This is a genomic window from Pedobacter sp. V48 (assembly GCF_000523515.1).
Classification (GTDB): domain Bacteria; phylum Bacteroidota; class Bacteroidia; order Sphingobacteriales; family Sphingobacteriaceae; genus Pedobacter.
Map to the genome: position 1 here is coordinate 392,421 of NZ_AWRU01000032.1, position 57,671 is coordinate 450,091.

Genomic DNA, 57,671 nt, shown 5'->3' on the forward strand with positions numbered 1-57,671 from the left:
GATATTTTCTCTTTTATCTACCGGTCTGCTCGTGATCGTATATTGACTATGAACCGCACTCCAACCCATTTGACTGACTAAATTGTAATAACTAGGCTCCTGGTTCTCCAGCGCTACTGTATCCCCGACAGGCAAATTGAAAACCACCACGTCATTTCTCTTGATATCAGAAAAACCCGGTAAACGTCTATATTTCCACTGCACACCGTCCCAATAAGCTTTCGTTCCTGTAACTGGCATAGAATGATGCGCAAACGGGAAGGCAACAGGTGTCATTGGAATTCTCGCGCCATAATTCACTTTGCTTACAAAAAGATAATCGCCAATCAAAAGAGATTTCTCCATTGAACCACTTGGAATGGTATAAGCTTCAATAAAAAAGACCCTGATTAAAGTTGCCGCAATGACAGCAAAGATGATGGCATCAAACCATTCTCTTTTTTTCGTTTTTTTCTTTTGATCTGCACCATGTCTTTTCAGAGAAAATTTCCAATTCATTCCTAATAGTCAGTAAGATTTAAATGATAAAACAATTTGTGGTAAAAGATTTTTAGAGCTAGAAACAATTACATTGTTACAGCAGTCAATTACATGCGTCTAATAAATCTGATGCCTATACTGTCGGAATTCCCATTAAAATATTTTTCAATACACAAGCTCAGCTCTCCTACTAATTCATCCATCTCGTCACAAATTTTAAATAAAAGTCTAATTTAGCTGACTAGAATCAAGCGCATCATGAAAACCGTCATCGGCCTCTTACTCATTCTTTTCGCCTGTTGCCAATTGAATGCCCAGATAAAGGTGCCTGTCAAAATAGATACTACGCAGCGCAAAAATTTAGCGCTATATCAATTCCTTAACACTTATATGCAACAAGACACCATCAGTAAGGAAATGTGGCATCCAAAATACAAGGACAAAAAAGTTTACAACTATACCATGGATTGGATATGGAGTGCCTATACACCAAAACAAATCACAGAACGGTTTGAACTTGAGCTATCGGAATTACAAAACATTAACGATACCCTTTCCTATGTTAAAATTCTGGCCAAAGCCAGACCGGAGAAAATAGAAGATGATTATACAAATGTCTATAAATTTTATATCGTGAGGACCGGTAACAAGTTTTATTTGGACAACTGTAAGGACTATGACGTGCAGCGATTCAAAAAATACACCACCAGAAACCTGGTCTTCTACGTGTCGCCTTTTTATACAGTTGATGAGAAAAAGCTGCATCAGGCAAGCGAGCAAGTTGATTCCTTATATGCAAAACTTAAACAGCCGCCTCTTATTAGACCTATAGCTTATTACATGTGTTCCAGCGAGGAAGAATTAAACAACCTCTCCAACATTGTGATCTGGAATGGGGGCTTGACAGGTTATACTAATATCCCTGAAGGATACGTGGTGGCTATAAATGACAATCCGAGTTATAAACATGAGTTCGTTCATGCGATTTTACGGTCAAGTGCAAACTGCTTCTTTATGCAGGAAGGAATCGCCACCCTATATGGCGGCACGAACAAAGGTCAGACCAGCTATGAAATGGGATTAGCAGAACTTAAAGCTTGCTACAAAACTGGAAAATGTACTTTCGACAACTTGTATGAAAGAAAAGTGGAACAACAATACAACAGCAGCTTAACCTACACCTTTGCAGCTGTTTTCTGCAAGTATCTGATAGACAATTACGGACTGGAATATTTTTATAAACTCTATTACAATAGGGAAATCACAAGCAGCAATTTCATAAAAAAAGTGAGTGAAATAACCGGAAAAAGTCAAGACAAGATAAAAGAAGGAGTTGAAGTAATTATCCTCCAATAGATTTCGAGAGGGTAGTTCCTTATAAAGAAAACAAATACGTGGTTAATTAAGTAACAAATTGGTTGTGTCGAAATGACCTTCATTATTAAGTGACGGATTAAAACTTCCAAAAAGATCATTACGGGGATGAACACCCTACTTACCTCCCCATAAACACTAAAATTCTTAGCAAAATCTAAAAAACTAAAATAATTCAATATCCCTCCATAAACCTACTTCAAACAGGAATTGATTCGAAATAATCAAACGGGGAACCACCATAATGGACAACCTCGATAATTCCGAGTTGTCCATTTTTTTGACTGTTTTAAAACTTTTGTGATATCTGCAATAAGCTTCCTTAGCGTTGCAACGGCCAGCCGCTTTCTCCGAAATAACAATTGTGCCTTCTTTATCTGAAATTTGAAATTAAATTACGATATTTAATAGTCCGCATCAACCGCCCTAAAATTATACTTGAAGGCCGGCAATTCGGAACAATTAACCAAACACAGAATTTCGCTTCTTAATTATCGCTCTTAATGAAATTAATATCCTTCTTGTGTGTTTTCTTAATCGCGGTTAGCTGCTTTGCTCAAAAAACCACTAGCTTCCTACTTAAAGGAAATGTAAAGAATTTTGATGATACCTTTTTTGAATTGGCCACTACAGGGTATTTTAACAATACTGTGAATGCTGTATTAGTGGATAAAAAAGGTAATTTTTCTAAACACATTTACATAGATGGTATTCAGGACTTTTATCTGTATCTGAATAATGATGCCATCACTGCTTTTGCTGTTCCTGGTGACACCATAGAAGTGAATTGGGATCAAAAGAATTTCAAAAACAGCTTCAAAATCAATAGTCCATCGCCAGAGCGCACTCAGGATTTGTCTATCATGATGGCGATTTATAACGAGAGAAGACAACCCTTTCTTGATTTGAATAGGAAACTGTATGAAGAAAAAAAGCTTGCAGATTCTTCTAAATATAGGTTAATTAATGACGCATACAATGCAGAATTAAACATCATATTTAGTGCCCCCCATACCAAATACAGCATCACTAAGATTTTTTATGATGCATACTTTAAACATGTGGGATTATTAAGGGGATTACGTGGCAACTTGTTGAATGTATATAAGCTCAAAACAGACGACCGCTACTCCAGTCCTGAGTATACTAAATTTGACCATACTTACTTATCGGAAGAAATTTTCATACAATCCGCACCTTACCGCGATTTTCTCTTTGATCAGGTGCGGTTTTACCAACCTTTTAAATATTACACAGCATTAAATGGCTCCGGTTATGCTGCGTTCAATCCTACAAAAAAAGACTATCAGTCCGGACAGGCTTTTTTAAATATCATTCCTATTAGAGACTGGTTTTCGGCAAAAGCGATAATGCTTGGTTTTGAGCACTATGATTTTAAAGATGTTAAGGCAGTTTATGAGGACTATCTGGTACAAGGAAGTATACCCGCTTACCTTGATACGGTCAAAACATTTTATAGCAACGCTAGTAAGTTAGCGCCCGGACAGCCAGCGCCCGTATTTACCCTGAAGGATATAAAAGGTAAATCAATTTCGCTAAATGATTTTAAAGGCAAAGTGGTTTATATTGATTTCTGGGGTGTATACTGTGGCCCCTGCATTAGCGATATCAAAGAAAGCGGAACAAAGGTGCATGAGAAATATAAAGACAAAGATGTAGTATTTCTAAACATTTGTGTGGATCAAAAAGGTAGCACCTGGACAAATAAGGTAAAGGAATTAAAACTCGATGGAGTGAACCTTGTTGCAGAAGGGTGGACAACCAATCAGGTCTGTAAAGATTATAACATCAATGCCATTCCGCATTATGTGTTAATTGACAAAGAAGGCAAAATAATCAATAATAATGCCCCGGGATTATACCAATTAGCAGGAGATGGAGCAAATGATCTGGATAAAGCTTTAAAAGTTGAAAAGAGCAAATAGTCTCAATTTAGTTCGCAAAGCACCCTCATGATGATTAAGAGGAACTCAACATACAAGCAACATATCCAGTCTTTAGATTATTTTTTTACTAGTCTTTCCCCATATTTTTTCAGGATCTTCAATATATCTGTCCTGTCTTTCAGGTAAATATTGGTCAAGAAAACAATACCGACATGATCATTAAACAAAATATTGGTGGTAACTCCCGGATCGTCCCCGTCATGACCGATATATCCGTCGTTGTAAATATTCCAAAATACTCCTTTATTACGTGTTTGAAGGTTCATATTAGCAGGTACGGTAGCTGCCGTAAAGACAGGTTTAAACATGGTTTTAACAGATTCTTTGGTAAGTATTTTCGAATTACCATTTAGGCCACGGATCATTTCCAGGAGGTATTTACTTAGATCCAGTGCTGAAGTTCTGAGCCCCCCATCTGGATAGGTTGTTAATGTATAATATGGAAAAGCCATTTGTTTGCTGAAATAAGGAACCGAATGTTGTTTTAAATTCCTTCTAGTTAAATACCAGTCAGAATGATGCATTTTGAGAGGTCCAAAAACATATTTTTCCGTAAACGCAGGAAATGACATGCCTGACTTGACCTCAATAAGATAAGCCGCCAATGCGGACCCGACATTGCTATAGCTTGCACGTTTTCCCGGTTCGCTGTCATAAAAATTTTTAGCGCTGTATAATTTTCCCGTCGGAATTAAGTAAGACTTTAAGAAAGTTTGTAGCGTTGTATCCTCAAGATCTGATGTATATCCATGCGCTTTCATGAACTGACCTAGTATTGGGTCTAAATCAGATGACTTCCAGAAACGGTAGGTCCTGTTAAACATGTCCTCATTATCGATAATTCCGGAAGTGTGGGTAGTGAGGTCCTTAACTCTGATTACCTGATTCGGGCAATAAGGGTTTACCACTTTAAAAGGTAGTATCTCATTGATGTCTGTCTCCAGCGTAAAATAATTTAATTCAATCGCTTTCATTAGCGCAACCGCAACAACTGTTTTACTTACCGAGCCTATATTCTGGATGGTTTTTGGCGTAAATGTTTTTTGATTCTTAATGTCGGCGTATCCAAATCCTTTCTGATATATTGGCCCTTTATTGTTTAGAATGACCACTGCAAAACCCGGCAAATCCTTTTTATGCAGGTATTCATTAAGATGATACGTCAGTGAGTCAACAGTAGTTTGTGCAATCACAACGCCTGGAAATAACACCATAAGGAGAGAAAGAATTTTAAGAAATCTCATTGTTCTATTATTTGTTTTACACTAATTAATAGTGTGAAAATGGATAATATGTGTGTGCCAATCGCCCGTCTAAGCTAAGACGCACGTGTTGAAGTACGTTGAAATTCGGAAGGAGAGATCCCTGTGTTCTCTTTAAAAGCCTTGTTAAAGGTTGTTTTTGAATTAAAACCGGATTCAAGAGCTATCCCAAGAATATTGTAATGAGAGTATCTCGACTCAAGTAACATTTTTTTGCTTTCATTTACTCGGTACCTGTTAATGAAGGAGTAAAAGTTCTCCTTAAACTCTTCATTCAATACCTGCGAAAGATGAATAGGTTTCATTTGTAATCTATCCGCCAAAGAAGTAAGCGTAAGCTCGTTATTAAGGTATGGCTTCTCGGTCTCCATTAAGTGTTTAACATGTTCAACCATTTCGGATTTCTCCAGAACAGATAGGGTTGAATTTTTGTACCTCTTTTCTCTTTGTTTTAGTTCCGCTACCTCAAGCTCCGGCAGCATGCTTCTGTAAATGCCTTTTTGTGCTATAATATGATAACCGAGCCAATAACTGAAAATTAAAAGGCTGTACCCTGTCAGATTAAGCCAATCTTTTTCGAAACCACTTAATGTCCAGAAGACGATGACAATCAACAATAAAATCACCATTATTCTTACCCAGTTAAGGTCGTTTTCCCGAGCTGTAGAGGTAAGATCCTTCAAGATTTGTTGATGCTGATTTACGAGACCATTAATGAGGAACACGTAAATTATTCCCTGGATGTTATTATAATATTTGTATAAAATTCTTAAAAAAGAAATATTGTGATACTGTTCTATAATGGGTAATGGAAATACCCAGATTAATAGAAATATAAGAATAGGTATTAAATGAACAATATGTTTTTTCTGAAAACGGAACAAGTTTTGGGTCAGGGAAGCAATATAAAAATAGAGTGATGAGAAAGCAATAAGCAGCGAAAATTCATCCAGAAACCGAAAGTAGTTCCCGTAGACCCCATTGAAAACCAATAAATCATATAACTGATTTAAACCAAGAGAAATGCAAAACGACAAGAGAAAAAGGCTAGCAGTCTTGCTGCGATTTTGTCTTATCAGAAATGTGTAAAGACCAATAGAGAAAAAATTTACGCAGATTATTGCAGATACAAGTGTTTCTGGATTAAGGTTGATCATTCAATGCGAATATATTAATATTCTCGGATACGATCTTTCTTTATCCAATAATAACGGCACGGTCGCGTCAGGTGGTAGCTGTACATTTGGCCCATTATTCATGGTAAACAAAGCATTAAATTCCTCAGAGTTTTATGATCTTACAGGTACGTTTTCGTTCCCCAACATGAGCTATACCGACATAACTTTCGACCCATCCGGAAATATGTACATCAGCGCCGCCGTCAGCTATGGTCGCCGTTTGTGTGAGCCGTCAAGTATGGGCAAGACAGGCAGCTTGATTGTTTAATTTATGATCCAATAGCTGTTAGTCACTGGCCAATAATCCCCTCCATCCCCTTAATAGCTCCGAATTTGGTTGGAGCTATATTTAATGCTATCGCGAACTGAATCAAGGCGCGAAATATTAATGACTATCAGGCACTTAATAAAAAAGGTACTAGAAACCGAACAACTTTCTCTATCAGAACACTTGATAGTATATTAGAAGTTAAAAAGCATATTCTTAAAATTAAATTAAAATAGCTGACATTGTAACGTCAGAACTAAAAAGGTCCTGAGTTTACCGGCAAACCTTATATAAAGATCAAATGGATCATAATTGCCACGCAAAAAGATCACTACGGGAATGAACGGTCTACTTGCTCTCTTATAAACACTAGATTTCTTAGCAAAATCTAAAAAATTAAAATAATCAATATCCCTCCATAGACCAACTTCATGTAGGAATTGACTCGAAAGATCAAGTGGAGTACCACCATTTAAACCCTTTAGGTCAATCGAAAGGTTTTTTGTTTTTATAGCATCCCTCTCGGTTAAACACTCCTTTATCATTACCAGTACCACCTCACAATGTAATTTCATTCAAGTTACAGTATAAGCCCATGTTTTTATCAGAAAAACATGGACTAGACATGGACTTTTGAAAAATAGTATCGATATAAGGTGTAGCCACCATGCACAGGCGAATTATTCCATATAAAAATAATATAACTTATCAATTATTTAGTTCTCATTATTAGTACTTTTACTAATAACTGAGCAACTAGTTGAAATGAAAAGAAAACTATCTTTAATTGAAGGGACCATGTATGCCGGTGGTAAAACAGCTGTAAATGTTGTTTCCTCTGTTACAATTAAAGGTGAAGTTCAGGAATCTGACCTACATACCTCACTGTTAAAAATTCAGGCCAGGCATCCGCTGCTGAGCAGTAATGTTTGGGAAGACGAGGCGGGCATTCCTTATTTTGTTGGGCAGAGTCCAATTCAAAGAATTGCTGTGCGTGTAGTTATCCGACAAACAGACAAGGATTGGGAAAAGGAATCTATCACAGAATGCCTTACTCCATTTAACACTAAGAATGATACTTTGGTTAGGTTGGTGTGGTTAAAATCAGAAAGCGTTTCGGACCTGATTGTTGTTGGCCATCATTGCATATGTGATGGCAGATCTATCCTGAATCTTATGGACGAAACATTGTCTTTGTTAGCCGATCCTGAAAAAGAAATAGGTGCTTATAAATCCTTTTCCTCTATACAGGATTTTATTCCTCCCGAAATTAGGGAAAGCAACGCAAACAAATTAAAGATTCAATTATTTTCTAAAGCTGCAAAACTTGCCTTACTTGCCGTGGCCTTTAAAAAAGAGATTAAAAGAGAAAAACCATTTTTTTTACATTGGAAACTTTGCAAAGAGGAATCTTCGCTAATTATTGAAAAATGCAAATCTGAAAGGGCTTCTGTTCACGATGCGCTAAGTGTGTCATTTTTAAGAGGGTTTAAAGAAATTAAAACCATAAAATCGCACTCCAGACTTTATTGTGCAGTAGACATGCGGAAATTCCTGCCAGAAGTTAAAAGCAATATGCTCTTTGCTTTTCCGGCAATGGTTGGGCTCAATCTATCGAACAAGAAAACGAATAGTTTTTGGAACCAAATCCATGAATTTAAAAATGGCCTGGCAAAAAAAATAGATGAGATGAATGTAAATACCGTATTGCTATACAGCGAGTGCCTTTTGCCTTCTTTACCCAGAATGACCAGATATGCCAAGGCTGATAAAGGAGCCCATGATTTTACCCTTTCAAACCTGGGAAAGGTAAGCATCAGCGAGAAATATGGCGCCCTTGAAATCGAATCTTTGCAATCCCCTTCAACAATTTTTCCTTTCGGTAATCCAACAACTCTATTTACAACTTATTTTAAAGGGCAAATTGATTTAGTTTTCACATCTGATGAGCATTTTATAAAACGGGAAGATGCGTTGGCCTTAAAAGAGAGTGCATTGAGTATGATCATAAAATAATTATTTATATTTAAATAACGTTGAAACTAACGAGATAAAACCATGAAACTATTAAAATTAATCATCCTTTCTGCAGTTACATTAGCCTCATGTTCTGGGCAACCAGAAGCCAAAAAAACATCAGAGCAATCTATAAATGGAACCTGGAAACTTGTATCCGCAAAAGTGATAACCAAAGGTGATACCCTAAATACTTTCCCCGTAGAAAATCAGGAGATGATTAAAGAATTTAATGATACACATTTTTCTTTTTTCAAGCATGATGTTAACAAGGGAAAGGGAAAAGGAGCTATTTTCGATGCAGGTAGCGGCACATATACATTAAATGGAGATAAATACGAGGAACATCTTCAATACTGCAGCTTTAGAGATTGGGAAAATTTAAAATTCAGTTTTACTTTAAAAATAAGCAATGATACATTAGTGCAACGTGGCATTGAAAAAATAGACAGTCTGAATGTTAACCATGAGATTGTAGAAACCTACGTTAAGTTACACTAGGATAAGGTATGTTATTACCTACAGTGGGCATTGAACAGATCTTTAAACTTCCTTACACAGGGGAAGACTTTAAGTTATTGCGTCATACACCCATCAATATGCCCTCTATTCCGCATGCGCATAAGCATGATTTTTATATGCTCCTTATTATAGATCAAGGTAGTGGCACTCATACTATAGATTTTAAAGAGCACAACGTTAATAACAAAATGGTGTTTTTTCTTGCACCCGGACAGGCCCATCAATGGGAGCTCTCTGAAAAAACATCGGGTTATCAGTTAATGTTTTCGCAGAAGTTTATGCTTCCGGGGAGTTTGCGGTTGCCATTTTTTAACTTGTCTGCCTCCCCTGTTCTTCATCTTAAAAATGATCAATATCAGGATCTTGTTCAGGAGCTAGAGCAAATATTAAAGGAATTGACTACCCCAGGGCAATTTGAAACTGAATTAATTCAAACCAGGTTACAAATTGTACTGATCTTATTGAAAAGATGGTATTCAGACTGTTTTGATCTGCAGGACTCTACTACCGACAATCGTCTGATTAATAATTTCCTCACACTTCTCGACCAGCATTATCCCGCCCGAAGTGAGGTATCGTTTTATGCCGAAGAGCTACATGTTACTGCTAATTATCTTAATCAAATTTGCAGGAAGAAATCAGGAATAACTGCCGGAGACCTTATTCGAGAGCGAATTTTGCTTGAAGCAAAACGAATGCTGACATTAACAAACCTTGATATTAAAGAAATTGCCTATTCTCTGGGGTTTAACGATACCTCTTATTTCTCCAGGTTTTTCAGAAAAAACACGAACGTTAGTCCCCAACAATTTCGAAAAACAAATAATTAGTACCCTTATTGTGATAATCAGTCCTATTTAGCTGAGGCTTTAAGAAGTAAATTTGCATATGAATTTCCGAATCTTATCTGTCATCATCCTTACTTGCATTGCAATGAATGCTTGTTCGCAGAAAAAAAACATGGAACAAAACGAATTAGAGGTTTTTAAAATCATAGCGGCAAACGACAGCACTAAGCTATCGCAATGGCTTTCTGTAAATAAGAACACTGAACTGCGCAACAGCAAAGGAGAAACACCTTTGATGAATGCCACTTATGGCAATCGTATTATACTTGCAAAAATGCTGATCGATGCCGGAGCCAATGTAAACCAACAAGACAATATGCTAAACAGCCCTTTTCTATACGCTGGGGCTTCAGGTTATCTCGAAATACTTCAGCTTTGCTTAAAAGCGGGAGCGAATTATAAAGTGTTTAACCGGTATAACGGTACTGCGTTGATACCGGCATGCGAAAGGGGCCATATTGCAATAGTTACTGAATTACTAAAAGACAAAAACTATCCTATTGATCATATAAATAGATTAGGCTGGACAGCATTGCTGGAAGCCGTTATTTTAGGTGATGGAAGCGATAAGTATGTAAAAATTGTTCAGCTTCTGGTAAACGCTGGCTGCGACATTAGCATTAAAGATAAAGACGGCGTTGATGCAATTAGCCACGCCAAAAAAAGAAATTTTAAAGAAATAACAGCTGTTCTCGAAGAGGCAGCTAAGAAATAATCCTTCCTGATGAAAAAACTAATATTCTCTATCGCTTTCCTTTTAACAATCTCTTGTGCATTTTCACAAAAAAAAGAGGCTGATATAATTATCAAATCAGCAAATATCATTGATGTTAAAACAGGCAAAATAATTTCCGGAAAGGCCGTAGCTATTAAAGATGGGATGATCATTAACGTGTTCAACGAAAAGCTAATCAGCGGATACAATTCAAAACAAATATTGGATGCAAAAGGCAAGTATCTGATGCCGGGCCTTTGGGATATGCACATGCACTTTGGTGGTGGCGATTCTTTAATCAATGAAAATAAGAACCTATTACCGCTATTTCTGGCTTATGGCATTACAACGGTACGTGATGCAGCAGCCGATATTAGCCCCAGTGTATTACAATGGAGAGATGAAATTGCTGCCGGAAAACTGCTTGGTCCATCCATTTTCACATCTGGACCTAAACTAGAGGGGTATAAATCTGTTTGGAAAGGTGATATTGAAGTTGGAAATACTAAAGAGATAGCGCAAGCCCTGGATTCTTTACAAAAAATGCGTGTTGATTTTGTTAAAATAACAGATAATACGTTAAAGCCAGATCTCTTTTTAGAAGCTATAAAACTAGCCCGTAAGCATGGATATCGGGTGTCGGCACACATCCCAAGTGCCTTAACAATGGAGCAAATAGCAAATGCTGGTTTAAGCTCTGTCGAACATTTGAGCTATGCCCTTAAAGCCGGATCAAAAGTAGAAAAAGAGATCTCAGCTGAAGTTGCCGCAGGCACTCTGAAAGGTAAAGCATTTAACCAAAAGGTAATGGATACTTTTGACGAAACAGCTGCCTTATCAACTTATAGAAATATGGCTAAACATGGCATGTATGTTACGCCAACACTTTCCCTAAACTATATCCTTACCTATTTTGAGAAAGACAATCATAAAAATGACAGCTACCTGCAGTATATAGGAAAAGGGCTACAGAAAACTTATGAAGGCCGTGTAAAAAGAGTTGAGCAAGATGACGCAGAAGCTGTTGCTTTCAGACATCAGCTGTTTGAAAAAACCGTAACCACGCTCCCACTTCTGCAAAAAGCTGGTGTAAAAATATTGGCCGGTACGGATGCGGGTTATTTAAATTCTTATGTATATCCTGGTATTGGCCTTCATAAAGAATTAGAATTGCTTGTGAAATATGGTTTAACTCCGTTACAAGCTTTGCAAGCATCTGTTATCAATTCACCAGATTTTCTTGGCAAAAAAGAGTATGGAAGCATTGCTCCGGGCAAAAAAGCAGATATATTATTACTTGACGAAAATCCTTTGAGCAACATAAGTGCTACTCAAAAGATTTTCACTGTAATTAAAGCAGGCAAAGTACTTAACAGAAAGACCCTTGATGATATGCTTGAACAAGTTAAGCAGTTAAGTGCCCAATAGAAAGAGTCTATTTTAACTGGTATGCCATTACACTCTTCTTAAAAAAAGTGGGGATATAAACTATTTTTTTAACGGGATCATAACCAATATCAGCGGTATTTTTCTTTTCCAGATGAGTATCCAGCAATAGTTCAGAAGTACCATTAGCAAATACATAATAGATATAACCACCCCAGCATGAAAACAAGAAATCACCATTGCCAATTGGTTCAATTCCATCTCCACCAAAAGGCAACCCCGCTATCTTGATCATCTCTTTTTTTGCATTGGCTTTTAAAAGGTTTTTGCCTCCTCCAGCGATATAAAGATCGTCGCCAACTGCTTTGAGCCCATTTACCCCATCAATATTTTCCATGTAAACGACATCTTTATTGTTGGTGATCTGGTGGATTTTTTTTGTTTTAGAATCTGAGACATACACCACGCCTTTATCGCTAACTGTAATGTCATTTAAGAATGCTGATCCTTCAATTGGAATAGTAAGCTCAACCTTGTTTTTCGGGATATCAATAACTACTACATCGGTCAAATCTGCCACATACATTTTATTGCCATGTATGGCAAGTCCTTTTGGAGAGTTGAGGCCGGTAATCCAATCCAGATTAATCACTTTACCATTCATATCCAATTTACCTACCCCACCAATTCCATCTTTCTTATCAGCACTATTGCCCATTATTGAAACATATATTACTCCTGCCTTAACATCGGGCAATACGGATTCAGGCAGATTAATTATACTGTCCGTTTCCCATATTTTTTCCAACTTATGCTGTGCATTAACGCATAGAGCCAACAACATTACAAAAGATAAACTCAAAAATTTTTTCATAACAATTTCCTTAAAATAGAGACTTTTTCAATGAAATTACATAAAAACCAACACATTAGAAGTAATATTTTTGTGTACCCTATTTCTTTTTTTACAATACGACCTTATTAAATCGAGTTAATTATCTGTTTATTTGTATTTGTTAATTAAATACACACACAAATTTAATCTTCATTGTTATGCTGCTTAGCATTTTAAACTCTATTTTTTGCATCGCATTTATACTATTCGCGTATGTAAACCTTAATGATAAAGACTCATGGCTTTGGGTGCCTATCTACATGGTGGCTTCCATTTGTTGTGGATTTGCCATTTTTAATCTTTTTTCTCCTATCGTATACCTTGTCGCCATATCTTTCTATCTTATTTACGCAATCATCCTCTTTTTTGCAAAAGACGGAGTGCGTGACTGGATAATGAAGTACCGAAGCCCAAGCTTAGTTGAAAGTATGCAGGCCACCAAACCTTATATAGAGAAAACCAGAGAATTTTTTGGCCTTCTGATTATAAGTGGTGCACTTGTTATTAACTATTTTGTGGCTATCAATTTATAAAAAAGAACATCATGCTTTTGATAGATATAGAAGGGATAAAAAGCCTTAATGATCTTTTTCTGCAAATCATTAAACAAAACCTTAGCGGTGATGCCTTATTGTGGTTGGAGAATAAGGTTGAATTGATTAAGACAGAAGAAAAATCAATACAATTAAACCTTACGTTTTCACACTTACCAAGATTGGCTGGTAAACAGCCAATAGAGCTGCAGAAAAAGGATGAGGAAAAAATAAATGAGCTACTACCCGGCTTTTCATTAAATGGGTGGACTATTGATAGATTATCGCGGGTATGGCTGTTAATCCAAGTTCCTGCTGAGAATAAGGACGTATACATCAAAAAGATAAATGGATTATTTATTGGCTCTGAAATGAACGAGCAAATTGCACTTTATTCTGCTTTGCCATTTTTAGCTTATGCTGAAGAATGGGTTGCCAGATGTGAGGATGGAATACGCAGTAATATTGGTACCGTATTAGAAGCCATTATGTACCACAATCCATACCCAGCTCATTTCCTTTCGGAAGGAGCATGGAACCAATTGGTGCTGAAAGCATTTTTTACGGAGAAAGATGTGAATCACATCATTGGATTAAAAGACAGATCAAACCAGGCATTATCGGATACTTTAAGCGACTATGTACAAGAACGTTTAGCCGCCCACAGAACTGTTAATCCGGAGATATACAAATTGATAGAACAAAAGAATCAGAAAATATAAATTTTGAATTATGTGCTGTAATGATAATTTTCAGGAAAGAAATGAAGGAGAAAAAATTCAAACTTCTCTTGATTTGAATGACATCAGCGGGATGAAGTTTTTTGACCCGCATGTACACATGACCTCTCGTACTACAGATGACTACCAGGCTATGGCCGATGCAGGAATTGTAGCTTTAATAGAGCCGGCTTTTTGGTTGGGTCAGCCGCGTACCGGAGTAGACAGTTTTACCGATTATTATAGCAGCCTTATTGGTTGGGAAAGATTCAGGTCTTCACAATTTGGTATTAAGCATTATTGCACCATAGGTCTAAACTCTCGTGAGGCCAATAACGAAAAACTGGCAGAACAGGTAATGGAAATACTTCCTCATTTTATTTTTAAAGAAGGAGTAGTTGGTATAGGCGAAATTGGTTTTGATGATCAGACTGCTGCCGAAGAAAAATATTTCCGTTTACAATTGGAACTGGCAAAAGAATCAGGATTACCTGTGCAGATTCACACACCGCACAGAGATAAGAAAAAAGGCACGCAACGTAGTATGGATATTGCGATAGAGCATGGACTTTCTCCATATTCGGTAATTGTAGATCATAATAACGAAGAAACAGTTAAGGAAGTTCTTGACCGAGGCTTCTGGGCTGCATTTACCATTTATCCTTTTACCAAAATGGGCAATGAGCGCATGGTAGAAGTGGTAAAACAATATGGATCGGAAAGAATCATGATCAACTCAGCAGCAGACTGGGGCATTTCGGATCCACTTGCGGTACCTAAAACTGCGGCCTTAATGAAAAAATCGGGAATTAGCCTTGCTGATATTGAACTGGTGAGTTACAGGAATGCTATAACGGCATTTGTACAAAGCGGACAAATTGATGAGAACGATTTTATTTCAGTTAAAAACATCGATCAAAGTCAGAAATTTGAAAGCAATTCGATTTTGCGTGGCGGGCAACAACCAAGAATAGATAAAAATTCTATCATCATTTCCTAATCAGGTATACATTGAAAAAACTATTAGGATATATAAGGCTAATGCGGCCTGCAAATGTCGTTACTTCGGTTGCAGACGTACTGGCGGGCATAGCTATTTCAGGTTCCTTTTCATTAACAGGATGGAGCAGTTTACAGCTACCTGTTATACTGCTTTGCATCTCAACAATAGGTTTGTACAGTGGTGGCATTATCTTTAATGACGTTTATGATGCTGATCTGGATAAGATAGAACGTCCGGAACGCCCAATCCCAAGTGGATTGATTAGCAAGAAGGCAGCTACCATATTTGGCGCAGTATTCTTCTTTATAGGAATTGCGGCGGCCAACCTTTTTGGCACAACAACATCAGTAATTGCAGTATCTATTATGATTGCCTGCCTTACTTATAACAGGTGGGCGAAACATCATTCCATATTAGGCCCGCTGAATATGGGGCTATGCCGTGGATTAAATCTGCTGCTAGGTGTAAGTATTATTAGTTCTCAGGTACAACAATGGTGGTTTTTAGCCCTTGTTCCTATTATCTATATTGCATCAATTACCATGATTAGCAGAGGTGAAGTACACGGAGGAAACAAAAAGATGCTTTATTTTGCTGCGGTACTTTATGCTATAGTTATAGCCAGCATTCTTTTTTTCGCCACTACAAAAGGCGACTTACGTATCACATTGGTATTTATTGTACCTTTTGCTTTAATGATATTTATACCGCTGTTAAAAGCCATACAAAATCCAATAGGCCCAAACATAGGCAACGCAGTAAAAGCAGGTGTTATTGCATTAATACTAATGAACGCTGCCTGGGCTAGTGTCTTCGCCGACTGGAAAGTAGCCCTATCAATTGTTATTTTATTACCATTATCAATATTACTAAGTAAAGCATTCGCTGTTACTTAGTCAGGAATTTTCAACTATGAGTTATTTAGAACAGTCGTTTAGTGTAAAATTTGAGTATAAAATATACTTTACTGCTTCGCTATTTGATACAGGCAATCTCATCTTGGCAAACTTCTTTAAGGAGAAGCCTTCGGAGGCCTTGCGCAAAATATTTTTCGTACTGGACAAGGGTGTTGCCGATGCTCATCCTGACCTTGTACCATCAATTAAAGCTTACTTTGAGCAACATAAAGATGTGCAGCTGATTAAGGATATCATGATTGTTCCGGGCGGAGAAGCATCAAAAAATGACACTTCACTTTTTGACCAACTGGTTGAAGCAGTGAATGTTTATGGAATTGACAGACATTCGTACATTGCTGCCATTGGAGGAGGCGCTGTACTTGATCTGGTTGGCTATGCGGCTGCAGTTTCGCACCGAGGTATTAAGCATATCCGTATCCCTACAACTGTACTTTCGCAAAACGACTCTGGCATTGGTGTTAAAAACGGCATCAATTACAATGGTAAAAAGAACTTTCTGGGCACTTTTGCTCCACCATCAGCAGTATTCAATGATGACAAGTTTTTGCTTACGTTAAGCGATAGAGATTGGCGTTCGGGTATTTCTGAAGCCGTAAAAGTGGCACTTATCAAAGATCCAGAATTCTTCTACTGGATTGAAGATAATGCGGCACAATTGGTTGCACGGGACCTGGACACGATGAACTATTTGATCAAACGTTGTGCTCAATTGCACTTAAACCATATTGCAGGAGATGATCCATTTGAAACAGGATCAGCAAGACCCTTAGATTTTGGGCACTGGAGTGCGCATAAACTAGAGCAGCTAAGCAATTTCAGCGTTTTACATGGTGAAGCTGTGGCAATGGGTATTGCGTTAGATAGCACCTATTCTTTCCTGAAAGGGATGCTAACAGAAGAAAAATTACAGCGCATATTAAGTGTACTGCTTCACCTATCTTTTGATATTTCTAATCCATTTATCCAGATTAACGATACTGAATCTCCAATACTCCGTGGATTGACAGAATTTCAGGAACATCTTGGGGGTAAACTTACCATTACCCTGCTTACTGATTTGGGTACCGGAAAAGAGGTGCATCAGATGGATCACCAGTTATTGATAGAGGCGAGCAACTATGTTTTAAACTTTACCAGCACACACGCTGGTTTACCTATAAGTAACCACTAATAATGAAAGTTAACACTGGCCATTTAACTTATTGCACAAACATACATCCGGGTAAAAACTGGGACGACGATTTTAAAGCCCTACAAGAGAATTTTCCTGTTATCAAACAATCGGTTTCTCCAAACGAGCCACTTGGCCTAGGACTTAGATTGTCTAATACCTCTAGTCTTGAATTGATTAAAGAAGATGCTTTAACTGAATTTAAGCACTGGCTTGAGGAAAATGACGCCTATGTTTTTACCATGAATGGTTTCCCTTATGGCGAATTTCACCGTACTGTGGTTAAAGAAGATGTACATACACCTGATTGGACAACAGACGCGCGAAGAGAATATACCATCAGACTTTTTAATATTCTCCAATCCATATTGCCTGAAGGTATGAATGGGGGAATTTCTACATCACCACTTAGTTACAGGCACTGGTTTAAGACTGATGAGGATTTTGCGCAGGCAAAGCACACTGCTACCTTAAATGTAATAGAGGTTATAAAGGAACTGATTAAGATTAATGAGCAAACAGGCAAAATCATGCACCTTGATCTGGAACCTGAACCTGATGGCATACTGGAAACCGGAAGAGAATTTATAGACTGGTTTGAGAAAGATCTGCTACCACTTGGCATTCCGGCTATTGAAAGTTCATTTAATGTTCCTGGCATTGAAGCCGAATCATTAATTAAAAAACACCTTTGCCTTTGCTACGATGTTTGTCACTTTGCTATAGGTTATGAAGCTCATGATGAGGTTCTAAAAGAACTTGAAGCAAAAGGCATTAAAGTAGGCAAAATACAGATCAGTGCCGCTTTAAAAGCAAATCTTGATAGATCAGAAGCAGAAAGAGAAATCATAAAGAACAGCTTTCAGACCTTTAATGAGCCAACCTATCTGCATCAGGTAGTAGCCTTAAAGAAAGATGGTGGGCTGATTCGTTATTCGGACCTTACTCCTGCTCTTAATGACTTTGAAAACCAGGAGGCCATGCAATGGAGAGCACATTTCCATGTCCCAATATCAATTAAAGAGATCGGATTGTTACAATCTACTCAGGATGATATTACTACCGTTCTGGAACTTCAAAAGAATGCACCTTTTACTGACCATCTGGAAGTAGAAACTTATACCTGGGAAGTATTACCGGAGCAATTAAAATTACCGATTGCCCAATCTATCAGTAATGAACTGAACTGGGTAATTAAAACGAACATATAAGATGAAGAAAACTGTAGTAATAGATGTTGTTGGCTTATCCTCGAACCTTATTGGCAAGCATACCCCCTTTCTAGAGCAATATATAAAAGATAAAAACCTTGGAGCAATAGCACCAATGTTACCGGCAGTAACTACCAGTGTACAATCAACTTATTTAACAGGAAAACAGCCAACAGAACATGGTGTTGTCGGGAACGGATGGTACGACCATATGGATTCGGAAATCAAATTCTGGAAGCAATCAAACAAGCTTGTACTTGCAGAGAAGATCTGGGACAAAGCAAAAAAAGAAGACCCTGATTTTACCTGCGCCAATATGTTCTGGTGGTACAACATGTATTCAAATGCTGACTACAGTGTAACTCCACGTCCAAATTATTTAGCTGATGGCAGAAAACTTCCTGATTGCTATTCGGAACCTGCAGAACTACGCGATATTTTACAGGATAAATTAGGTCAGTTTCCGCTTTTTCAATTTTGGGGACCAGGTGCAAATATAAAATCTAGCCGATGGATTGCTGATGCATCTATGATTACCGAGGATCTTTACAATCCTACCCTTACCTTAATATATTTGCCACATCTGGATTATTGTTTACAAAAATTCGGTAGCGACTTTGATAAAATCAGTAAGGAGCTTGGTGAGATAGATGAATTGATAAAGGATCTGGTAACATTTTATGAAAAAAAAGCAGCCAATATTATTATTCTATCCGAATACGGTATTGTTCCGGTAAGCAAACCGATTCACTTAAACAGAATTTTTAGAGAAAACGGACTGTTACAGATTCGTATAGAGCGAGGTTTGGAATTATTAGATGCGGGGGCTTCTAAAGCATTTGTGGTTGCGGATCATCAGATTGCACATATTTACATCAATGATCCAACAGTAACCGACCAGGTAAAAACTATTCTTGAAAACACTCCTGGCATTGCTATGGTTTTAGATAAAGAAGGCAAAAAGAAATACGGAATGGACCATGAAAGGGCCGGCGACTTTGTATTGGTTGCTGAACCTGCAAGCTGGTTTACCTATTATTTCTGGCTTGACGACGCAAAAGCTCCTGATTATGCCAGGTGTGTAGATATTCATAAAAAACCAGGATATGACCCTGTTGAAATGTTCATGTCTTCTAAACCGCGTGCGGCATACAAACTATTAAGAAAAAAGGCAGGTTTCCGTTATGTAATGGATGTTATTCCATTGGATGCCACCTTAATTAAGGGTTCGCATGGCAGCATCAACACCCCTGCGGAGTTTCATCCTGTTTTAATTACAGATCAAAAGCTAAACAACAGCAATGTACAGGCGACGGAAATTCATGATTTGATCTGGAAAGCGCTAAAGAGGTAATTCTATAGGGTTACCAACTTATTTCTATTCTTATTACATTTGGTTCAAACACACAACATACAAATGAACCACTATGGACTCAAGAAGAGACTTTCTTAAAAAAGCTGCCCTATTGTCTGGGGCAGTGGGTTTACCCAATGTAATTCCTATGTCTATCCAAAAGGCAATGGCAATTGAAGCAGATCMMNNATCNTNASCTWWKATNGRWNNAGAGCRTMKTGTARKCCTGATGCAAGAGAACCGCTCTTTTGATCATATGTTTGGTAAGCTCAAAGGTGTCCGTGGCTTTAATGACCCAAGAGCTTTTACACTTCCTGATAAGGATAAGGTCTGGTTACAAAAGGACAATGAAGGAAAAACGTACGCGCCGTTTCACGTAGACATTAATAAAACAAAAATAACCTGGCAAGGCGGTCTGCCTCACTCCTGGTCGGACCAGCTTGCTGCCCGAAACAATGGCAAGTATGATAAATGGGTTCCCGTAAAATCACTTATGTCTTTAGGATATTATGACAGGACAGATATTCCTTTTTACTACTCAATGGCCGAAGCCTTTACGATTTGTGACCATAATTTCTGCTCATCTCTTACCGGCACTACTCCAAACAGGTTATTTTTCTGGACAGGTAACATTCGCCCCGAGTTAAACGGGAGTTCGGTAGCAGCTGTAAACAATTCTCAAGCAGAATCAAGAGACGGTGCTTTTGTAGATTGGGATACATTTCCAGAGGTATTGGAAGATAATGGAATTGATTGGAAAATCTATCAAAATGAAATATGGACAGCCGATTTACAAGGTGATAATGTAGATGATTGGTTAGGTAATTACGGGGACAACGCAATTGAATACGTAAAACGCTATAACGTTAAGCTTGCGGCATATTTCAGAAAGAATGGTGATTTGACAAGAAAACCTCCCCTCACTGCAGCACAGGTAACCGAGAAATACAATAAGCTATCTACCCGTGAAAAGAATTTAATAGACAAAGCATTTGCAAGCAATATAAATGCGCCGTTTAACTATCTGGAGCTTGCTCCATTTACGTTTACTAATGACCAGGGAAAAGAAGAAACTATCAGCATCCCTAAAAATGATATCTTCTATCAGTTCCGTTCTGATGTTGATAATGGCAAACTACCCACTGTTTCAWGRMWRSYNGCYCCWCAMWGMWKCWCAGRTNNCMKASWARYWCAMYAWKSTATSKNACATKRTMWSYWTSTRAAKCGNCTKKMCATNTTTMASAAAGAAYSSTGAKNNGWMWRGAAAAMSWCMSYTYNNTKMWSCWYASGTANRMYGANAAATNACRRYWANCTWYSAKCMNATSMMWCMRTRKGTAGTTYSMMAWNNTAWCRANNCATCANARCGGAAAAGTTTCTGAAGGAATCTCTGTTGAGGCTGATTACGAGCTAAAAAAAGATAGTCCAATTGGATTAGGTTATCGCGTGCCAATGATCATCGCCTCGCCTTGGAGCAAAGGAGGTTATGTAAATTCGCAAGTTTTTGACCATACCTCTTCACTAATGTTTTTAGAAAACATACTTAGCAAAAAAACCGGGAAGAAAATTCGCAGTAATAAGATTAGCAGCTGGAGAAGGGTAATTTGTGGCGATCTGACATCAACTTTCAGACCTTCAGAAGGGGTGTCATCTGTTACACCAACACCGTTAAAAAGAGAAGAAGTTGTTACCAATATTCAAAATGCAAAAAACAAACCGGCACAGGTTAAGCCAAATCCTTTATCGAAAAGTGAAATAGACTCAGGGGCGTATTTGCCACAACAGGAACGAGGAACAAGTAAGGCATGCGCTTTACCTTATCAACTCTTTGCAGAATGTAATCTTGATCGTTCTAAAACCAAAGTAGAACTTCAGCTAGAAGCAGGGAGAGGCAATTTCGGACAAAAAGTATTGACTGTTGGAGCGCCCTTTAATGTATACACTACCAATCTATACAATGGGCAGGCAGGAAAGACCTGGGCGTATGCAGTAAAAAATGGAGACAAAATTTTAGACCCCCTAGCGTTACAAAACTTTGGGAATGGGCAATACAATTTATGCATAAGCGCTCCTAATGGTTTTTTCAGAGCATTTAAAGGCGATAAAGATGATCCTTTGTTAAAGATTAACTGCCATTATGAGGTCAAAGGGTTCTTAAGCAAAAAACCAAGTGGTAACATTGAACTTATTCTTGAAAATGAGGGCGATCAGGATTTAAAGATAAATGTTATCGACAACGCTTACAAAAGCGATATTACCAGATCGATATCATTAGATAAGAAAAGCGGGAAAACTTTCATTATTGACCTGCAAAGGAGTTCAGGATGGTATGATTTTACAATTCAATTAGAGGGCTACAGCGTATTTTCAAAGCAATATGCCGGGCATGTTGAAACAGGAGAAGATTCGATAACAGATCCATATATGGGTGGGGTGGTTTAAACCTCTCCCATTTTTTCGTTTACCACAATTTTTTCAGTTACTGTATTTTCAGTTACAGGTTCTTCAATTGTGGATACCTGTGCCTCTGCGGCAACCATTTCTTCTTGTATTTCAGGATCAAGTTCTACACACCCTTCTTTATCTTTTTTTGCAAAAAGAATGGGATAGATGAGCATCAATGCACCTGCAATAAATAAAAATCCGGCAACCGACAATATGTAATTACTTGATTCCATTTTGTTCACACTCATCACTTTATAAGCAATTAGCGCCAGCACGCCCAATATAAAGGCAATTACTGCTTTCTGAAGTTTTAGCGTTTTAATCATGACCAGAGGGTATTAAAATAGTTTTAAATAGTGACAAAAATCAAACCATTTTCATAAAGGCATCTAAAAAGGTAAGGTCGTCATTTTGAATTTATTTTTTTTAATAATATTTGCGCAATCAAATGATTGCACGTATATTTGCAACCACATAGTTGCAAAATGATAACAAGAAGAGACGTATTCCAAGCCATAGCTGATCCTACCCGCAGGGAAATTATTCAAAGAATAGCAAAAGAACCTTTGAACCTCAATGCCGTAGCTGACGCTTTCGATATTAGTAGACAAGCGATATCAAAACACATACAAATCCTCACTGAATGCGGATTAGTAGTAATTAAGCAGGTAGGCAGAGAACGATTTTGTGAGCCTCAACTTGATAAGCTAAATGAAGTGGCTGACTGGGTTGAGCAATCCAGGAAACAATGGGTTAGCAAATTTGAAAAACTAGACAATTACCTACAAACTAAACAGAAAGAAGATGGAACAATCTAAAAAAGAACTTTTCATTACGCATCTTTTTGATGCCCCACGTGAACTTGTATTTGAGGCCTGGACAGATCCAGAGCAATTAAAACACTGGTATGCACCCGATGGCTGTACTATTGAATTCAAGTACATCGATGTAAAAGAGGGTGGCACCTTTCACTCCTGTATTCATGATCCTATACATGGAGATTGTTGGATAAAGGGCGTCTACGATCAGGTTATATTTCCCGAAAAGCTAGTTTTCTCAATGATTCTAACGAATGAAAACGGCGAGTCAATAGCATCTTTAGCTGCCGGAAAACCTGAAGACTGGCCAGAAGAAACCATTACTACAGTGACTTTTACCTCAATTGGAAATCAGACGAAATTAGCTATCCATCAAACTGTTTCCGAAGAGGACGCCAGACAAACAGGTGCTTATCAAAGCTGGATCAAAATGTTCAATAAATTAAATATTCTAATCGCGATTAAAAACTAAAAGCATAAGGATTTACAGAAATATAACATTTAGCTGTCACAATGCAGCTATAAATGCCTATTTATCATAGCAATAGATATATTCTACGTATCTTGTGCGTTATTCAAAATATGAGCGAAATTATAAACGAAACGCAGGTAGGAACTACTGACAAGAAAAAACTGGCTTTTGAAGAAAAGCTTCAGGAGATTGATAACAAATATTCTAGATGGTTTGGTACAAAGAACAACCCATTTACCGGAGCACCGGATAAAATTAACAACTACTTTCGTTATTTCTATACCGCTGAAGGTGAAATTCAACTTTACTTAAAAGATGGACTTCCTTTAGAAATAGGTAAAGATTGCAGAAATGCATTTAAAGCAGTTTTTAATAATTAAAACTACTAAAAGCCAATCCCCAGCTTTATTTTTTTAATGCTGAAACAATAAGAAAAATAGGCCTGCGCAATTCATCTTGCATTCCAGGAATAGTCATTAAAGATACTTCATCCGGCTCTGGTTCCACCAGGGCCGTTATTTCAAAACCATTTTTTAATAACCCGTTAATATAGGTAGTTAAAGTCCTGTGGTATTTGACAACTTCCGCTCCCAAAAATCTTGCCTTTCTAATTCCCTGATCGAAATATTTATCAACCGGCCAATGAATGCGTTCACCCGCTTCATTATAAATCCAGTCCTGACTTCCATAGGCAGTAAATATTGGATGTTCAACTGAGAAAACAAAGACCCCTCCAGGAGAAAGACTTCGGTGCACTTTACGGCACACCTCCTCAAAAGATTCTAAATAATGGAAAGCAAGAGAACTTATCACAACATCAAAAGAATCTTCAGGGAAATCAAAAGCTTCAATTGCCATTCTCTTATATTCAACAAATGAAAATTTATTCATTTCGTTGGCAGAATTCAGCATTTTTTCTGACAGATCTATTCCTAATACTGATTTAGCACCATGTTCTGCAGCGTATTGGCAATGCCAGCCAAAGCCGCAACCTAAATCTAAGACATGTTTACTTTTAAAATCAGGAAGCATTTTTTGAAGAACGTGCCATTCGCCCGCTCCTTTCAACCCTTCTATTGAACGAGTCATTTGGCTATACTGCTTAAAAAAAGCAGGATCATCATATTTATTTTCTTTCATAGGTCTATTTATTACTTGTCAAAGCTAATAAACTCAATTTATTAAAAACAGACGTTTGCTTTTGCTAAAACGACTTATTAACTTCAAGTAATGATTTAAAAAAACATATATTTGATTATCATGACCAAAATAAACCATTTATTACTTTTCATTTGCATGGTTGGATGCCTTGTGGCTTGCAAAAAGGATTTCCCCGAGGACGACCGTGATCCATATGCTCAACTTGCAATAGATACTGTAGCGATTAGAGCCTTTATTGTAAAAAATAATATTAATGCACAAAAAGACTCAGAAACAGGAGTGTTTTATCAAATTCTTGAAAGAGGAGCAGGTAATATAACCTATCTGGATACAACAAACATAACAGCAAACTATACAGGCAGATTATTAGATGGGACAGAATTTGACACCAAAACAGGTGCTAAATTTAAACTAAGCGATGCAATCTATGGCTGGCAAGTGGGCATTAAGCAAGTTCAAAAAGGTGGTAAAGTCAGGATACTCATTCCTTCAATTTATGGTTTTGGAAATATACAGAATGGTCCGATCCCTGCAAATTCCATATTAGATTTTACAATGGAAATCACAGATTTAAAATAAAAAACAAATTAAAATATTTATCAGATCATTAAAAGGAGGCTATTGCCTCCTTTTTTATGTATAGAATTATCATAATATTGTCATTTGAAAAATTACTTAGTGTATTTATTACACTATCTAAAAATAATTCTTACATTTGTATTGTTAATACAGCGTAGCTGATTATTAAACGATTAAAACAGACAATGGTGCGATTATTGTCTTAAAGAAAAAGATCCCGTTCATACTGGGTTTATATTTGGTTAAAAAGAGGTAGTGCTTGGATAAGACTACCTTTTTTTTGTACCCTAATTTTAAGGTCTAGTTCTTCTTTTCTTTAAACACCTTCAAATCCGACTTAATCTTCAGCATCAAATTATAATCAGACAATTCCAATAACTCTTCTTTGTCAGGCCTGTATTGTTCCATAAATAAATCAAGGGAATCGCTTTCAAGTTTAGTAAGTGATGAAACAAAAGATCTCCCAAATCTCGAATCTATGTAAGCCTGCTTTTCATCCTCATAAAGTCTTTTCTTTAACTTATTCTGAATATCATTTTTTCCTCCTAATAACCTTACCAATTGCAATACGTCAATCTTTACAAACTCAAACCGGCCCCTCGGCTGATAGGAGTTTATAAAAACATCTTTAATACCAATAGGTTTATAATTGAACTCTCTTGCAAAATCTTTCCTTAGTTTTAGTGAATCCGCTTTGTGATTCCGTTGACCAAAAATAACAACTTCTTCAAGGTCTAAAGAAGTCGGCGTAAGCCCAATTGTCATTATAGGCGGTTTCCAATCTTTTACAAGAACATATCTTTTTTCATAGCCTAATCCTGAAAACCATACGGTATCCGTTACAGAGGCAATTAATGAAAAATCTCCAGTAACGCCACTCATTTTTTTTGTGTATTTCAATTCTATTGAAATACCACCTAGCGGACGTTCTGTTTGCATATCTATTATTTTACCTTTTATTAGCTGTGCGGAAACATCCAGATATAACAACATGAAAACCAAAAAGATAGAAATCCTTAGCATTAGATTTTTCATTAATAAACGAAACTAACACATTCTGTACAGGCAGATAAAATTTTAACAGTATTTAACTGATGACAATTCCATGATAAATAAATGTTTAAACATTTATTACATTTGTCCCCGAGAGCGTTAATTTAAAGGGGGTAAGTCGAAAGGCCTATCCCCTTTTCTTATTTTAAACCATTTCTGGGCGCAAACAATTCTATAATTTTCTTTTCTAGTTTGTCGATTCCTTTTGACCGTTCGTCGTATTTTAATGACCCATGGTATAAAACAGACAATACCTGTGCAACTTTTCTTTTGACGGAAGCATCTTATTAATAAAATAATCAAAGAATCTTAAATACACACCGTCATGAAAACCCTTACAAAAACTCTATTTGCTTCTGCGTTTACCGCAATCATTCTAACATCTTCCGCTATCTCAACTTTTGCTGCAAATCCCAGCCCTCAACTACTTTCATTTAAAACAGGCACTATTACATTTAACAAGGTTGTTATCAGTGGAAACGTAAAAGTTATTTTAGTGAAAGGTCAGGAGGAAGAAGTCAGAATTGACGAATACTATAATCCTTCAAAAACTACAATCGCTAGAAAAGGTTATCATCTGCTAATCAATTCTACTGATAAAAATCCTGTCACCATTACAGTTACAGTAAAGGATTTAAACAGAATTCAGGCATCGGGTAATGCATCAGTAGTTACCAAAGGCATACTCAATCTTACTTGCTTGCAAATCTTTTTAAATGATAATGCTACCGCCAACGTAAGAACCAATGCAAACAGCATGTATACCATTCTTAAAGGTGAATCTACCTTAAAATTAAGCGGTACTGCTGATTCACATACTTATATCGCCAATAATATGGAGAACATTAGCTTTGAAAATTTTGTATGTCAGAAAACAGATAGACTAACGGATGAATCTATGGCCTCTAAATAAAAAGATCCGGGCCATTAATATTTCTTCATGATTTTAACTAGCATTTCCGCTATAATCTGATAACCTTTATCTGAGGGATGCAAACCATCGAAAGTATTGTCTCTTGCTTCTATCGGATAAGGGTATTCATCAGTATCTGGATTAAAAGGAATATCTTTAAAATCAGGGTAGCTATAATTTTTATAACTTCCTGTTTCAGGATCCTTTAATCTTTTATACTTTACCAGCGTTTTTAGCTCCATGCCACTTTTATTATAAAGGTCCACTACTTTATAATGTTCATGACGGCCAATTTCATTAACAGCATCTGCAAATTGCGATAGCATCTGTCCTTTTTTCTCTTTATAAGAGCCCCATGCGTTATTATGACTATTGGCAATGTATACAAAATCTACACGTTGCATTGGAGTAATCAGAATAATTTTAGCATCAGGATTAAGGGTTTTAAGCTTGTTAATAATGATACGATATGAGCCGTAAACTGTTTTGAGACCAGTATTATTGACATAGTCGTTTAAGGTTCCCAATGGTTGACCTGACCACCAATCATTTGTGCCTAAAAAAACTGAATATACATCTGATTTTTGGAGGCCAAGATTTTCAATTTCTTTGGCAATACCAACAGCTGTCCAACCATTATGGCCTTGATTAATGTAACGAATATTAGGCAATTTGCTTACCACCCTGGTCATGTAACCACTGGTAACCCGGTTACCCGTTTCGTCCTGATGTTCATTTAAGTAGGTAATGGAGTCACCAATAGCAGTCCATGTAATTTCCTTTTGTGTAAAAGATCCAAGGGTAACTATAATGGTAAGCAGCAATAATATTCTTTTCATTTGAGATCAAATTAACATTTACTTTATAGTAAACATAAGAATAAAATACGACTGCAATCTATCTGGCTATACTTCTTTTATATACCGTTTTCACAAACAAAATTGGTTTATTCAGTCGGCCAGACCTTACCAAATAATTTATGATGATTAAGAATAACATAGCTACTTATTTAACAATACCTGCAAAACGCTGGTAAAACACGGTTGGACTATTTTCATTTTTAGGAGCATACTTGCCTGCGATAATTGGAATATAAATTACCCTCCTACGACTTTGTTCACCAATTACGGTAGATTGTGCAACACGATGCCATAACCTTCCATCGTGGATCGTAAGATCCCCAACCTCTGGCACTACTGCAATTTCTTCAGCATCTTCATCATGGTCAAGAAAGTATTTCTTTCTGAAAAGCATTTGATAAAGCCCTTGTTTGTGGGTACCTGGAATTATTCTTAAACCACCATTTTCAGGTTCCAGATTATTTAAATGGATTCCCACATTAAGCATCGGATTTAACTTTTGACCATAAAAAACATCTCTTAACCCATCAGTATGCCATCCCATTTTGGTGAATTTACTATCCGGGCCATTTACATAATGATTAAAAACCATTCCGTCTTTTTCGCTTTCACCAAGTCTGGCACCAGTACCAGCAAGCTCCAGTAAGCCACTTAGTCTCGGATCAAGTAAAAGACCACTAAAGACCGAATGATGCTGGTTAATAAATGCAAATCGTTGTACGATAGAAGAACCATCAAGATCACGCCCATATTTAATTGGAACGCCATTAATCTTACTTACATCCTTTTCTAACCAATTTTTTTGCACTTCCAAAGAAGCATCTACAATTGATTTTACAGTTTGAGGTGTTATAAAGTTTTTGAAATGAATAAAGCCATTTGTATTAAAAAAGTCTTTTTGTTCAGCGGTTAAAGTTTCAGCTAATGAAAACTTTGGATATGAAGTTGCCATAGGTATATTTTATAAAAAATTAAAAGAAGGTATTATTTGAAATCAGAGGTGGGTGCAGACGACCCTAAGAAATTAACAGCAACAACACTGCATGGGCTTCATCATCTGAAGCATCGCCATGGAGTGATTTAATGAAAAGTTGTTATCTGTTTTAATAGACATAGTCTATGTGTTTAGTAGTTTATTTTACAAACATATAAAATATATTGAATACCAAGCATTTATTTTAAAAAAATATTTTCTGATTATTTGATTTTATAGATACCGGCTGTTATCTTCTCAATAAGTGATTTTGGTAAAACTCTATTCGCATATGCCGAGATAATATTAGTGAAACCAGGTATAACTTCTGCTTTCCGACTTAACATCGCTTTAACCGCAATTTCGGCAACAACATTTGCATCCATATTAAATTTTTCAGCTATATCGTTTATAACCGATAGCCCTGCCCTTTCGGCAAAACCAGTTCCAACAGGTCCGGGACTGAGACAAGTTATCGATATGGATGAATCTTTAAGTTCGTACCTTATAGCCCTGCTAAAAGACAAAACATATGATTTAGATGCCGCATACATCGCCAATGTAGGCACAGCCTGATATGCAGCCGTACTAGAAACATTAAGCACATAACCTTGTTGATTTTGTCTTAAAAGTGGAAGCATATAATATGTAAGCTCAGTAAGTGCTGTTACATTTAGTTGCAACATATTAAGCTGCTCATCTAAAGGAAGACTTTCAAATTTCCCCCAAACACCAAACCCTGCATTATTAACAAGCACAGAGACCGGAAAAGAGTTGTCTGTGCACCATTCCGTAACCCGCTTTGCAGCTCCAGGTACAGATAGATCCAGTGCAAAAACTTCCACACAAACATTATACTGGTTGGAAAGTTCCAGTTTAAGTGCATTAAGTTCAGGAGCTGACCTTGCCACAAGCAAAAGATTAAACTTTCTTTTCGCTAACGAAATGGCTATTGACCTTCCTATTCCTTTACTTGCTCCTGTTATTAATGCGAATTGATTCATAAGGCTAAAAATGTAAATTTACAATAAATCAGCTCTAATTATTTTGAAAAACAAAGCACTCATCAGAATCGTCATCGCTTATCTAGTTTTGGGTGGAATATGGCTACTTATAGGATCGCAATTTATCGGTTGGCTTGATCGGCAATATCCGACAACTGATTTAAGGAACTTATATTACCTTAAAAACTTCATATTCTTAATTGGCACTGCTATAGCGGCAGTAATAGGATTGAACCATCATTATAGCAGTCTGCTAAACACAGAAAGAAGACATAAAAATGATCTTATCGAACACGAAAAGCAGTTAAACGATCAAGTACTTCTGTACAATACGGTTACCAGGGCAACCAATGATGTGATATGGGATTATGACATAGCCAATGATAAATTAACCTGGATGAGTGGATATAAAGAGATCTTTGGGCATGAAGATAATGAGGTTATTCACAACTCTTTTTGGGCTATGACCCGGGTACATCCCGATGATCAGGCCCGTATCATTTATGAATTTGAGAAAATCATAAAAACAAGAGGGACTAAATGGAAAGCCGAATACAGATACCTTTGTCAAGATGGTAGTTACAAACATGTTTTTGACCGCGGCTATCTAATCTTTGATGATTCTGGCAACCCACTTAGAATGCTTGGAGCAATGCAGGATATAGATGTAAGGGTAAAACATGAAGAGCAACTTATAGCTCAGAATGAAAAATTAAGGGAAATTGCCTGGCACAACTCGCACGAAGTAAGACGACCTCTGTCTAACCTGATAGGCCTTATCCCATTATTAAAGGATTCAATTGGCGACCAGGAGGCCCTTACTGGTTTAGTTAATTTCCTTGAGATCTCAGCAGGAGAACTGGACAACGCTGTACTCAAGATCAATGACCAAATTTAATAAAGAAGCCTGCACCAATATCGGCACAGGCTTCTTTATTAGAGCAATTACAAATCTATTTAACTGCCAAAGCTTTATCAATTAAAAAAGTCAGATTTGTACGGTGAGCTTTTGTCTGCTCATTTGTTGAAACCGCACCACCAAGCTGAGTTTTTACCTTTTTTAAGGTGGATAATGCCGCAGCTTTACTTGCATTATCATATCCCCCAGGTGAAGAAACGATGCTTGCCGAAGCTTTTACAAATTCCGTTTGCAGGTTTTGACGGAATAGGTTCACATTCGATTTAAGATCTGCCGCAAAAATATCATTCGCCAAATCGTTCATTACACTTGCTACAGAATATGTGTTACCATAAAGACCGCTATTGTTTATTCTGGTCAACGTATTTGGATGTAGAATTTGCGCAAGAGTACTCAACTGTATAGACATGAATGTATTCTGAGGCTTAAAGTCTTCATTGCTTCCAAAAAATCCAAATCCACGTCTCTGAATTTGAAGATAAGGAAATAGCGGGCTATCAGCATCAAAAGCATTAGGAGCGAACACATATTTACCCAATAGTGCCATTGCCTTTTTTTGATAGGCAACAGGAACTGGAGTAAATGGGGCAACAGTTGTTTTTTGTCCCACAAAACTTCTATCTACATATACACCGCCAACAAAACGACTTATTGCTGCAGCAATACTTGCTCGCTGTCCGTTAAGCTGCTGATAGCGTAGGCGCAACTCCTGATAGCTCTGACCAGTTCTGCTAAAACGAGACTTCAGCTTTGGCATCATTGTGTTAATCAATTTAAACCTATCTTCTCCGTAAGCAACCATATCATTAGTCTGATCATTAACATTCACTCTCGGATCGATACCACCGCCCGGGCTTCTCATGTCATCTGCATCATTACCAAAGGCAAGCTGTGGATCTGTACTGCGACTCAAAATCTTATTTAATCCGGCTTCTTCTTCCGACTCACTAAATGGAGTATAGCCATACTCTATTGCCCATAAATCGTATGGACCTGCTTTAGTGGTATAATAATCACCTTGTTTACTACGATCGCTACTTACATTTATAGCAGGGTAATCCATTACAGATCCTTGCAATCCAATTTTACGGGTAAGTGCTACATCATTCATTTGAGCAGGAGTTAACATCTGACTGGCCTTCATATTATGATTAAGTCCAAGTGTATGCCCCATTTCGTGCATGATAAGGTAGTATAAGAACTGTTTATGCATTTCACGAACTGTCTCAGCTCTTTTTGCTTCAGGAACATCAGCATCCAGCGCTTCAATTGCTGTTAAACCAGTTTGATACTGCATACTTAACTCCTGGGCCAATGTACAAGACGCCATGTGGTTTTTATCGAAACTGTGCCCTTGACCTGATTTTGAAGACGTAGCCTCAATAGGATTTTCCCAAGGCAGCTTTAAAGCAGAATTGCCACCGTTGTAAAGGTCGTCGGTAATAATTGTGCCTGCTCCAGAGCGCCATTCAACAGTAATATCAGCACCTAAAATCTGGCCAGTTAACGGATTATAAAAACTTGGCCCTATTGCACCATAAGAAGGATATGCCGAGGATACCCAACGGATTACATTGTAAGCAATATCAGCCGGATCCCAGCTAGCCGTATCAGGCATTTCTTTCATTACAACAGCATTCCTGAAACCTGCTTTTTCAAATGCTTCATTCCATTTCTCACCCGCTTCTTTTATAATCGGGCGATACTCAAGAGGCGTAGTATTCTCAATCCAGAATACAATTGGTTCTACCGGCTCGCTTAATGCGGCTGATGGGTCTTTCTTTTTAAGGTTCCAACGGCTAATAAAATCTTTATATGGTGCTGGTGATAAAGAAGTCAGGTTATCCACTTCCGATCCAAAATAACCGACCCTTGGATCATCACGTCGGGCGCGGAAATCATTCTTAGGAACTTCAAGAAAAGAATGCTGCATTTTAACCCTTACATAGCGGGCATCTGTAATGTCTTTTCCTCCACCATTTAAAGGCACAGGGTTATCATATGCGAGTTCCACTACCACATCGGTATTTCCCGGGAATGAGCGTATCTTTTGGTACTTTGATTTAGAGGTATTTAGGTTTCCAAGATTAAATACGGCTCCAGGAGGCAAAGTTGGAGGGAAAACTGGTTTAACCGGATCCAGTTTGTCTCCAAGAAAAAGACCATCTACAGCAATCAGGTAACCTAATGAATCTTGTGCAGCTACCTTATCACTATAGAAAACTGCATCTGATACATCAACATCTGCTGATTTACTTACCGGATTGGCTTTATCATAATAAAAATTAGTATTCTTTTGAAGGAGCTCAATTTTATCATCAGATTTCTGGATATAGAATAACCAGGTAGTTCTGATCATATTTTGATTAAGGAATAAAGTTGTTGGCCCACCCATCGAGAAACTTTGATAAATGTAATTCTTGCCTAACTGATCTTTCTTTATATACATCTGAAGGCTACCCGTTACGGTATCTCTATACATTGAAAAAAGACCGTCAATCTTTTTACTTGATTTTATTTTGTCATTTATTGTTGGTTTCGCGGGCTTGGCCATCGCTTTTTTTAACGAATCAGCGGCCAGTTCTTTTTTCTTCTTTTTTTGGGCAAAAGCGCCCCCTGCCAAGAATAATACCAGCGTGAGCAGTGTAATGGTTCTTTTCATATGAAATAATAGTTTGTTTTGGTTATGAATTTATCTTGTGTATGATGCTTTCACGCAATAAATGTTACTAAAAATATGAATTTTCAGGCAAAAAGAATATGTCAAAATCGCTTTTCAGAAAATTAACCTGGGCAATTAGCCCTTTAACCGGTAATTTATACCCAGGACGATGAACATTACAACAAGTCCTCCAATCACATAGCGGTTCTCATATAAGTCTATTTGGGTAATGTTGGTTATAGGAGTATCCTGAGGTTCGTTTCTTTCAGCTTCACTATATTTCCACATACCCAACAACCGACCTTGTGCTTCGGCCTCAGCATCGGTGTAGGCTGCAGCTCGATCAAAGCGAAACTTAAGTAAAGCATAAGCATATCCTTCACGGATCATCTGTTCATTTATGTCCACTCCATCAAGCACAACATACCTTAACAGTCTCGAGTATCTGTCTCTGTCTTTTGATTTATGATCGCTGGTCAATTCAACATCTCTTCCTTCAATCAGCTCTGCTAAGTGTTCCTTTGCATCAACACCATAAAAATCCTTCATTTCAGGGGCATTTATACCTACTAACCTTACCCGCTCACCTGATTCAGTTACGAAAGTATCACCATCAACAACACGCCTAACCTTTGTGAATTGTCCAAAGCACAGATTATGGCTTACAACAATTAAAAACAGAATTATATACTTCATTTGAAGCGGCAATGATAAGCATAAAAAAATTCTGATTCAACTTAGGAAATTGGGAGCGAAAGCAATGGTATTCTTAATCCTGACGCCATAATACGTGTTTTACTCCGGTGAATAATAGAAGCCCAGAACCCATATTTTTTTGGCACCATGATCAATAGATCAGCTCTAAAATCGATAATTTCTTTTTCTATTTCCTTGATCACTGCATTGGAATTTACGTTCTTATAGTAGTAGGAAATGCCTTCAAGTCCATCATCAATGGCACTTACTTCCGGTAAAGACCCATTTAGCGTTTTTAGTTCTTCAACTTTCTGACTTACATTAAAAACTTCAACCTCGGCGTTCAGTGCTATTGCCAGTTCTTTAATATTTGCAAGCACTTTTTCTGATATACCCCGCAAAACATCACAAGCAAAAAGCACATTTTTAGTACCTTCAAACCGGGCTCCCAGCGGAACAGCCATAACGGGCAAATTGAGTTTCTTAATTGCCGAGGTTGTGGTGTTTCCCCAAAGATCCTGTTCCAAAGTTTTAGTATTCATGCCTAGTACAACTAGGGCAGCCTGGTGCTTGTCTATTAAACTTTTCAGCGCCTCCTGAACAAAAGAAAGGTTTGATTCATGTTCTACCTCTATATCATAATCGATAGACAGGGATAGTCCTCTTTCGATCAAACGAATCTCATTATCAGTTATCAATTTTTGTATGCTGGCTGCTGGCAAAAGAGTGTTTGCAGCATGGGTAGGAATTACAAAAGAATTATATAGTATGAGTTTTGCATCATTATGTTTGGCAACAGCAGCGGCATATTCAACAGCGTTTTCGGCTACCTCCGAAAAATCTGTGGCTACAATTATGGGGTTCATATTTAAAGTATTAGTTATTTATAAATTTAGGCATATACTACTTTATAAAATAGGCCGAACCCCCGTTAAACCGTTATTTTACTTTAATCTTAGATTTCAATCGTAACATGGCAATGGCATAATCCACCAGGATAATCCGTGATTTCTCAACTATAGGAGAAATCTCTTGAATTAGCATACCAAACTTGAATTGACATAAGCAAGAGATCTCTCCTATCGTCCTTTAGATTTGTTTTGATTATTTTTAGAATGAGAAGGAAGCAGAAGTAAACTATCCTTTCGTCAGAGTTTGGACTGCCGCTTTAAGATTAAATAGCTGAACTGCGATAAGATTACTTGCTGTGTATAATTATAGCTGCGCTTAACCCTGCCCCACCAGGACTTCCATTTATAAAAATGGTATATATCTTTCCAGCCTCAAAAGTTATGTTAGATAACCCGTTGCCAGCAATAGGCAATACTGCCTGAGTCGTATTGTTCCTAACCTCAAGATTCTTTGATGCAACAGCATCAATTTCCTYAAARSRKYMARGMRTTYWSCWANTMAARCCNCKRKAYKGWTGCMSSNGMMTKYMSATNTAGCWTYANTAGGTAATRMKGSWSTKWTYKCYAAMRTTGNCATATGNCAACGTTAGAAAAAACTGCAGCATTACCTACTAAAGCTAGATCTACATTCGGTGCATCAGGAGAAAAGTTTGCAAACCGAACTTTTGCCTTACCAGAAACCGGCGCTGTTAAATCATCATACACCAGTACCAGACTATCTCTGTTTCCCGGATTCAATTTACTAGGCTTACGTTTGGCTACCGCGAATAAAGTATGATAATAACTTGCAATAGGACCATTAGGAGCTGCAAAAGAGGCTTTATCAGTTTCCTGTACAAAGGTGGCACTTCCTCCAAATACATATGATGATTTATAGCTCGTGTTACTCCCCTCCGTTGTATTGTATTGCACTTTTCCGTATTGAGTATCCACATAATCGGTAGCGGCATTATGAACAATCAAAGCCGTATTTATCTGTCTCGTAAAGTCAAGGAAGTTAATAGGTGCCGTAATAGACAATGCGTTTACCAGTTTAACTTTAGCACTTAGAGCCGGCCTGTCGGCATTATCCGAATCCAGGTAGTCCGTTTTTTTGCAGGATGTAGACACAATAGCAATCACACCCAATATCCCTGCGAACTTTATATTTAAAAATTTCATGATCTCTCTGTTTTATAATTAGAACTTAGCCGATAATCTTACAAATGGCTGTATACCTGTATTTGTTCCGGCTTGTGTACCACCTGGGCCCGGGTTGCGTGTAATATTACTTCCTGGTGCCGGAATACTATAATCGCCCAGAACATTGAATAAGTTATTGGCACCAACCGTTGCCAGTAAACTTGGGGTAATTCTATATCCCGCCGAAACATCAGCTATCCAAATCGGACTAAAAACCTGGTAGTAGTAATCTGGTTTGGGGAAATTAGCATTAAGCTGCGATACCGATGTTACCGATCCAAAATACACTGTCCGCACCAAAAAATTAAACTTATCAAGGTTATAGGTTCCCTGCAAGGTTATTTTCTTTGATGGAATGTTGTTTGTTACCCTTGCTTTTTCCGATTCATCAAAAATTATGTATCGGTAAGCTTCTAATCCTTTTGGCGTATTTACTTTGGTTAGCTTAGTATCTAAAAAGTTTGCACTGGCAAGAAATGTAGCATTTGCTCCATTATTGAACAGGAACTTGTAGCTTCCGGTTAACTCAATACCCTTTGTACTGGTGCTAAATGAATTATAAAAAAACTTTGCCTGTATGGTACCTGTTTGAACAAATAAGGCCCTAACATCGGCAGGCAAATTGGTATCAGTTGCTGAAAAGCGTCCGGTATTACCAACCCTGTCTTTAATGTCAATCTGGTAAGCGTCAACGGTAAGTTCCACATTTGGTATTGGCGATGCGGTTAAACCGGCCGTATATCCCTTAGATCTTTCTGCTTTTAATTCCGGAATCCCCAATGCTTTTGTAGCCGGATTTACATTGTTTGCGGTAACCTGATCTATGGCTACGCCATTTTGAAAAGTTGTAGAGGTTTCAGTATAATAAAACTGCGCAAGGTCAGGCGCCCTGAATCCGGTGTTTATCGATCCCCTTACCCCAAGCCAGTCGGTAACACTATAGCGTGTTGCACCTTTATAAGTAAACACACTTCCAAAGTCCGAATAATTCTCGACACGTACCGCACCTGAAAGTAACCATTTTGAAGTAACATTTAACTCCAGATCTAAATATCCGGCAGAAATAGATCTGTTTACGTTCACCTCATTTGATGGGCGAAAACCTGCATGGATCTGCGAGCCTGGCGACAGGCCATTTAGTGGTGTTAAACCTAACGAAGTAGTATAAGGAATACCTCCCGCAGTTGTATCTACTCCATAAATTGCCCTCAAATCTCCTTTTGAATATGAGGCTTCCTCGCCTGCAATGATCTGATAGCTCTCTACACGATATTGACCGCCAAATGCCACATTCAGTCCTTTTAGCACTTTCTCAAAATAGCGGCTAAAATCCAGACTGGTTGTATTCTGACTCGCATTATAACTACCTGCATCGAACTTGCGTGGTGTACGCTGACCCAAACTTGCATTCAAAGAATTAGTGATCACATTCCCAAAATCATTAATCCCATACACATTTGAAATGTCAACTTTCCAGTCTTTTACCTTTGCTTTTACGCCCAAGGCAAACGACTTATCAGAAATGATGTTATCCATTGCCGGTAAAAACCCATCTGGATAAATAAAGGTATTGTTGCGTTCAGTCCAGCCCGGTAAACGGTATACTGCTGTAAATTGTGAATTACGGTGACTAATACCTCCAAACGAATACAACTCCACATCTTCCTTTAAAGGAACAGAAGCGTTAAAGAAAAGCAATCCATCTATGGCTTTATTTGTACTGCCTCGCTGATCAAAATAGTGCCTGTCAATACCTCTGCTGGCTATAATCGCATCGTCAATCTCTTTAGTATAGATCTGATCAAACCCCCTTGTATTAGCGCCGCCCCCATAGGCAGGTCCTATATACAACCCCGCATCATCATTACCAACCGGCAACGATACGGCCTGAGTAGCAAATTCTCCGGTTACGTTCAAAAAGCCGCCTTTATTTCCAAGCTTAACCCCATAATTACTGCTGGTTCTTGTGGTTAATCCATCGCCGCGTCTGCGTGCACTTGCAGTTGAGCTAAGCGACAGCTGGTCGGTACTTTTCTTTAAAACTATATTAATAACCCCGGCAATAGCATCAGAACCATATTGGGCTGCAGCACCATCGCGCAGTATTTCAATTCTTTCAATAGATCCTGTCGGGATGGAATTAAGGTCATAACCTGTTGCGCCATTACCTAATCCACCCCAGCTAATGTTTGAACTTTTATGTCTTCTTTTTCCATTAATCAATACCAATAACTGATCTACACCAAGTCCTCTAAGCTGTGCTGTTGATGTTGCCGAAGCTGCATCTCCACCACCTGAAACAGAGGAATGAAATGACGGAGATACGTATTGCAGTAATTGTGTAACCGTTACCTGTGGTGCCGATTCCTGAAGCGCTTTTATATCAATAATATCAACAGGGTTTGCTGAGGTAAGCTTAGTTCTGTTTGCATTGTTGGAACCAACAATATTAACCTCACTCAGTGAACTAGACGAAGGCTTAAGACTAATATTTATTATTTCCTTACCATCAATCTCTGCCTCCTGGGTTTCATATCCGATGTAAGAAAAAATCAATATCCGTCCATTCTTAATTGTAACCTGGTAACTTCCATCCTCCTTTGTAGCGGGCCCTTCATCAAGCCCTTTTACCCTTAACGAAACTCCGGGTATAGGCGAATTATCGTCTGCTGAGGTAACCACCCCCTTAATTATGCGTCGTTGCGCATATAAATTTTGCCCATAAAAAAAGCTAAAGAACAACAGTACCGGTATAATTTTTTTCATTATGATTTAGTTAAGTTTAGACAAAAGGATATCCCCTACATGCATTTAAGCATATATTCCATTTGTCAGTTATATGTTTTTACTTGTTCAACAGGAACCTGTCGTCGGTAAGCGCACCCAGAAACGCTACAATATCATCCATTTCCTGACTCGATAGATTTAGGGGTTTATCCAATGATAAGTCTCTGTTAATACCATCATTAACCACTACCGACGGATTATTGTAGTATTCTACCACGCTTTTTAAAGTTTTAAATTTACCGTTATGCATGTATGGAGCTGTTAACGCCACATTACGTAAACCGGGTATTTTAAACTCTCCCAATACAGTACTGTCCTTTGTTATGCTGAACCGGCCGGCATCATTCAACGTTTTCCCATTATACAAGCCGATATTTTTAAACCTATCGGCTGTAAAATCTTCACCTGAATGACAGTTGTTACAATTCCCCTTGCCTATAAACAGAAGGCGTCCGCGTATGGCGGCTTCCGACATGGCGTTGTCATCTCCATTTATGTATCGGTCATAAGGGCTGTTATTTGTTTCCAGCGTCCGTTCAAAAGCAGCTAGTGCTTTCAACAAATTATCTTTATTCGGCGCTGTTTTAAATACTTTTTTAAAAGCGTCTGCATAGAATTTATCGTTATTAAGTCGTTCAATTGCCTCGTTAATGCTTAAGCCCATTTCATCAGGCGATGTTATTGGCCCTAAAGCCTGCTCCTCAAGTGATGAGGCACGGCCATCCCAAAAAAAGTGAGTACGGCCAGATAAGTTGGTTAATCCCGGAGAATTCCGGGATGTAAGTTTTCCACCAATACCTTTACTAAATACTGCAGTATCAGCAAAAGCAAATTCCGGTCTGTGGCAGGACGAACAATTAATTGTCCGGTCTTTCGATAGTATGTTATCAAAAAACAGCTTACTGCCAAGTTGCTCCCGGGTCTGTATCTCGTCGCTACCCGACATGAAACTTAACTGGGTAATCAACAGGAAAACAAAGGCTATCAGTATAAGTAGGGTATTTCTTTTTTTCATGATTATTGTAAAGTCATGCAATTATTGAGCATTAGCAACCAGTGCCACGTCGATATCAAAATCATCATAGATTACTTTATCGCCCAGGTTCTCAAAGAAGTTTTTAGAGCGGAATTTAATGTCGTATTTGGTACGGTCTATAGTGATCTTGGCATTAGCTGTTAACTTTTTACCATTTACAGCAATTGTTGCCGGGAAACTGACTTCGTTGGTTATCCCTTTTATTGTTAGTTTACCTTTAACATTGTATTGGCTACCTGTAGTTTTGGTAGCAGAAATGATTACAAAATTCGCTTTAGGAAACTTCTCTGCACTAAAGAAATCTTCGCTTTTAAGGTGTCCTACTAATTTTGCATTCGCACTTTCATCAGTAAGGTCAGCGTTCGTTATTGTCCGGGTATCAATATCAAAGCTCCCCGCTTTTAAAGTATTATTCTCTACCGTAAAACTACCGTTGCTAACTTTAACAGATCCACTATGTTCACCTGTAGCTTTTTTAGCCAGCCATGTTAATTTGCTGCCTTCATTGTCGACTTTAAACACCAACGCTTTAACAACGGCACCTTTATCCGGTGCTACTTTTTTAGCAGATAAAACTGTTTTATTAGAAGTTGTTGGTTTTACAGCTCCGGTAAAAACCAACAGTGAAGTTGCAGTAATTGCAGAAAGAGTTAGTATTAATTTCATATTCTTTGTTTAATTATTTAGTGGTTTTAAATTCCCTGGCACAAACCTAAGTCTGCACCAGGGGAAGAGGGATTTCTATTATTTTCCTTTTAAAGTATTATCAGATTTTGCTGATGCATTAGAAGGTACTTCTTCTGCAATCAGAACATCTAACAGATCATTAAACTTCTTTTCGTATTCTTTATAATATTTGCCGGTTACTGTGCCTGTATAACCCGTATAGATCTCGCGCACTTCGCCTTTTCTATCGATAATTATGGTAGTTGGAAAAGCAATGAATTTGTTCAGCGCAGGCAGTTTCTGAGACACCACCTTTTTATCGGCAAGGCCGCCAAATAAAATGTCGTATTTAACATCATACTTGTCTCTCAATTTACCCAGTGTATACTGTGCATACTGTAAACTATCTTTTTGTTCAAAGCCAATAGCAATAGCCTCTACACCACGCTTTTGGTTCTTATTGAACCATGGCGAAAGAAATATAGTCTGATCAGTACAGTTAGGGCACCAGGTGCCAACAATCTCAACAATAACTACTTTGCCTTTATATTTATCATCACTTAAGGATACTGGTTTACCTGTCAGATCAGGAAAAGTAAAGTCGAGTTTTTTATAACCTTCCTTTAAAAAGGTAAGCTTATACGGATCAGGCAATTCAGCCTTGTCGTCCTTTACCCCATCAAACTTGGTATTATCGTAAATCCCTGCCGATATTACACCGCTAATAGTACCATCTGCATTAATCTTACCCTTATAAATTTTAGGGCTTGGGCCCGTAAAGCCTGATAGAACAAACTCATCGCCTTGTACGGTACCTTCCAATTCACGACTATCGCCTGTCACCTGCAAAATTACGCCGGTAAGTTTGTTTCCGTTTTGCTTTAATAAGGCCACCTTATTAGGAACCTGCTCTTTGGAATAAAACTTCAGTTCCCATTTGCCACTAATGTTTGCAGCCGGTGCAACGTCCTTACCAGGTTCAACAAAGCGGTAGTTCTTACCATGCTCTGCTGTAAATGGTAAAGAGTTACCTCTAAAACCCGGTACCAGACTGCGGTACTCGCCGCTTAGTGTTCCATCATCTTCTATCTTGGCAACAAGTGCAGCGTCGTAGGTATTCATTTTAATAAAAATCGAATCCTTGCCCAGGCGGGTTACATGGAAGTCATCGCGTCTGGTTCCATTTAACAGTGTAAATGTGCCGTGCTCAAGGTCTTTGCCTTTAAATTCAAAATTAAATGGCACCTGAGTTTCACTAACATTAAATACACCCCGCCAAACACCCTCTTTAATTACTTTTCCGGCATGGTTCTTATCTAAAGCCCATACAGATACGCCAAAGAGTAAGCCTAATGAGAGTAATAATAATTCTTTAAAAAAATTGCGCTTATTCATCGTTTAAGTTTTATGGTTATACTATTATTTACCTTTTATGGTATTGCTTGTATCTGCATTTTGAAGCGTTGCAGTTGGTTCCGGTTCAGCCAATAATTCGTCAAGCACTTTATTAAATTTCTTCTCATAATCATCGTAATACTTACCTGTTACAGTGCCAGTATATCCTGTGTAAATTTCTCTCACCTCACCTTTTCTGTCTATGATTATGGTTGTCGGAAAAGCAATGAACTTGTTAATTGCAGGGAGTTTTTGAGCTACCAGCTTTTTATCGGCAAGCCCACCAAAAAGTATGTCATACTTGATATCATATTTATCTCTTAGTTTCCCTAGCGTATATTTAGCATACTCCAAACTGTCTTTCTGTTCAAAACCTATTGCTATGGCTTCTACACCACGCTTTTGATTTTTATTAAACCATGGCGACAAAAACACTGTCTGATCTGTACAGTTAGGACACCAGGTACCAATAATCTCTACAATCACTACTTTACCTTTATACTTGTCGTCGCTTAGCGAAACAGATTTACCGTTCAAATCAGGAAAAGTAAAGTCAAGCTTTTTATAGCCTTCCTTTAAAAAGGTTAGTTTATAAGGATCAGGCAAATCAGCAACATTATTTTTGGTTGCATCAAATTTGATGTTCTTATAAATTCCAAAACCCTGCTCTCCGGAAAGGGTTCCATCTTCATTTATTTTTCCTTTAATAATGAAAGGGCTGGGGCCTGTAAAACCCGATAATGCAAATTCATCACCTTGTACAGTACCTTCTATTTCGCGGCTATCACCAACAACGGTCATTATCACACCGGTGAGTTTATTTCCCGATTGCTTTAATACAGCAATTGAGGTCGGAACAGCTTCTTTGCTATAAAGCTTAAGTTCCCATTTACCGCTTAAATCTGCTTTGGGTTTCACGTCTTTTCCCGGCTCAACAAAGCGATATGCCTTGCCGTATTCTGCAGTAAAAGGGAGTGCATTTCCTCTAAAATTAGGCACCAGACTACGGTACTCGCCTGTTAGCTTTCCATCGTCTTCTATTTTGGCTACCAAAGCAGCATCATAAGTGTTCATTTTAACGAATATGGAGTCTTTGCCAATTAGCTGTACGTGGAAATCATCGCGTCGTGTACCATTTAAAAGGGTAAACACTGCATGCTGAGGATCTTTTCCTTTTAGTTCAAAGTTAAAGGGAACCTGCGATTCGCTCACGGTAAATACACCGCGCCACACGCCTTCTTTAATGAATTTTGCAGGTTCAGGTTTAGTTCCTGCAAGTGCTGCACCACTCAATAAAATACCTGCCGACAGGCATTTAGCTTTAAATAGATAATCTTTTAAGTTCATTGTATAGGGGTTTTTAGGTTGTTTAAGAGAATTTTGGGCATAACGATTCCTCCCTCAATAGCCTGGCTATTAAATTCTGACGAATAAATTCAAGAAAATCAATCAGGGAATGCTGTAGAAACTACATGCACATACAACAACAGAATTTTAAATTTTTCATATCACTAGTTAATTTATATTTCTAAAAATCATTTTTTAGAAAACTTTATAAATCATCTATTAATGGTGGAGTTACTAGATGTTGGCAATAAAAATCATCTACTAAGGGGTGGAGCTTTATTAGATTGATGTAAAGGTAATGCTTAGAAATAACAATTCAAAAAAAATCTACCAATTTAGTAGTATTTATTTTTTATGTTATAATCCGGCCTTCTATTAGCCGTTATTGTATATTGTTAAACGTTTATTAATTAACATCCCGGCGTGTTGCAGAAAGCGAGCTGAATGAACTTTCCACCATTGCATAAAGCCACGCAATCTACACAGCCAGGATGTTAATTTTACCATTAAGCTCATTATATAGTTACCGGATTATAAATTGCCGAGAGCCTTTCAACGGTATAATCTATTTCTTCTACGGTGTTATACTTGCTAAACGAAAAGCGCACCGTATGGCGGGATGGATCTGCATTAATTGCTTTTAGCACATGCGATGCCGACCCTGTAGAGCAGGCGCTTCCTCCAGACACAGAAATATTGTTCAGGTCCAGATATCCCAGTAAGTCATCAGCACCTTCATGTTGCGGCAGGCTAACACTTAAAACGGTGTAAAGACTCTTATCCGCATCGGCTGAATTTCCATTAAACTCTACCCCTTCAATTTCGGCTTTCAATTTAAAGATCATCCTGTCTTTTAGTTTTTGTATATACCTTGCATGCTCATCAATATCCCGGTAAGCAATTTCCAACGCTTTTGCCAGTCCAATAATTCCATGAATATTTTCGGTTCCTGCACGTAGTCTGCGTTCCTGAGATCCGCCATGAATCAGCTTCGAAAGCTGGATCCCATTTTTACAGTAAATAAATCCTACTCCTTTTGGACCATGAAATTTGTGTGCCGATGCAGCGACAAAGTGTGCCTTCAATTTTGACAGATCATGGCGATAGTGCCCAATCGTCTGAACCGTATCTGAATGAAAAATAGCGTTGCTACTACAACAGAGCTCACCAATTAATTCAATGTCGTTTAAATTCCCGATTTCATTATTGGCATGCATTACTGATACCAATGAGCGTTCTTTATTTTTTAATAGTTGCTGTAAATGCTCAACATCAAGGTTTCCCTTATCATCTGTATTTATAAAGCTTAGGGTTATCTCGCCACGCTTTTTAAGTGCTTCGAGTGTATGCAGAACTGCATGATGCTCAAATGGAGTAGTAATTACATGTTTAACCTGTTCAGAATATACACTCGATAATATTGCTGTATTGTCGGCCTCGGTACCGCCACTTGTAAAGACAATTTCATTTGGGGCAGCATTTAGAAGATCTGCGATGGTATGTCTGGCGTTTTCAATAGCGCTTTTCACAATTCTTCCATCTTCATGATGTGATGATGGATTGCCAAAATACTCTAACAGGTAAGGGATAATCTCCTTATAAACCTCTTTGTCCAGTTGGGTGGTTGCAGCATTGTCTAGATAAATTCTCATTCTTCCTCCTCTTTTTTAATTAATCGTTTATAATTAATCATTCTGTGATGTCAGCTTATTCAGAAGAGGTACAACTCTTTACCATTTTATCTTTCTCCGCATTCGCGGAGCAGGAATTAGCACCTTTTACAAGCAAAGCTGGTACAGGTTGCTAAGACGTCGTAGGGCCTTTCCCTCTGTCTTTCTGGATAAGTAAATTACAAGAACAACTATTGAGTCGCAAATGTATAAATAAAAACTACTAATTTACTAGACTTTATTAAAATAAATTTTAATGCCTTCTAATTGGCTTGTTTTACCACAAAAAAGCAAGAAAAAACAGCTTTTATAAAGTACTGATAATTAGAACATTATTAGGGTTTATACAATACTTAAACAATCGTTATGCAATGGTACAACAATGTCTGTGCAGTTTTAGATTGTATAAACATTGAATAAGGAAACATTCGAGTTTGCTAAAATATAGTTCAAAATAAATACTACTAAACTAGTAGTATTTATTTACATTTGGCTAAGAGGAATTAAATTATGATTAGTCATTTTAACTATTTAGCCTTCGCTATTCCGGCTTTTTTTGTGTTTCTATTTTTAGAGTATGGCATCGCTGTAAAGCTAAAAAAGACACATTTGTTCAAATATGAAAGTTCCATTTCCAACCTCAGCATAGGCATTGCCGAAAGACTTCTTAATCTCTTTATATCAGCTAGTTTCTACACCTTATTCTTTTGGATTTATACCAACTATGCTCTTTTTAGTATCCCAAATACCTGGTGGGTGTGGATATTATTAATCCTGGTTACAGATCTGGTTTGGTACTGGTATCACCGGCTGGGTCATGAGGTAAACATCCTATGGGCAGCTCATATTGTACATCATCAAAGCGAAGAATTTAATTTTACCGTATCAGCACGGATCACTGTTTTTCAAGCTCTTATCAGAAATCTTTTTTGGTGCATAATACCACTGCTGGGATTTCATCCTACCATGGTTATCGCTATTCTGGTTGTTCATGGTGCCTACTCTTTTTTTACACATACTCAACTGATCAGAAATTTGGGCTGGCTCGAATATATTCTGGTTACACCTTCAATCCATGGCGTTCATCATGCCAGCGATCAAAAATATCTGGATAAAAACTATGGAGATGTATTCGTGTTCTGGGATAAAATCTTTGGGACATTCCAAAGGGAAGAAGAACCACCTAAGTATGGCCTTACCCATCCAGTAAAGAGTTACAGCTTCTTGTGGCAGCACTTCCATTACTACCTGGAGATTTTAGCGGCGTGTAAAAAAGTGCCTGACATAAGGGATAAATTAAAAATCGTCTTCGGTCATCCCTCCAGACTGGATCAGGAAATCAGGCCAACACTCGAAAACAAATACTTGCAGCACAAGGCCTCCTCTTCTTATCGTTTTAAATTCAGAGGCTATTTAAACATACAAATAATTGTAAGCGTAATTCTGCTAACACTAATTACCGGTTTATATCCTTTCTTTGAAACCGCCGATAAGCTTTTTATTGTAGGCTTTGTTCTGCTTACACTGATCAACTGCGGGGCATTAATGGAGCAACGAAAATGGATTTACAATCTCGAGTATACCCGTTTGCTAACGTTATTTACCTATATTTTTTGGAAGTCGGATCATATGGAACTGTTACTGCCATTAGTAGTGCTGCTGTTCATTGCAGAACAACTATTTCGCATTAGTCATTTGTATCGCCATTATGTGCTTAGGTATGATAAAGTTTAACTTATTTAAGAACCTATTCATACTTCAATGCATCAACCGCATTTGCCTTTGCAACTTTAACGGTTTGAAAGCTTACTGTAATAATTGCAATAAATACAGATAAAAATAAAGCAATTAAAAACGGCCAGGCAGTCATGGCAACCTTATAATCATATTTCTGAAGCCACCTTACCGCAATGATGTAAGCAGCAGGAATAGCAATCATATTAGACAGAATAACCAGTTTGATAAAATCCTTGTTTAATAGCACAAGAATACTTTTCAAATCGGCACCAAGAACCTTCCTGATACTGATCTCTTTGCTTCTCTGTTCTGCAATATATAAAGCAAGACCTAGCAAGCCTAAACAAGAGATAAAAATGGCAAAACAACCAAACAGGTTAGATAGCACGCTGAGCAATCGCTCTGTTTTTAGCTTCTGCTGCATACCCTGGTTAACGAACTGAAGATCTGCCGGATAAGAGGGATTAAGTCGAAGACTGATGTCTTTGATAGACTGAACTGATTTGATTAGTGGCTGATCTGGATTAAGACGAAGCAGTAATACTTTGCTTTGAGCGATGTTGCAATAAAATACGGTAGGTTTTGACTTTGCACCCAGTTGTTCGTTCATATAATCTTTAACAACACCAATTACATTTAGCGATTGATCGCCCCAGGTAATCTTAGCACCCACTGGATTTTTAAGCCCCATTGTTCTCACGGCACTTTCATTTAGCAGTAATGATGTTGCTGTATCAGCAACAAATTTCGGTGAGAAGTCCCTTCCCATCACCATAGTAGTCCCTATCGTTTTTACAAAATCGAAGCCTGTACTTCGATAATCTATAATAGAATTATCATTTGCAGCCTTACCTGGCCAGCTAATGTCTCCGGTTATTGTGCCTCCCTGAGTAAATGAGCTTGCAAATTCTGTTGCAGAAACAATAGCTCCGGTATTTTTAAGCTCCGTCTTAAAGATTTCCAGTTTCTGCGGCTTTAACCACTCACCTTCCAGGTCCAGTTGCACCAGGTTATTCTGGTTAAATCCTAATGGCTTATTCTTTATGAATTGGATTTGGGAATAGATCACAATAGCACAAACGATCATACAAATTGAGATCGTAAACTGTACCACAACTAGTATTTTACGCATTGGCAATGAGGATTTACCTATTCCAGTAAAGCCTTTTAATACTTTTACAGGTGTAAAGGACGACAAATAAAACGCGGGATAACTCCCTGCAAGTACACCTGTGAATAAGATTAGCGAGAGCAATGTAATCCATGTGTAGGGTGAATTGTAATTGATTTGAATAGAGATATCCAGCAGATTGTTAAAATAAGGCAACACTCCCTCTAGCAGTACAAATGCAATCAAAATACCAATTAATGAAAGCACAAGTGATTCCAATACAAACTGTCCAATCAGCGTTTTTCTGGAAGCACCAAGCGCCTTACGAACCCCTACTTCTCTTGCACGTTTTTCTGACCGGGCGGTAGAAAGGTTCATATAATTAATACAAGCGATCAACAAAACACAGAACGCCAAAAATATAAATAGTCTTACCTGATCAATCCTTCCTCCAGCAGGTTTACCGTTCTCAAAATGATCATAAAGATGGTATTTGCCAAAGGGGAAAAGAAAAGCCTGGAGTGTGGTCTCCTTATCATTTTTCTTGATCAGTTGCCTTACCGCAGCATCAGTAGTCTCGAGATTAGCTTTATCTTTTAACTTGAATAAAGTAAAACAGGTAATGCTTCCCCAACCATTGTCTTTCTCTCCGGGATGCTCCTGCTCAAAAAATGACCAGGGTTGTAGGGCGTCGAATTGATGGGTCATATTCTTTGGCAGATCTTCTACGACCGCAGATACCTTCAATATCTTACTATTATCCCATTTTACACTGCTGCCTAAAACGTTCACACTTCCAAATAACCTCTTAGCCGCTGAGGCGGTAAGTAAAACCGAATTGGGTTCGCTTAAAGCTGTTTCGGGGTTTCCCTGAATAAACTTGTAATCAAATATCTTCAAAAACCCAGGATCAACATTTAGGGTATTCAACTTAAAATTGTTATTGGCAGTACCAAATAATTTCGTTTTCTCACCCATAGCTATCCTGCTGGCTGTTTCTACCGAGGGCAAGCTAACCAAAGCAGCACCTGCAAGCTTATTTGGGGTTGCGTCTGTTGTTAAAAGTTTCCCATTTACATTTAAGGTAAGTTTAGCAGCGTATATCCGATCAATATCTTTAAATTGTTTATCGTAGCTCCATTCGTAACCCACATACATCAGGAGCATTAAACAACAGGTCATGCCAATGGCTAATCCTCCAATATTGATCAGGGAAAAACCTTTATTTTTCCAAAGGTTTCTTAAAGCTATTTTAAAGTTGATTAAAAACATATTCCGGTTTTTTTTCATCTCTTACGCCAAAGATATGCCATTCTCAGAAACAGCGCCATAAACCTAAATATCAAACATTTATATTTATGCCGACAATTTATTGTTCATTTCCGTACAATCTATGTACATAAATGTACAGTTAGGTTTTAAATAAGAAAAGCGGCTCAGGAAGCCAAAGCCCTCGCCGCTTAACTAACTAACCTAATAATTTATGGTGTTATTGTTATCTCTTTTACTGTGGTATAATTGTACTTTTTGAAATTATCATTTACCCTTACACCTACCCTCACGTAGTAAGTAGTGGCATATTTCATTGCTGTATTTGTGGTAACGGTAACCTCTGTATTCTCATTTGGAATAACAGTTACCAGACCATTTGCAGGATCGAAATTATTGTTGCCTACATATTTTGTAGTTGAAACGAACAACCTGTAATCTGCAACGGTCGGTTTGGTTTGTCCGGCTGGCGCCTCATTTCTGTTAAACTTAAATTTAGCAGAGATCTTTTTGTCGGCTGTAACTACCAGATCACCCACCCATTCTACAACTACATAAGGCAATACATGAAAATCGTGTATTGTTGTGCCCTTGACATCAATTTCCTCTGCTGTTACCGGATAAAAGGGACCCTCAATTGGGCTAATACGGTATTTGCCGGCAAATAACTTGCTGTTTATATAATTACCATCCTGTTTAATATTTAAAAACATGGGGGTTGGTGTACTGCTCCAGCTCAGTTCTTCCATTCTGATTCTGGTGTTTCCCTGGCCTTGTTCAGCTTGCAGACCCTGTCCTTTATCGTCAAGGATTGTTCCTTGCAATACTGCCGAAGGGGCCCCATAATCATCAATTTTACAGGAATGCAATGCTGCCACTCCTGCAAAAAACAATAATATAAATAATATCTTTTTCATACCTGATTTCTGTAATGGTTAATACTGTTCGTTTTGTTTTAGCTTAGGATTTGCTGCAATCTCAGCCCCTGGAATAGCTTCGTAATAATATTTGGTTGCCACGGTGAATCTTGAATTGCGCTCTTCCAGTCTGGCATCAAAAATATACTTGCCCTTTACATAATCCGGTGCTTCAGGAACCGATCCTTTAGCAAACAGGAAGGGATTAAGCTTTCTCCATATCCTTGAATTAACTTCAAGATCGGCAGTTCTCCACCTCAGCATATCCCACCAAAGCTTATGCTCAAATGCAAGTTCCTTTCTGCGCTCTATCCTTACAAGCTGCAAGCCTCTTGTTGGCGCCAGCACATATGACCCAACACCGGTGCCCGGTGCAAGTGCTGCGCCTGACGAAAGCTCTCCCTGGTCTGTTAACAATACCGCTCCCGCTCGTTCGCGAATGGCATTGATCTGCACAAAGGCGTCGTTTTGAAGGTCTACTCCATCTACATTATTTACACCATGTTGTGCAAGTTCCAACGCCGCTTCGGCACGGTTTAGCAATACTTCTGCATACCTGATTTCAATCCACGATTGGGTAGATTCATGGAGCTTGGTAAGGGCAGCAGAAACATTAGGGTTTAGATATTTGCGCCCATGAAAACCGGTAATGGTGGCATTATTTGAAGAAGTTGGGCCATCCAAACCAGTGGGATTAATAGATTGGCCTGTAGACAATACGATTGGCACCTGACTATTCCATGTTCCTGCCTGTTTTACGTTTGGATTATAAAATGGATTGGAAGAATAAGCTGCGGTTGAACCCTCTGGCACTAACTTTTGTATTGGCGTAGCCGGATCTATACTTTCGATAAATGTTCCGCGACGAAGATCGGTACGTAATCCTTTAAAAGCCTGGCCCGGCAATAAAACTGTGCCTCTTAACCTTGGTTCGCAATTTTCAAAAAGCTGCTCTACATAATCATATACGATATAGGTTCCATCAGGCTTAGTGGTTTGTAGCTCACCACGTGAATTCTTTGGCAGTCCATCAAAAAGCTCAACATAATCCAAAGTAGGATTAAAACGATCGCCATAAGTTGAAGTCATGTGTGGCGGAGAATAAACTGCGTCAAAACTATGTACATTTTCTACAAAGGAGTAACCTTTAGAGAAGATCGTTTCGGGACTCTCAGTGTCCAGAAAAAGTGCCGCGTAATTATTTGCAGAAGCAATTTTATCTGTGGCCGACCACGTTTTTTTATAAAGGGAGTACTTACCCTCTATCATTTTTGCAGCCTGAAAGCTTAATTTAAAGTAATCGTTGGCCTTTGCCGCCGGAATACCATTAAGCATAACTCCATCAACAACATATTGTGTGCCATATCTGGCCTTTGACCCTGCAAAAAGTGCAACAAGCGATTTAAATGCCGCAGCAATGTTTTTATTTACACGTCCCTTTTGCTCACTTGCCTCGTTCATATTTGTAATGGCATAATCAAGATCTGCGAGTATAAAATCATACACTTCCTGCTCACTGCTTCGCGGAATCTGCAATTCTTCAACATTAGCATTTAAAGCCTGAACCTGACTTGTAATAGGTACGCCTCCGTAACGTTTTACTAAAGCAAAATAAGTAAAGGCACGAATAAAACGTGCTTCAGCTATCCATTTATCAACTTTGGGCTGTGTTAATGATGCGGCATAGGCCGGTAAATTTTCTATCAGATAGTTGGAATAGCGAATAACCTGATAACCGCTTTTCCAATACCCTCTGGCAGGATTTACAAAACCTCCGTTGTTGCGGTTAGCATTTTCTCCGGTATTTAACATGGGCAAGGCGATCTGGTTCCAGGTATTAAACCCCTCAGTACCATCGCCGGCACTATATTTAAAATCCTCAATAGGCATGCGGCTATAAAGAGCGGCCATATAGGCCTGCATTCCCGCATCTGTGAACAGGTCCTTATCCTGTACAATATTTACAGGGGCAATGTCCAGTTTATTACAAGCGCATACAGCTCCAAAAAGAAGCATAAATGCTATATATTTTAGTTGTTTCATAATCATTCGTCTGGATCGTTATTAAAAGCTAATGCTTGTTCCGAAATTAATTGTACGGCTGATTGGATAGATATATCCATAAAGTTCTGAAGGACGCTCGGGGTCTAATCCTTTTATCTTGGTAATGGTAAGCAGGTTGTATCCGTTGGCATATACACGCAATCCCTGTATTCCTATTTTTGTAAGTATTCTTTTAGGAAGTGAATAACCGAGCTCAGCACTCTTTAAACGCATGTAAGCTCCATTTTGAATTGCCCTTCGTGAATTGTCGTTAATAACCGTCCCGGTATAAGCATAATATCCTTGTACCCATTTATTAGCGGGATCATAAGGGTCTGCCTTGGGGTCAACAGGGTGCCATCTATCCATAAACATATCCAGCGCGTTTCCATCAAAGGCCAATGGCTCTCTAAAGGCTTCAGGATAGGAAACATAAGACATCGCCCCACCCTGGAAAAGCAGGTTCAGATCAAAACCCTTGTAATCGAAACCAAGGTTAAGCCCAAAATTTAGCAGTGGATAGTTATGCCTGGCATCGTTTCCATCAGCACTGGTGCTGTTTGGATTAATAGCAGTAGCAACAGGATAACGGTCCAGATCATCAAAAGTTCCATCGCCATTCCAGTCTTCATAAATGTAATCACCCGGAAGCGTACCTCGACCGGTAAACTGGTTATAATTGGCAATCTGCTCAAATGATTGAAACTGTCCTACATACCCAAAGCCAAACCATACATCATTATAGCGGTTAAGTTTGTTGTTTCTCCAGTTTTCCTGCGAATTTCCGGCACGTCCAAGTTCTTCATAAATAATTTTAGTGCGTGTTAAAGATACATTTCCACTGATGTTATAGCCCAGTTCTCCAAATCTATTTCTGTGACTTAATGCAAGTTCAAGTCCGCGGGTTTCATCACTATTCAGGTTTTCCTGTGGCATATTTGCACCGAATGATCCGGGTACAGTTACCAAACGGTTACCTAAAAGTCCATCCCTGCGGCGCTTAAATGCATCAAAAGTAATCCCCAATTTGCCTTTCCATAACTCAGCATCTAATCCGATATTGGTTGTTTTAACCTCCACCCATGTCAGATCAGGGTTTGGCACAGCTCTAAAACCAACCGAGTTAACAAAGCCACCATCAAACATATAACCACCACCAAGGGCTTCTCTATTTCCGTTAAACGGATAATCATAGCCCGAAAGGAATTGATACCTTACATTTCCATCATCACCCATAATACCATAAGACGCCCTGACTTTCAGGTTATCAATAAATGACAGTGATGAATTATTTTTCATAAAAGATTCTTCAGATATGCGCCATCCAATTGAAGCGCCCGGAAAGAACCCAAATTGTTTCTTATCAGAAAACCTTGAGGAACCATCATAACGAAAGCTAAATTCGGCAAGGTATTTACCTGAAAAGTCATAGTTTAACCTTCCAACTACAGCTCTGGTTGCAGTTTCAGATACACCATCAATATTGGTGTTTGCCACCTGACCTAATGCTTTTCCGGCAAATAGATATTCAACTGGTAAAGCAAGGTCTCGTTGTGCAAAAAAGTTGTCGGCACTCGAAGTACCTTCTTCGTAAAGCACTAAGGCGTTTATGTTATGTTTCTTTATGCTTTTTACATAATTCAACGAGAGCTGCAATAATGAATTGGGTGTTGTACTGTATCTTCTAAGCAACTGATCGGGGCCATTCTTATTATAGGCTGTATAAGAATTGCTGGCTGCGTTATAATCATAAACGTTATACCCTTTTCTATAATCCTTAAAGTTGTTGTTTCTTGCATCGTACGAGAACATTCCCCTTGCGGTTAACCCATCGAGATATGGAACCTGATAATCTAATGAAAACTGGCTCTGCAACCAGCTGTTCTGGTCTTTTTGATAGCCTGACAGGTCACTGTCTGAATTTGCTCCCGGATGTTCAAACACTGGCTTATACAGATAATCAGGATTATTATTTGCATAATAGGTTTCGTTGGGTTGTGCTCTCCATAATTGAGAAAACAGCTGCCAGGAAGGAACTTTAGGGTTCATTTTATTCTCTAAAATACCGTTCAGTTTTAAAGAGGCTTTTAAACGATTAGAGATCTGGGCGCTTAAGTTAGAGCGCAGATTATACCTATCGTATTTTAAGGAGTTACTTTTCCAGATTCCCTCTTGCCTGGCATAACCCAGGTTAATAAAATAATCTATTTTATTATCACCTGAACTGCCGCTGGCACTAAGGTTTTGCTGGAACTGAGGAGCAAAATCACGCATTGTCATGTTATACCAGTTGGTACCTGCTTTTGTTCCGTTACGATAAGGGGCAAAATCTTCATCGTTATACGTTAGTACAGGTCCATCAACCCGGTGCATGGTCTTCTCGTTCATAAGCGTGAAACGGTCAATCACACCTACGGGCTCCGGCAATCCGATTGGTGTTTGCTGACCATAATAAGCAGCATAAGTAATCTCCGGTTTACCGGATTTCCCTTTTTTGGTGGTTACCAGTACAACACCATTAGCAGCCCTTACTCCGTACACCGCAGCAGCTGCATCCTTAAGAACTGAAATACTCTCGATCTCGTTAGGATCAAGACGAGTAATGTTATCGCGCGGTACTCCATCAATAATAATTAGTGGATTACCAAAACCCCTTATATCAAATTGATTGGTAAAAACACCAGGTTCTGATGTTCTTTGTACAACACGAAGGCCCGGAACTTTACCTGTTAGCATGTTCTGCACATTCTGTGTTTTGGTGGTAGAAATTTCCGCATTGGAAACAGAGGCAATGGATCCGGTAAGCGTTGCTTTCTTTTGGGTACCATACCCCACTACCACCACTTCTCCAAGACTGTTACCGTTATCGGAAAGTATGATGTTTAATGGTCCGCTGTTTGTAACCTGCACTTCTTTAGGTTCAAAGCCAACAAAGGAAATCAACAGAGAAGAACCTGTGGGAACGGAGATGGAAAACTCTCCGTTATTGCCTGCTGAAGTTCCTCCTGAACTTCCTTTCACTTTTATTGCGGCGCCAATTAAAGGCCCGCCGGCGGCATCCGTAACCTTACCTTTTACGGTAATGTTCTGCGCATATGTATAGGTTGTAATACAACATGCGAGTAAGAAAAATAGTAGTCTTTTCATACTTAGTTTTGGTTTAATATTTGGTTTATTTAAACACTAAGTAATCCGATAGCCTTAAAAAAGGCTTAAAAATGTCTTAGTTGGAGAAAAAATCTTAGAAAAAATTTCCTATTCCACATAGAGGCTATATTGGAGGGGGATTTGCCAAATTTGCGTATCTTAGCAAGACCAGATATGACTATGGGATTAAAATTCTACCTGACTTGTTTTGCCTTTCTTTTTATAGCTCCGAAAATCACAAATGCACAATATTATGGCCTGTGTTTTACGGGACATGAAACCATACAGGAAAAAAGAACAGGACTGGATCTGAGCGCTGCTGATCCACTATGTTTCAACAATACTTTTGAGCTGTCGTTCGATTTTTCTTTTATGACAGGGCATACTGATTACTTTGGTTATATATTCCGAATTGTTGACCAGGAAAAACGAAACATAGACCTGATATATGACAAAAGTCTGGAGGCAAAGAACCACCTTAAGTTGGTTATAGGTGATAAAATGTCGAACATTGAGTTCGACATAAAACTGGATAAGCTGTTCAAAAACTGGTACAACATAAAGCTTAAGTTTGATCAGGAAAACCAGGAACTGATTCTTACGGCCGATGGCAAAGTTTATCGTGAGAAAATACCCCTAAAAAAGAATTGTTACAGGATCAGCTTTGGTGCCAATAATTATAAGGAGCATGAAGTGAAGGACGTTCCGCCAATGAAGATCAAAGAAATAAAAATTACTGAGGATGATAAACTAACCCATCACTGGCCATTAAATGAATATACCGGGTTAATTGCAACCGAAAAGATTAAAGGAAAAAATGCCGGAGTAATTAATCCGAACTGGATTAGAAAAATGCACATCGAATGGGAGCTCGTTAAATCTGCTAATGTTGCAGGATCAGCAAGTGTTGCCTTTGATGCTGATCGGGAACAGGTATTTGTAGTAACCGAAAAATCATTGCAGACTTACGATGTAAAAACTGAAAAAACAAGTATCGTCGACTACAAATCAGGATTGCAGCCAATGCTCTATGGAAATCAATCCATTTATCAAAACGAACCAGGTCTGTTAAATTTCTATGTAGACTTTTCGCTAATGAGCGGGTTCAATTTTAGCAATAACACATGGAACAGCAAGTATACAGGCGAAAACGTACCTACAAATTTCTGGCATTTAAACAAGTTCTACTCTTCAGCTGATAACAGTCTGTATTTCATTGGTGGCTACGGACATTATAATTATAAACGAGATGTACAACGCTATCATTTTAAAGATAAAAAACTAAGTACGGTTAAAACAAGCGGAGATTTTACGCCACGATACCTTGCCGCATTGGGTGCTACAAAAAATGGCGCTTACATACTTGGAGGATATGGAAGTACCACTGGTCAGCAGATTTTGAATCCAAAAAATCTCTATGACCTGAGCTTTTATGATGTTGAGCACAAAACCTTCAAAAAGTTATTTGAGCTAAATCCCGGCGAGGAAGAGTTTGCCTTCGCAAACTCCCTGGTTATTGATGAGAAGGAACAATCTTATTATGCCCTCACCTTTGTAAACCACATCTTTAATTCTTCCTTAGCAATGATTAAGGGGTCGCTTAAAAACCCATCCTATGAATTTGTAGGAAGCCGCATCCCCTATACTTTCCACGACATATCATCGTTTGCTGATTTATATTATTGTAAGGTTAGCAAAAAGTTTGTAGCCGTATTGCTTTACTATGATCAGAAAGCAAACACCTCATCAGTTAAAATCTATACTTTACACGCCCCTCCTGAAATACAGCAGGCAGCGCATAATATCCCATCCCATTTTAGGGTAAACTGGGATATGGTAATTTCAGGAGTTATCCTACTGGTTATCATGTATTTAGTGTATAAACGTATCCAAAACAGAAAGACTTTACATGTTTCCTCTGTTAAAGAACAAGCAATAAATATTCAAGAGCCTGAGCCGGTTAACATAAAACAAGAAATTACCGACATACCTGATGATATAAGAAATACGATGTTCCTGTTTGGTGACCTTCAGTTGTTCGACAGAAAAGGAAAGGATATCACCAAGCTATTTACTCCG

47 protein-coding genes, 1 pseudogene and 1 riboswitch (2 of these 49 cut by a window edge) are annotated in these 57,671 nt (G+C 38.2%); of the genes and pseudogenes, 24 read left to right on the top strand and 24 right to left on the bottom strand.

Going from position 1 to position 57,671, the window contains the following annotated elements:
• A protein-coding gene (gene lepB, locus N824_RS23790) for a signal peptidase I (RefSeq protein ID WP_048907596.1) crosses the window boundary here: on the bottom strand, positions 1–498 show its start. The gene continues 693 nt to the left of window position 1, outside the view; only the first 498 of its 1,191 coding nucleotides appear in the window; its start codon is at positions 496–498; its stop codon lies off the left edge, out of view.
• A 240-nt stretch (positions 499–738) separates the two neighbouring features.
• On the opposite strand from lepB, the gene N824_RS23795 reads away from it, so the two are divergent.
• Together N824_RS23795 and N824_RS23800 are read left to right on the top strand one after the other, a co-directional pair.
• Entirely contained in the window at positions 739–1,836 is a 1,098-nt protein-coding gene (locus N824_RS23795) for a hypothetical protein (protein ID WP_048907597.1), read from the top strand.
• Between the two features lie 521 nt (positions 1,837–2,357).
• Positions 2,358–3,800: a TlpA disulfide reductase family protein gene (locus tag N824_RS23800; RefSeq protein WP_048907598.1), complete on the top strand. Its 1,443-nt coding sequence runs from the start codon at positions 2,358–2,360 to the stop codon at positions 3,798–3,800.
• Positions 3,801–3,877: 77 nt separating this feature from the next.
• On the opposite strand, the gene N824_RS23805 is transcribed toward N824_RS23800, so the two are convergent.
• From N824_RS23805 to N824_RS23815, 3 genes are all read right to left on the bottom strand, one after another.
• Complete coding sequence (locus N824_RS23805; protein ID WP_048907599.1) at positions 3,878–5,065, bottom strand: serine hydrolase; 1,188 nt, start codon at positions 5,063–5,065, stop codon at positions 3,878–3,880.
• A 74-nt stretch (positions 5,066–5,139) separates the two neighbouring features.
• Positions 5,140–5,766, bottom strand: coding sequence for an AraC family transcriptional regulator (locus tag N824_RS32080; RefSeq protein WP_161662357.1), 627 nt, complete (start codon positions 5,764–5,766; stop codon positions 5,140–5,142).
• A gap of 990 nt (positions 5,767–6,756) precedes the next feature.
• On the bottom strand, positions 6,757–7,104 hold the full coding sequence (locus tag N824_RS23815) for a hypothetical protein (RefSeq protein ID WP_048907601.1): 348 nt from the start codon (positions 7,102–7,104) through the stop codon (positions 6,757–6,759).
• A gap of 190 nt (positions 7,105–7,294) precedes the next feature.
• Between N824_RS23815 and N824_RS23820 the strand changes: the two genes are divergently transcribed.
• From N824_RS23820 to N824_RS23840, 5 genes are all read left to right on the top strand, one after another.
• A complete protein-coding gene (locus N824_RS23820) occupies positions 7,295–8,545 on the top strand; it encodes a condensation domain-containing protein (protein ID WP_048907602.1) in 1,251 nt (416 codons plus the stop codon).
• A gap of 42 nt (positions 8,546–8,587) precedes the next feature.
• Positions 8,588–9,046, top strand: a complete 459-nt coding sequence (locus N824_RS23825; protein ID WP_048907603.1) for a lipocalin family protein — start codon at positions 8,588–8,590, stop codon at positions 9,044–9,046.
• A gap of 8 nt (positions 9,047–9,054) precedes the next feature.
• Positions 9,055–9,897, top strand: a complete 843-nt coding sequence (locus tag N824_RS23830) for a helix-turn-helix domain-containing protein (protein ID WP_048907604.1) — start codon at positions 9,055–9,057, stop codon at positions 9,895–9,897.
• Positions 9,898–10,027: 130 nt separating this feature from the next.
• Positions 10,028–10,630, top strand: coding sequence for an ankyrin repeat domain-containing protein (locus N824_RS23835; RefSeq protein ID WP_235207259.1), 603 nt, complete (start codon positions 10,028–10,030; stop codon positions 10,628–10,630).
• 9 nt (positions 10,631–10,639) lie between these two features.
• Positions 10,640–12,058 (top strand): amidohydrolase family protein, encoded by a 1,419-nt coding sequence (locus tag N824_RS23840; RefSeq protein WP_048907605.1) that lies wholly within the window; start codon positions 10,640–10,642, stop codon positions 12,056–12,058.
• Positions 12,059–12,065: 7 nt separating this feature from the next.
• Here N824_RS23840 and N824_RS23845 read toward each other — a convergent pair whose 3' ends face one another.
• Entirely contained in the window at positions 12,066–12,890 is an 825-nt protein-coding gene (locus tag N824_RS23845) for an ATP-binding protein (RefSeq protein ID WP_048907606.1), read from the bottom strand.
• A 179-nt stretch (positions 12,891–13,069) separates the two neighbouring features.
• Between N824_RS23845 and N824_RS23850 the strand changes: the two genes are divergently transcribed.
• The 9 genes and pseudogenes from N824_RS23850 to N824_RS23895 all read left to right on the top strand — a co-directional run bounded on the left by N824_RS23850 (position 13,070) and on the right by N824_RS23895 (position 22,261).
• Positions 13,070–13,444: a transmembrane 220 family protein gene (locus N824_RS23850; RefSeq protein ID WP_048907607.1), complete on the top strand. Its 375-nt coding sequence runs from the start codon at positions 13,070–13,072 to the stop codon at positions 13,442–13,444.
• 11 nt (positions 13,445–13,455) lie between these two features.
• Positions 13,456–14,166 (top strand): EboA domain-containing protein, encoded by a 711-nt coding sequence (locus N824_RS23855; protein WP_048907608.1) that lies wholly within the window; start codon positions 13,456–13,458, stop codon positions 14,164–14,166.
• 10 nt (positions 14,167–14,176) lie between these two features.
• Positions 14,177–15,163: a TatD family hydrolase gene (locus tag N824_RS23860; protein ID WP_048907609.1), complete on the top strand. Its 987-nt coding sequence runs from the start codon at positions 14,177–14,179 to the stop codon at positions 15,161–15,163.
• Between the two features lie 11 nt (positions 15,164–15,174).
• Positions 15,175–16,062 carry a UbiA-like protein EboC gene (gene eboC / locus N824_RS23865; RefSeq protein ID WP_200869929.1) on the top strand — a complete coding sequence of 296 codons (888 nt, stop codon included), beginning with the start codon at positions 15,175–15,177 and terminating at the stop codon, positions 16,060–16,062.
• 16 nt (positions 16,063–16,078) lie between these two features.
• Positions 16,079–17,257 (top strand): 3-dehydroquinate synthase, encoded by a 1,179-nt coding sequence (locus N824_RS23870; protein WP_048907611.1) that lies wholly within the window; start codon positions 16,079–16,081, stop codon positions 17,255–17,257.
• Positions 17,258–17,259: 2 nt separating this feature from the next.
• The gene (eboE, locus tag N824_RS23875; RefSeq protein ID WP_048907612.1) at positions 17,260–18,468 is read left to right on the top strand and encodes a metabolite traffic protein EboE; all 1,209 of its coding nucleotides are present in this window, start codon (positions 17,260–17,262) and stop codon (positions 18,466–18,468) included.
• Position 18,469: 1 nt separating this feature from the next.
• Positions 18,470–19,822 (top strand): alkaline phosphatase family protein, encoded by a 1,353-nt coding sequence (locus tag N824_RS23880; protein WP_048907613.1) that lies wholly within the window; start codon positions 18,470–18,472, stop codon positions 19,820–19,822.
• A gap of 229 nt (positions 19,823–20,051) precedes the next feature.
• A pseudogene (locus N824_RS23885) lies at positions 20,052–21,077 on the top strand (alkaline phosphatase family protein).
• A gap of 194 nt (positions 21,078–21,271) precedes the next feature.
• A complete protein-coding gene (locus tag N824_RS23895; RefSeq protein WP_052334259.1) occupies positions 21,272–22,261 on the top strand; it encodes a phospholipase domain-containing protein in 990 nt (329 codons plus the stop codon).
• Here N824_RS23895 and N824_RS23900 read toward each other — a convergent pair.
• Complete coding sequence (locus N824_RS23900; protein WP_200869930.1) at positions 22,258–22,590, bottom strand: isoleucyl-tRNA synthetase; 333 nt, start codon at positions 22,588–22,590, stop codon at positions 22,258–22,260. The genes N824_RS23895 and N824_RS23900 overlap by 4 nt on opposite strands.
• Before the next feature lie 159 nt (positions 22,591–22,749).
• Between N824_RS23900 and N824_RS23905 the strand changes: the two genes are divergently transcribed.
• From N824_RS23905 to N824_RS23915, 3 genes are all read left to right on the top strand, one after another.
• Positions 22,750–23,082, top strand: a complete 333-nt coding sequence (locus N824_RS23905; protein WP_048907614.1) for a helix-turn-helix transcriptional regulator — start codon at positions 22,750–22,752, stop codon at positions 23,080–23,082.
• The gene (locus N824_RS23910; RefSeq protein ID WP_048907615.1) at positions 23,069–23,554 is read left to right on the top strand and encodes an SRPBCC domain-containing protein; all 486 of its coding nucleotides are present in this window, start codon (positions 23,069–23,071) and stop codon (positions 23,552–23,554) included. Before N824_RS23905 ends, N824_RS23910 begins: the two co-directional genes overlap by 14 nt.
• 110 nt (positions 23,555–23,664) lie before the next feature.
• Positions 23,665–23,934, top strand: coding sequence for a hypothetical protein (locus N824_RS23915; protein ID WP_048907616.1), 270 nt, complete (start codon positions 23,665–23,667; stop codon positions 23,932–23,934).
• Positions 23,935–23,959: 25 nt separating this feature from the next.
• Here the strand turns inward: N824_RS23915 and N824_RS23920 are convergent, their stop codons facing one another.
• Complete coding sequence (locus N824_RS23920; protein ID WP_048907617.1) at positions 23,960–24,694, bottom strand: bifunctional 2-polyprenyl-6-hydroxyphenol methylase/3-demethylubiquinol 3-O-methyltransferase UbiG; 735 nt, start codon at positions 24,692–24,694, stop codon at positions 23,960–23,962.
• Positions 24,695–24,814: 120 nt separating this feature from the next.
• Between N824_RS23920 and N824_RS23925 the strand changes: the two genes are divergently transcribed.
• A complete protein-coding gene (locus N824_RS23925) occupies positions 24,815–25,294 on the top strand; it encodes an FKBP-type peptidyl-prolyl cis-trans isomerase (RefSeq protein WP_048907618.1) in 480 nt (159 codons plus the stop codon).
• 300 nt (positions 25,295–25,594) lie between these two features.
• Here the strand turns inward: N824_RS23925 and N824_RS23930 are convergent, their stop codons facing one another.
• Positions 25,595–26,329: a hypothetical protein gene (locus N824_RS23930; RefSeq protein WP_048907619.1), complete on the bottom strand. Its 735-nt coding sequence runs from the start codon at positions 26,327–26,329 to the stop codon at positions 25,595–25,597.
• Positions 26,330–26,672: 343 nt separating this feature from the next.
• On the opposite strand from N824_RS23930, the gene N824_RS23935 reads away from it, so the two are divergent.
• Entirely contained in the window at positions 26,673–27,260 is a 588-nt protein-coding gene (locus N824_RS23935; protein ID WP_048907620.1) for a GIN domain-containing protein, read from the top strand.
• 14 nt (positions 27,261–27,274) lie between these two features.
• Here N824_RS23935 and N824_RS23940 read toward each other — a convergent pair whose 3' ends face one another.
• The 3 genes from N824_RS23940 to N824_RS23950 all read right to left on the bottom strand — a co-directional run bounded on the left by N824_RS23940 (position 27,275) and on the right by N824_RS23950 (position 30,097).
• Entirely contained in the window at positions 27,275–28,099 is an 825-nt protein-coding gene (locus N824_RS23940) for an SGNH/GDSL hydrolase family protein (RefSeq protein WP_048907621.1), read from the bottom strand.
• Positions 28,100–28,265: 166 nt separating this feature from the next.
• Entirely contained in the window at positions 28,266–29,072 is an 807-nt protein-coding gene (locus N824_RS23945) for a phytanoyl-CoA dioxygenase family protein (protein WP_048907622.1), read from the bottom strand.
• Between the two features lie 245 nt (positions 29,073–29,317).
• On the bottom strand, positions 29,318–30,097 hold the full coding sequence (locus tag N824_RS23950) for an SDR family oxidoreductase (protein WP_048907623.1): 780 nt from the start codon (positions 30,095–30,097) through the stop codon (positions 29,318–29,320).
• A 43-nt stretch (positions 30,098–30,140) separates the two neighbouring features.
• Here N824_RS23950 and N824_RS23955 point away from each other — a divergent pair, with 43 nt between their 5' ends.
• On the top strand, positions 30,141–30,995 hold the full coding sequence (locus N824_RS23955; protein WP_048907624.1) for a PAS domain-containing protein: 855 nt from the start codon (positions 30,141–30,143) through the stop codon (positions 30,993–30,995).
• A gap of 55 nt (positions 30,996–31,050) precedes the next feature.
• Here the strand turns inward: N824_RS23955 and N824_RS23960 are convergent, their stop codons facing one another.
• From N824_RS23960 to N824_RS24005, 9 genes are all read right to left on the bottom strand, one after another.
• Positions 31,051–33,678, bottom strand: a complete 2,628-nt coding sequence (locus N824_RS23960) for a zinc-dependent metalloprotease (protein WP_048907625.1) — start codon at positions 33,676–33,678, stop codon at positions 31,051–31,053.
• A 135-nt stretch (positions 33,679–33,813) separates the two neighbouring features.
• Positions 33,814–34,374, bottom strand: coding sequence for a thermonuclease family protein (locus tag N824_RS23965; protein ID WP_048907626.1), 561 nt, complete (start codon positions 34,372–34,374; stop codon positions 33,814–33,816).
• Between the two features lie 41 nt (positions 34,375–34,415).
• Positions 34,416–35,240, bottom strand: coding sequence for a universal stress protein (locus N824_RS23970; protein ID WP_048907627.1), 825 nt, complete (start codon positions 35,238–35,240; stop codon positions 34,416–34,418).
• Positions 35,241–36,464: 1,224 nt separating this feature from the next.
• The gene (locus N824_RS23980; protein WP_052334260.1) at positions 36,465–39,233 is read right to left on the bottom strand and encodes a TonB-dependent receptor domain-containing protein; all 2,769 of its coding nucleotides are present in this window, start codon (positions 39,231–39,233) and stop codon (positions 36,465–36,467) included.
• 79 nt (positions 39,234–39,312) lie between these two features.
• Positions 39,313–40,269 (bottom strand): cytochrome-c peroxidase, encoded by a 957-nt coding sequence (locus N824_RS23985; RefSeq protein WP_048907629.1) that lies wholly within the window; start codon positions 40,267–40,269, stop codon positions 39,313–39,315.
• Between the two features lie 21 nt (positions 40,270–40,290).
• Positions 40,291–40,956 (bottom strand): YceI family protein, encoded by a 666-nt coding sequence (locus N824_RS23990; RefSeq protein WP_084498436.1) that lies wholly within the window; start codon positions 40,954–40,956, stop codon positions 40,291–40,293.
• Positions 40,957–41,034: 78 nt separating this feature from the next.
• Entirely contained in the window at positions 41,035–42,351 is a 1,317-nt protein-coding gene (locus N824_RS23995) for a peroxiredoxin (protein WP_048907630.1), read from the bottom strand.
• Positions 42,352–42,375: 24 nt separating this feature from the next.
• Complete coding sequence (locus tag N824_RS24000; RefSeq protein ID WP_048907631.1) at positions 42,376–43,698, bottom strand: peroxiredoxin; 1,323 nt, start codon at positions 43,696–43,698, stop codon at positions 42,376–42,378.
• A 515-nt stretch (positions 43,699–44,213) separates the two neighbouring features.
• A complete protein-coding gene (locus N824_RS24005) occupies positions 44,214–45,350 on the bottom strand; it encodes a cysteine desulfurase family protein (protein ID WP_048907632.1) in 1,137 nt (378 codons plus the stop codon).
• An 83-nt stretch (positions 45,351–45,433) separates the two neighbouring features.
• Positions 45,434–45,545: riboswitch (SAM riboswitch) on the bottom strand.
• Positions 45,546–45,878: 333 nt separating this feature from the next.
• Here N824_RS24005 and N824_RS24010 point away from each other — a divergent pair.
• Positions 45,879–47,102 carry a sterol desaturase family protein gene (locus tag N824_RS24010; protein ID WP_200869931.1) on the top strand — a complete coding sequence of 408 codons (1,224 nt, stop codon included), beginning with the start codon at positions 45,879–45,881 and terminating at the stop codon, positions 47,100–47,102.
• A gap of 13 nt (positions 47,103–47,115) precedes the next feature.
• Here the strand turns inward: N824_RS24010 and N824_RS24015 are convergent, their stop codons facing one another.
• From N824_RS24015 to N824_RS24030, 4 genes are all read right to left on the bottom strand, one after another.
• Positions 47,116–49,488: an ABC transporter permease gene (locus N824_RS24015; RefSeq protein WP_048907723.1), complete on the bottom strand. Its 2,373-nt coding sequence runs from the start codon at positions 49,486–49,488 to the stop codon at positions 47,116–47,118.
• Positions 49,489–49,697: 209 nt separating this feature from the next.
• On the bottom strand, positions 49,698–50,402 hold the full coding sequence (locus N824_RS24020; RefSeq protein ID WP_048907633.1) for a DUF3823 domain-containing protein: 705 nt from the start codon (positions 50,400–50,402) through the stop codon (positions 49,698–49,700).
• Between the two features lie 18 nt (positions 50,403–50,420).
• The gene (locus N824_RS24025) at positions 50,421–52,445 is read right to left on the bottom strand and encodes a RagB/SusD family nutrient uptake outer membrane protein (RefSeq protein ID WP_048907634.1); all 2,025 of its coding nucleotides are present in this window, start codon (positions 52,443–52,445) and stop codon (positions 50,421–50,423) included.
• 21 nt (positions 52,446–52,466) lie between these two features.
• Positions 52,467–55,592: a TonB-dependent receptor gene (locus N824_RS24030; RefSeq protein ID WP_052334261.1), complete on the bottom strand. Its 3,126-nt coding sequence runs from the start codon at positions 55,590–55,592 to the stop codon at positions 52,467–52,469.
• 180 nt (positions 55,593–55,772) lie between these two features.
• Between N824_RS24030 and N824_RS24035 the strand changes: the two genes are divergently transcribed.
• Positions 55,773–57,671, top strand: partial view of a galactose oxidase gene (locus N824_RS24035; protein ID WP_152542451.1) — the 5' portion only. Its footprint extends 642 nt past the window's final position; the window shows 1,899 of its 2,541 coding nt (coding positions 1–1,899); the start codon lies at positions 55,773–55,775; the stop codon falls past the right edge of the window.

Excerpts from the sequence above, each read along its gene's own strand:
- N824_RS23795 (WP_048907597.1), top strand. The coding sequence starts at position 739 with ATGAAAACCGTCATCGGCCTCTTACTCATTCTTTTCGCCTGTTGCCAA.
- N824_RS23800 (WP_048907598.1), top strand. The coding sequence starts at position 2,358 with ATGAAATTAATATCCTTCTTGTGTGTTTTCTTAATCGCGGTTAGCTGC.
- N824_RS23805 (WP_048907599.1), bottom strand. The coding sequence starts at position 5,065 with ATGAGATTTCTTAAAATTCTTTCTCTCCTTATGGTGTTATTTCCAGGC.
- N824_RS23815 (WP_048907601.1), bottom strand. The coding sequence starts at position 7,104 with ATGAAATTACATTGTGAGGTGGTACTGGTAATGATAAAGGAGTGTTTA.
- N824_RS23820 (WP_048907602.1), top strand. The coding sequence starts at position 7,295 with ATGAAAAGAAAACTATCTTTAATTGAAGGGACCATGTATGCCGGTGGT.
- N824_RS23825 (WP_048907603.1), top strand. The coding sequence starts at position 8,588 with ATGAAACTATTAAAATTAATCATCCTTTCTGCAGTTACATTAGCCTCA.
- N824_RS23830 (WP_048907604.1), top strand. The coding sequence starts at position 9,055 with ATGTTATTACCTACAGTGGGCATTGAACAGATCTTTAAACTTCCTTAC.
- N824_RS23835 (WP_235207259.1), top strand. The coding sequence starts at position 10,028 with ATGGAACAAAACGAATTAGAGGTTTTTAAAATCATAGCGGCAAACGAC.
- N824_RS23840 (WP_048907605.1), top strand. The coding sequence starts at position 10,640 with ATGAAAAAACTAATATTCTCTATCGCTTTCCTTTTAACAATCTCTTGT.
- N824_RS23845 (WP_048907606.1), bottom strand. The coding sequence starts at position 12,890 with ATGAAAAAATTTTTGAGTTTATCTTTTGTAATGTTGTTGGCTCTATGC.
- N824_RS23850 (WP_048907607.1), top strand. The coding sequence starts at position 13,070 with ATGCTGCTTAGCATTTTAAACTCTATTTTTTGCATCGCATTTATACTA.
- N824_RS23855 (WP_048907608.1), top strand. The coding sequence starts at position 13,456 with ATGCTTTTGATAGATATAGAAGGGATAAAAAGCCTTAATGATCTTTTT.
- N824_RS23860 (WP_048907609.1), top strand. The coding sequence starts at position 14,177 with ATGTGCTGTAATGATAATTTTCAGGAAAGAAATGAAGGAGAAAAAATT.
- N824_RS23870 (WP_048907611.1), top strand. The coding sequence starts at position 16,079 with ATGAGTTATTTAGAACAGTCGTTTAGTGTAAAATTTGAGTATAAAATA.
- eboE (WP_048907612.1), top strand. The coding sequence starts at position 17,260 with ATGAAAGTTAACACTGGCCATTTAACTTATTGCACAAACATACATCCG.
- N824_RS23880 (WP_048907613.1), top strand. The coding sequence starts at position 18,470 with ATGAAGAAAACTGTAGTAATAGATGTTGTTGGCTTATCCTCGAACCTT.
- N824_RS23895 (WP_052334259.1), top strand. The coding sequence starts at position 21,272 with ATGATCATCGCCTCGCCTTGGAGCAAAGGAGGTTATGTAAATTCGCAA.
- N824_RS23900 (WP_200869930.1), bottom strand. The coding sequence starts at position 22,590 with ATGATTAAAACGCTAAAACTTCAGAAAGCAGTAATTGCCTTTATATTG.
- N824_RS23905 (WP_048907614.1), top strand. The coding sequence starts at position 22,750 with ATGATAACAAGAAGAGACGTATTCCAAGCCATAGCTGATCCTACCCGC.
- N824_RS23910 (WP_048907615.1), top strand. The coding sequence starts at position 23,069 with ATGGAACAATCTAAAAAAGAACTTTTCATTACGCATCTTTTTGATGCC.
- N824_RS23915 (WP_048907616.1), top strand. The coding sequence starts at position 23,665 with ATGAGCGAAATTATAAACGAAACGCAGGTAGGAACTACTGACAAGAAA.
- N824_RS23920 (WP_048907617.1), bottom strand. The coding sequence starts at position 24,694 with ATGAAAGAAAATAAATATGATGATCCTGCTTTTTTTAAGCAGTATAGC.
- N824_RS23925 (WP_048907618.1), top strand. The coding sequence starts at position 24,815 with ATGACCAAAATAAACCATTTATTACTTTTCATTTGCATGGTTGGATGC.
- N824_RS23930 (WP_048907619.1), bottom strand. The coding sequence starts at position 26,329 with ATGAAAAATCTAATGCTAAGGATTTCTATCTTTTTGGTTTTCATGTTG.
- N824_RS23935 (WP_048907620.1), top strand. The coding sequence starts at position 26,673 with ATGAAAACCCTTACAAAAACTCTATTTGCTTCTGCGTTTACCGCAATC.
- N824_RS23940 (WP_048907621.1), bottom strand. The coding sequence starts at position 28,099 with ATGAAAAGAATATTATTGCTGCTTACCATTATAGTTACCCTTGGATCT.
- N824_RS23945 (WP_048907622.1), bottom strand. The coding sequence starts at position 29,072 with ATGGCAACTTCATATCCAAAGTTTTCATTAGCTGAAACTTTAACCGCT.
- N824_RS23950 (WP_048907623.1), bottom strand. The coding sequence starts at position 30,097 with ATGAATCAATTCGCATTAATAACAGGAGCAAGTAAAGGAATAGGAAGG.
- N824_RS23960 (WP_048907625.1), bottom strand. The coding sequence starts at position 33,678 with ATGAAAAGAACCATTACACTGCTCACGCTGGTATTATTCTTGGCAGGG.
- N824_RS23965 (WP_048907626.1), bottom strand. The coding sequence starts at position 34,374 with ATGAAGTATATAATTCTGTTTTTAATTGTTGTAAGCCATAATCTGTGC.
- N824_RS23970 (WP_048907627.1), bottom strand. The coding sequence starts at position 35,240 with ATGAACCCCATAATTGTAGCCACAGATTTTTCGGAGGTAGCCGAAAAC.
- N824_RS23980 (WP_052334260.1), bottom strand. The coding sequence starts at position 39,233 with ATGAAAAAAATTATACCGGTACTGTTGTTCTTTAGCTTTTTTTATGGG.
- N824_RS23985 (WP_048907629.1), bottom strand. The coding sequence starts at position 40,269 with ATGAAAAAAAGAAATACCCTACTTATACTGATAGCCTTTGTTTTCCTG.
- N824_RS23990 (WP_084498436.1), bottom strand. The coding sequence starts at position 40,956 with ATGAAATTAATACTAACTCTTTCTGCAATTACTGCAACTTCACTGTTG.
- N824_RS23995 (WP_048907630.1), bottom strand. The coding sequence starts at position 42,351 with ATGAATAAGCGCAATTTTTTTAAAGAATTATTATTACTCTCATTAGGC.
- N824_RS24000 (WP_048907631.1), bottom strand. The coding sequence starts at position 43,698 with ATGAACTTAAAAGATTATCTATTTAAAGCTAAATGCCTGTCGGCAGGT.
- N824_RS24005 (WP_048907632.1), bottom strand. The coding sequence starts at position 45,350 with ATGAGAATTTATCTAGACAATGCTGCAACCACCCAACTGGACAAAGAG.
- N824_RS24010 (WP_200869931.1), top strand. The coding sequence starts at position 45,879 with ATGATTAGTCATTTTAACTATTTAGCCTTCGCTATTCCGGCTTTTTTT.
- N824_RS24015 (WP_048907723.1), bottom strand. The coding sequence starts at position 49,488 with ATGTTTTTAATCAACTTTAAAATAGCTTTAAGAAACCTTTGGAAAAAT.
- N824_RS24020 (WP_048907633.1), bottom strand. The coding sequence starts at position 50,402 with ATGAAAAAGATATTATTTATATTATTGTTTTTTGCAGGAGTGGCAGCA.
- N824_RS24025 (WP_048907634.1), bottom strand. The coding sequence starts at position 52,445 with ATGAAACAACTAAAATATATAGCATTTATGCTTCTTTTTGGAGCTGTA.
- N824_RS24030 (WP_052334261.1), bottom strand. The coding sequence starts at position 55,592 with ATGAAAAGACTACTATTTTTCTTACTCGCATGTTGTATTACAACCTAT.